Annotated in this window: 54 protein-coding genes (1 of these 54 only partly in view); 12 read left to right on the top strand and 42 right to left on the bottom strand. The window is 66.3% G+C overall.

Going from position 1 to position 55728, the window contains the following annotated elements; translation table 11 throughout:
* Positions 1 to 1161 (bottom strand): 4-hydroxybenzoate 3-monooxygenase (gene pobA / locus QQK83_RS05955; RefSeq protein ID WP_284262561.1); only part of this gene is annotated, 1161 nt, incomplete at its 3' end.
* A gap of 95 nt (positions 1162 to 1256) precedes the next feature.
* Between pobA and pcaQ the strand changes: the two genes are divergently transcribed.
* Positions 1257 to 2171, top strand: coding sequence for a pca operon transcription factor PcaQ (pcaQ, locus tag QQK83_RS05960; protein ID WP_284262563.1), 915 nt, complete (start codon positions 1257 to 1259; stop codon positions 2169 to 2171).
* A 97-nt stretch (positions 2172 to 2268) separates the two neighbouring features.
* Here pcaQ and QQK83_RS05965 read toward each other — a convergent pair whose 3' ends face one another.
* The 3 genes from QQK83_RS05965 to QQK83_RS05975 all read right to left on the bottom strand — a co-directional run bounded on the left by QQK83_RS05965 (position 2269) and on the right by QQK83_RS05975 (position 5517).
* Entirely contained in the window at positions 2269 to 2712 is a 444-nt protein-coding gene (locus QQK83_RS05965) for a nuclear transport factor 2 family protein (RefSeq protein WP_284262566.1), read from the bottom strand.
* 59 nt (positions 2713 to 2771) lie between these two features.
* Complete coding sequence (locus tag QQK83_RS05970) at positions 2772 to 3662, bottom strand: amidohydrolase family protein (protein WP_284262569.1); 891 nt, start codon at positions 3660 to 3662, stop codon at positions 2772 to 2774.
* A 70-nt stretch (positions 3663 to 3732) separates the two neighbouring features.
* Complete coding sequence (locus tag QQK83_RS05975; protein WP_284262571.1) at positions 3733 to 5517, bottom strand: feruloyl-CoA synthase; 1785 nt, start codon at positions 5515 to 5517, stop codon at positions 3733 to 3735.
* 389 nt (positions 5518 to 5906) lie between these two features.
* Between QQK83_RS05975 and QQK83_RS05980 the strand changes: the two genes are divergently transcribed.
* On the top strand, positions 5907 to 6380 hold the full coding sequence (locus QQK83_RS05980) for a MarR family winged helix-turn-helix transcriptional regulator (RefSeq protein WP_284262573.1): 474 nt from the start codon (positions 5907 to 5909) through the stop codon (positions 6378 to 6380).
* Positions 6381 to 6498: 118 nt separating this feature from the next.
* On the opposite strand, the gene QQK83_RS05985 is transcribed toward QQK83_RS05980, so the two are convergent.
* The 18 genes from QQK83_RS05985 to QQK83_RS06070 all read right to left on the bottom strand — a co-directional run bounded on the left by QQK83_RS05985 (position 6499) and on the right by QQK83_RS06070 (position 24302).
* Positions 6499 to 7827, bottom strand: coding sequence for a TRAP transporter large permease (locus tag QQK83_RS05985; protein WP_284262576.1), 1329 nt, complete (start codon positions 7825 to 7827; stop codon positions 6499 to 6501).
* 8 nt (positions 7828 to 7835) lie between these two features.
* Positions 7836 to 8348: a TRAP transporter small permease gene (locus QQK83_RS05990; protein ID WP_284262578.1), complete on the bottom strand. Its 513-nt coding sequence runs from the start codon at positions 8346 to 8348 to the stop codon at positions 7836 to 7838.
* Between the two features lie 91 nt (positions 8349 to 8439).
* Complete coding sequence (locus QQK83_RS05995) at positions 8440 to 9477, bottom strand: TRAP transporter substrate-binding protein (RefSeq protein ID WP_284262580.1); 1038 nt, start codon at positions 9475 to 9477, stop codon at positions 8440 to 8442.
* Between the two features lie 83 nt (positions 9478 to 9560).
* Positions 9561 to 10346: a crotonase/enoyl-CoA hydratase family protein gene (locus QQK83_RS06000; RefSeq protein WP_284262582.1), complete on the bottom strand. Its 786-nt coding sequence runs from the start codon at positions 10344 to 10346 to the stop codon at positions 9561 to 9563.
* A 195-nt stretch (positions 10347 to 10541) separates the two neighbouring features.
* On the bottom strand, positions 10542 to 11150 hold the full coding sequence (locus tag QQK83_RS06005) for a glutathione S-transferase family protein (RefSeq protein ID WP_284262583.1): 609 nt from the start codon (positions 11148 to 11150) through the stop codon (positions 10542 to 10544).
* Positions 11147 to 12154 carry an SDR family oxidoreductase gene (locus QQK83_RS06010; protein ID WP_284262585.1) on the bottom strand — a complete coding sequence of 336 codons (1008 nt, stop codon included), beginning with the start codon at positions 12152 to 12154 and terminating at the stop codon, positions 11147 to 11149. The genes QQK83_RS06005 and QQK83_RS06010 overlap by 4 nt, the downstream gene beginning before the upstream one ends.
* A 112-nt stretch (positions 12155 to 12266) precedes the next feature.
* Positions 12267 to 12650, bottom strand: coding sequence for a hypothetical protein (locus QQK83_RS06015; protein WP_284262587.1), 384 nt, complete (start codon positions 12648 to 12650; stop codon positions 12267 to 12269).
* Between the two features lie 106 nt (positions 12651 to 12756).
* A complete protein-coding gene (locus QQK83_RS06020; protein WP_284262589.1) occupies positions 12757 to 13509 on the bottom strand; it encodes a type 1 glutamine amidotransferase domain-containing protein in 753 nt (250 codons plus the stop codon).
* Positions 13510 to 13587: 78 nt separating this feature from the next.
* Positions 13588 to 14619 (bottom strand): AraC family transcriptional regulator, encoded by a 1032-nt coding sequence (locus QQK83_RS06025; RefSeq protein ID WP_284262591.1) that lies wholly within the window; start codon positions 14617 to 14619, stop codon positions 13588 to 13590.
* Positions 14620 to 14794: 175 nt separating this feature from the next.
* Positions 14795 to 15802 carry a branched-chain amino acid ABC transporter permease gene (locus QQK83_RS06030; protein ID WP_284262593.1) on the bottom strand — a complete coding sequence of 336 codons (1008 nt, stop codon included), beginning with the start codon at positions 15800 to 15802 and terminating at the stop codon, positions 14795 to 14797.
* On the bottom strand, positions 15799 to 16755 hold the full coding sequence (locus QQK83_RS06035) for a branched-chain amino acid ABC transporter permease (RefSeq protein ID WP_284262595.1): 957 nt from the start codon (positions 16753 to 16755) through the stop codon (positions 15799 to 15801). Before QQK83_RS06035 ends, QQK83_RS06030 begins: the two co-directional genes overlap by 4 nt.
* On the bottom strand, positions 16748 to 17473 hold the full coding sequence (locus QQK83_RS06040; RefSeq protein WP_284262597.1) for an ABC transporter ATP-binding protein: 726 nt from the start codon (positions 17471 to 17473) through the stop codon (positions 16748 to 16750). Before QQK83_RS06040 ends, QQK83_RS06035 begins: the two co-directional genes overlap by 8 nt.
* Complete coding sequence (locus tag QQK83_RS06045; protein WP_284262599.1) at positions 17470 to 18249, bottom strand: ABC transporter ATP-binding protein; 780 nt, start codon at positions 18247 to 18249, stop codon at positions 17470 to 17472. Before QQK83_RS06045 ends, QQK83_RS06040 begins: the two co-directional genes overlap by 4 nt.
* 71 nt (positions 18250 to 18320) lie before the next feature.
* Positions 18321 to 19613, bottom strand: coding sequence for an ABC transporter substrate-binding protein (locus tag QQK83_RS06050; protein WP_284262601.1), 1293 nt, complete (start codon positions 19611 to 19613; stop codon positions 18321 to 18323).
* Positions 19614 to 19668: 55 nt separating this feature from the next.
* On the bottom strand, positions 19669 to 20592 hold the full coding sequence (locus QQK83_RS06055) for a SphA family protein (RefSeq protein ID WP_284262603.1): 924 nt from the start codon (positions 20590 to 20592) through the stop codon (positions 19669 to 19671).
* Between the two features lie 128 nt (positions 20593 to 20720).
* Positions 20721 to 21566, bottom strand: a complete 846-nt coding sequence (locus QQK83_RS06060) for an alpha/beta fold hydrolase (RefSeq protein ID WP_284262605.1) — start codon at positions 21564 to 21566, stop codon at positions 20721 to 20723.
* Between the two features lie 38 nt (positions 21567 to 21604).
* The gene (locus tag QQK83_RS06065; RefSeq protein ID WP_284262606.1) at positions 21605 to 22714 is read right to left on the bottom strand and encodes an NAD(P)-dependent alcohol dehydrogenase; all 1110 of its coding nucleotides are present in this window, start codon (positions 22712 to 22714) and stop codon (positions 21605 to 21607) included.
* A gap of 109 nt (positions 22715 to 22823) precedes the next feature.
* Complete coding sequence (locus QQK83_RS06070) at positions 22824 to 24302, bottom strand: aldehyde dehydrogenase family protein (protein WP_284262608.1); 1479 nt, start codon at positions 24300 to 24302, stop codon at positions 22824 to 22826.
* A gap of 195 nt (positions 24303 to 24497) precedes the next feature.
* On the opposite strand from QQK83_RS06070, the gene QQK83_RS06075 reads away from it, so the two are divergent.
* Positions 24498 to 26195: a sigma-54-dependent Fis family transcriptional regulator gene (locus tag QQK83_RS06075; RefSeq protein ID WP_284262610.1), complete on the top strand. Its 1698-nt coding sequence runs from the start codon at positions 24498 to 24500 to the stop codon at positions 26193 to 26195.
* Positions 26196 to 26264: 69 nt separating this feature from the next.
* Here the strand turns inward: QQK83_RS06075 and QQK83_RS06080 are convergent, their stop codons facing one another.
* Both QQK83_RS06080 and QQK83_RS06085 read right to left on the bottom strand, forming a co-directional pair.
* Entirely contained in the window at positions 26265 to 27173 is a 909-nt protein-coding gene (locus QQK83_RS06080; RefSeq protein ID WP_284262713.1) for a methylenetetrahydrofolate reductase, read from the bottom strand.
* Positions 27174 to 27196: 23 nt separating this feature from the next.
* A complete protein-coding gene (locus QQK83_RS06085) occupies positions 27197 to 28138 on the bottom strand; it encodes a VOC family protein (RefSeq protein ID WP_284262612.1) in 942 nt (313 codons plus the stop codon).
* Positions 28139 to 28254: 116 nt separating this feature from the next.
* On the opposite strand from QQK83_RS06085, the gene QQK83_RS06090 reads away from it, so the two are divergent.
* From QQK83_RS06090 to QQK83_RS06115, 6 genes are all read left to right on the top strand, one after another.
* Positions 28255 to 28980, top strand: coding sequence for a GntR family transcriptional regulator (locus QQK83_RS06090; protein WP_284262614.1), 726 nt, complete (start codon positions 28255 to 28257; stop codon positions 28978 to 28980).
* A gap of 115 nt (positions 28981 to 29095) precedes the next feature.
* Positions 29096 to 30514 (top strand): vanillate/3-O-methylgallate O-demethylase, encoded by a 1419-nt coding sequence (gene ligM / locus QQK83_RS06095; RefSeq protein ID WP_284262616.1) that lies wholly within the window; start codon positions 29096 to 29098, stop codon positions 30512 to 30514.
* Positions 30515 to 30706: 192 nt separating this feature from the next.
* Positions 30707 to 31420, top strand: a complete 714-nt coding sequence (locus QQK83_RS06100) for an alpha/beta fold hydrolase (protein WP_284262618.1) — start codon at positions 30707 to 30709, stop codon at positions 31418 to 31420.
* Complete coding sequence (locus tag QQK83_RS06105) at positions 31417 to 31767, top strand: extradiol ring-cleavage dioxygenase (RefSeq protein ID WP_284262620.1); 351 nt, start codon at positions 31417 to 31419, stop codon at positions 31765 to 31767. Before QQK83_RS06100 ends, QQK83_RS06105 begins: the two co-directional genes overlap by 4 nt.
* Complete coding sequence (locus tag QQK83_RS06110; RefSeq protein ID WP_284262622.1) at positions 31760 to 32602, top strand: class III extradiol dioxygenase family protein; 843 nt, start codon at positions 31760 to 31762, stop codon at positions 32600 to 32602. The genes QQK83_RS06105 and QQK83_RS06110 overlap by 8 nt, the downstream gene beginning before the upstream one ends.
* A complete protein-coding gene (locus QQK83_RS06115) occupies positions 32602 to 32922 on the top strand; it encodes a YciI family protein (protein ID WP_284262625.1) in 321 nt (106 codons plus the stop codon). The genes QQK83_RS06110 and QQK83_RS06115 overlap by 1 nt, the downstream gene beginning before the upstream one ends.
* A gap of 111 nt (positions 32923 to 33033) precedes the next feature.
* Here QQK83_RS06115 and QQK83_RS06120 read toward each other — a convergent pair whose 3' ends face one another.
* The 7 genes from QQK83_RS06120 to QQK83_RS06150 all read right to left on the bottom strand — a co-directional run bounded on the left by QQK83_RS06120 (position 33034) and on the right by QQK83_RS06150 (position 41760).
* Complete coding sequence (locus QQK83_RS06120; RefSeq protein ID WP_284262627.1) at positions 33034 to 33825, bottom strand: SDR family oxidoreductase; 792 nt, start codon at positions 33823 to 33825, stop codon at positions 33034 to 33036.
* A complete protein-coding gene (gene dgoD, locus QQK83_RS06125; RefSeq protein ID WP_284262629.1) occupies positions 33819 to 34970 on the bottom strand; it encodes a galactonate dehydratase in 1152 nt (383 codons plus the stop codon). Before dgoD ends, QQK83_RS06120 begins: the two co-directional genes overlap by 7 nt.
* Positions 34967 to 35992, bottom strand: coding sequence for an ABC transporter ATP-binding protein (locus QQK83_RS06130; RefSeq protein ID WP_284262631.1), 1026 nt, complete (start codon positions 35990 to 35992; stop codon positions 34967 to 34969). The genes dgoD and QQK83_RS06130 overlap by 4 nt, the downstream gene beginning before the upstream one ends.
* Entirely contained in the window at positions 35989 to 38685 is a 2697-nt protein-coding gene (locus QQK83_RS06135; RefSeq protein WP_284262633.1) for a glycoside hydrolase family 2 TIM barrel-domain containing protein, read from the bottom strand. The genes QQK83_RS06130 and QQK83_RS06135 overlap by 4 nt, the downstream gene beginning before the upstream one ends.
* Before the next feature lie 65 nt (positions 38686 to 38750).
* Positions 38751 to 40043, bottom strand: coding sequence for an ABC transporter substrate-binding protein (locus QQK83_RS06140; RefSeq protein WP_284262635.1), 1293 nt, complete (start codon positions 40041 to 40043; stop codon positions 38751 to 38753).
* Between the two features lie 29 nt (positions 40044 to 40072).
* Positions 40073 to 40915: a carbohydrate ABC transporter permease gene (locus QQK83_RS06145; protein ID WP_284262637.1), complete on the bottom strand. Its 843-nt coding sequence runs from the start codon at positions 40913 to 40915 to the stop codon at positions 40073 to 40075.
* A complete protein-coding gene (locus QQK83_RS06150; RefSeq protein ID WP_284262639.1) occupies positions 40912 to 41760 on the bottom strand; it encodes a carbohydrate ABC transporter permease in 849 nt (282 codons plus the stop codon). The genes QQK83_RS06145 and QQK83_RS06150 overlap by 4 nt, the downstream gene beginning before the upstream one ends.
* Positions 41761 to 41975: 215 nt before the next feature.
* On the opposite strand from QQK83_RS06150, the gene QQK83_RS06155 reads away from it, so the two are divergent.
* Positions 41976 to 42740, top strand: a complete 765-nt coding sequence (locus tag QQK83_RS06155; protein ID WP_284262641.1) for a FadR/GntR family transcriptional regulator — start codon at positions 41976 to 41978, stop codon at positions 42738 to 42740.
* A 481-nt stretch (positions 42741 to 43221) separates the two neighbouring features.
* Here QQK83_RS06155 and QQK83_RS06160 read toward each other — a convergent pair whose 3' ends face one another.
* The 10 genes from QQK83_RS06160 to QQK83_RS06205 all read right to left on the bottom strand — a co-directional run bounded on the left by QQK83_RS06160 (position 43222) and on the right by QQK83_RS06205 (position 52199).
* The gene (locus QQK83_RS06160) at positions 43222 to 43428 is read right to left on the bottom strand and encodes a hypothetical protein (protein ID WP_284262643.1); all 207 of its coding nucleotides are present in this window, start codon (positions 43426 to 43428) and stop codon (positions 43222 to 43224) included.
* 434 nt (positions 43429 to 43862) lie between these two features.
* The gene (locus QQK83_RS06165) at positions 43863 to 44057 is read right to left on the bottom strand and encodes a hypothetical protein (RefSeq protein ID WP_284262645.1); all 195 of its coding nucleotides are present in this window, start codon (positions 44055 to 44057) and stop codon (positions 43863 to 43865) included.
* A 133-nt stretch (positions 44058 to 44190) separates the two neighbouring features.
* Complete coding sequence (locus QQK83_RS06170) at positions 44191 to 45537, bottom strand: aminotransferase class III-fold pyridoxal phosphate-dependent enzyme (protein WP_284262647.1); 1347 nt, start codon at positions 45535 to 45537, stop codon at positions 44191 to 44193.
* Between the two features lie 14 nt (positions 45538 to 45551).
* Positions 45552 to 45980: a hypothetical protein gene (locus QQK83_RS06175; protein WP_284262649.1), complete on the bottom strand. Its 429-nt coding sequence runs from the start codon at positions 45978 to 45980 to the stop codon at positions 45552 to 45554.
* A 1-nt stretch (position 45981) separates the two neighbouring features.
* The gene (locus tag QQK83_RS06180) at positions 45982 to 46692 is read right to left on the bottom strand and encodes a type 1 glutamine amidotransferase (protein ID WP_284262651.1); all 711 of its coding nucleotides are present in this window, start codon (positions 46690 to 46692) and stop codon (positions 45982 to 45984) included.
* A 1-nt stretch (position 46693) separates the two neighbouring features.
* On the bottom strand, positions 46694 to 47986 hold the full coding sequence (locus QQK83_RS06185) for a type I glutamate--ammonia ligase (protein WP_284262653.1): 1293 nt from the start codon (positions 47984 to 47986) through the stop codon (positions 46694 to 46696).
* Positions 47987 to 47992: 6 nt separating this feature from the next.
* Positions 47993 to 49249 (bottom strand): cytochrome P450, encoded by a 1257-nt coding sequence (locus tag QQK83_RS06190; RefSeq protein ID WP_284262654.1) that lies wholly within the window; start codon positions 49247 to 49249, stop codon positions 47993 to 47995.
* Positions 49230 to 50834: a tripartite tricarboxylate transporter permease gene (locus tag QQK83_RS06195; protein ID WP_284262656.1), complete on the bottom strand. Its 1605-nt coding sequence runs from the start codon at positions 50832 to 50834 to the stop codon at positions 49230 to 49232. The genes QQK83_RS06190 and QQK83_RS06195 overlap by 20 nt, the downstream gene beginning before the upstream one ends.
* The gene (locus tag QQK83_RS06200) at positions 50834 to 51367 is read right to left on the bottom strand and encodes a tripartite tricarboxylate transporter TctB family protein (protein ID WP_284262658.1); all 534 of its coding nucleotides are present in this window, start codon (positions 51365 to 51367) and stop codon (positions 50834 to 50836) included. Before QQK83_RS06200 ends, QQK83_RS06195 begins: the two co-directional genes overlap by 1 nt.
* A 79-nt stretch (positions 51368 to 51446) precedes the next feature.
* A complete protein-coding gene (locus QQK83_RS06205; protein ID WP_284262660.1) occupies positions 51447 to 52199 on the bottom strand; it encodes a tripartite tricarboxylate transporter substrate-binding protein in 753 nt (250 codons plus the stop codon).
* A 54-nt stretch (positions 52200 to 52253) separates the two neighbouring features.
* On the opposite strand from QQK83_RS06205, the gene QQK83_RS06210 reads away from it, so the two are divergent.
* Positions 52254 to 53639, top strand: a complete 1386-nt coding sequence (locus tag QQK83_RS06210; protein WP_284262662.1) for an aldehyde dehydrogenase — start codon at positions 52254 to 52256, stop codon at positions 53637 to 53639.
* Between the two features lie 9 nt (positions 53640 to 53648).
* A complete protein-coding gene (locus QQK83_RS06215) occupies positions 53649 to 54878 on the top strand; it encodes a Tm-1-like ATP-binding domain-containing protein (RefSeq protein ID WP_284262664.1) in 1230 nt (409 codons plus the stop codon).
* Positions 54879 to 55074: 196 nt separating this feature from the next.
* Here QQK83_RS06215 and QQK83_RS06220 read toward each other — a convergent pair whose 3' ends face one another.
* Positions 55075 to 55728, bottom strand: the 3' portion of a protein-coding gene (locus QQK83_RS06220) for an MBL fold metallo-hydrolase (protein ID WP_284262666.1). Its footprint extends 231 nt past the window's final position; the window shows 654 of its 885 coding nt (coding positions 232–885); the start codon falls outside the window, past its right edge; its stop codon occupies positions 55075 to 55077.

The following is a 55728-nucleotide window of genomic DNA, read 5'->3' on the forward strand; positions in this document are numbered from 1 at the left end:
ATGGCCGACGTAGTTCTCGGCCATGGCTTTCTGGGCGGCCTTATTGGACCGCAGGAACTCCAGATCGGCGAGCTGCATCTTGATGTCGAAGGCGCTCTGGTCGGGATAGCGGTGCATCATCGACGAGAACCACCAGCTGAACCGCTCGGTTTTCCAGACCCGCTTGAGGGCCTTCTCGGAATAGCTGTCGATGCCGTCGGTTGCGCCGGTCTCGTAGTAGTCGCGCAACCCGGTGTAGAGGTAGTGGACATCCGAGGCGGCCGTGTTGAGACCCTTGGCACCGGTCGGCGGCACGATATGCGCGGCGTCGCCACACAGGAACAGCCGGCCCCAGCGCATCGGTTCGGTGACGAAGGACCGCAGCGGCGCGATGGATTTCTCGATGGACGGCCCCGTCACCAGCGTCTCGGCCTGGTCGGCCGGGATGCGGCGCTTGAGCTCCTGCCAGAAGGCGTCATCGGTCCAGTCCTCGGGTTTGTCGCTGAGCGAGCACTGGATGTAGTAGCGGCTGAGCGTCGCGTTGCGCATCGAACACAGGGCGAAGCCGCGCTCGGAATTGGCATAGATCAGCTCGTGGTTGACGGGCGGCGTTTCGCTCAGGATGCCCAGCCAGCCGAAGGGATAGACCTTTTCGTATTCCCGCCGCACGTCCCGCGGGATGGTCTGCCGGCTGACACCGTGGAAGCCGTCGCATCCGGCGACGAAGTCGCAGTCGATGCGGCGCGGTTCGCCCTCGCGCGTGTAGGTGACGAAGGGGGCCTCGGTGTCGGCGTCATGGATGACGACATCCTCGACTTCGAACTCGATCTTGCCGTCCCCGGCCTCGCGCGCGGCGTAGAGGTCGCGGGTCACCTCGGTCTGGCCGTAGACGATGACCGGTGTGCCGGTGTGTTCGGTGAAGTCGATGCGGAACATCTCGTCGCCATAGGAGATGAGCGTGCCGTCGTGAACGTAACCCTCGGCGTGCAGGCGGTCGGCGCACCCGGCCTCTTCCAGCAACCGCACGAGACCCTGTTCGAGAACGCCGGCGCGGATGCGACCAAGCACGTAATCCTTGGTCTTGCGTTCCAGCACGATGCTGTCGATCCCGCGCGTCGCCAGCAGTTGCGACAGAAGAAGGCCGGACGGTCCGCCGCCGATGATTACGACCTGGGTTTTCATGTGATCCTCTTCGAAACGGTCCACGCATGATCCCATATTGAAAAGAGCAACAAAAATGAGAAAAATGCGAAGACACTTTCCAAATCGAGAAAGCAATGGATCGTCGCATCAAGTTCCGGCATCTCGATGCCTTCAGCGCAATCGCGCGGGCGGGCAGCCTGAAACAGGCCGCCGACGCGTTGCACCTGTCACAGCCCTCGATCTCGAAGACGCTCAAGGAGCTCGAAGAGATCGTCGGCGCCTCCCTGATGGAGCGGGATCGCGCGGGTGCGAAGCTCACCCAGGAGGGCGAGGTCTTCCTGCAGTTCGCCGAGCAATGCACGGCCGCGCTGCGGCATGGACTGCGCAGCGTGCGCTCGGGCGGGGCGGCGGCGGCCCATCTGAAGGTCGGGGTCCTGCCGAGTGTCGCCTCCAGCCTGTTGCCCGGCGCGGCGAGCGCATTTGCCGCGCAGAACCCCGATACGCTTCTGGAAATCCACGAAGGTCCGCATCATGACCTGACCTCTCGGCTCAGGGCCGGTCGGCTCGATCTCGTGGTGGGGCGGCTCGGACGCCCCGAGACCATGCAGGGCCTTGTGTTCCGGCAGCTCTACACCGAGGAAGTGGTCGTGGTCGCCGCCCCCGGCAGCCCGGCGGCGACGGTTCGCAGCTTCGAGGACATCGACGCGTTCCGCGTTCTCTACCCGCCCTCCGACTCCGCCATCCGCCCGCTCGTGGCGCGGATGCTGATCGCGCAGGGTGTGCCGCTGTTCCGGAACCGGATCGAAACCGCCTCGGCCGCGGTCGGACGTGCCCTGACGCTCGCCGATCCCGGAACGGTCTGGGTGATCAGCCGCGGTGTCGTTGACCGGGACATTGCCGAGAACCGCTTGGTTCAACTGGACATCGATACCGGGCCGACGATGGGGGCCGTCGGCGTGATGAGCCTTGCCGACGAGGTCCCCACACCGGCCAGCCGCGCCTTCGGCATCGCCCTGGGCAGGGCCGCGAAGCTGCGCAGGGCGGTGTGACGCCGGACGACGCCGAAATCGTCCGGCCGTCCGGGTGGCTCGCTTGGGGTGCGGGGCGCGGTTCCGGGTGCATATGCCACCGCGCGGACCTCGGGGGTCACTCCATCGGCATGGGGTCGAACATCGGCAGACCCGAGGCGGTCTCCAGCACCTCCTCCTGCATGACATCCCAGTGTTCCACGATCAGCCCGTCCTCGACGCGGAAGATGTCCACGACGATCAGGGGCGTCGGGCCGATCCCGCTGTAGCGGGCATGGATGGCGACCAGGTCGCCCTCGGCGATGACCATGCCGATTTCATAGGTGAACTCGGCAGGCAGGTTGGCGAAAAGCCCCCGGATGACATCGCGGCCCGAGGGGAACATGGGATTTCGCTGGGCGTAATCCTCGGCCCAGTAGCGGTCGATGGCGGTCAGGTCGCGCTCGATGAAAAGCTCGGTCACCGCGTTCACCACGAAATCGCGGGTCTGCGCATCGGCGCTGGCCGCGCCGGGCGCAAGACAGATCGCGGTGACCGCGAGGGAGGCGAGGGTGGTCTTCATGACGGGTGCTCCGGGGTTGGGGTCGGTTGCGCCGGGCCGATCCGGCGGGGCAGGGGCCGCTACTGCGCCGTCACGCCCAGCAGGCGCATGGCGTTTTCCTTGAGGATCAGCGGGCGCACCTCGTCCTTGAAGGGGGCGGCCTCGAAATCGGCGAGCCAGCGGTCGGGCGTGATCGCGGGCCAGTCCGAGCCGAAGAGCATCTTTTTCTTCAGCATCGAATTGGCGTAGCGGATGAAGATCTCGGGGAAGTATTTCGGCGACCATCCCGACATGTCGTAATAGACGTTGGGTTTGTGCAGCGCGACCGACAGCCCCTCCTCGGTCCATGGGAAAGAGGGGTGGGCCATGACGATCCGGAGGTCGGGGAAATCGACGGCCACGTCGTCGAGATGCATCGGGTTGGAATATTTCAGCCGCATCCCCATGCCGCCGCGCATCCCCGAGCCGACGCCGGTCTGGCCGGTGTGAAACAGCGCGATGGCGCCTTCCTCGGCGATGGCCTCGAGCAGGACGTAGCAGGCCTCGCGGTCGTTGGGGTAGAAGCCCTGCATGGTGGGGTGGAACTTGAAACCCTTCACGCCGAACTCGCGGACCAGCCGCCGCGCCTCGCGCGCGCCCGCGCGGCCCTTGTGGGGGTCGATCGAGGCGAAGGGGATCAGGATGTCGTCATTCTCGGCACAAAGCTGGGCGACCTCCTCGTTGGAGTAGCGGCGAAAGCCGGTCTCGCGCTCGCCATCCACGGGAAAGATCACCGCGGCGATGTTGCGCTCGCGGTAATAGGCGGCGGTCTGGGGGACGGTCGGCAACATGCCGTCGACGCCTGCGGGGTTGCGGAAATAGGCGGCCATGCCGGCCTGGAACTCGTTGTAGCCGTCGTCACGACAGGCGTTGCAGGGTTCCTCGGCATGGGTGTGGAAATCGATCGCCTTGATCTTGGAAAAGTCTACCATCCTGTGGTCCCTCGTTGGTTGCGGTGCCCGTCTTGCAGGTCGAAGACCGGGTGGTGTGCGTCGTGATCCGTCAGACCGTGATGATGCCCGGCCCGCCCGCGTAAAGCGCTGTGATCAGCTCCTGGTTGCCTGCGCGCATGGCGCGCTGGTTGAGCGAGCCTTTCTCGGTGATCTCGCCCAGCTCGAAACTGGGCGCGCGGGGCAGGATGGCTGCGCGACGGACCCGGCTGGCCGATCCGGTCGCGGCTTTTGCCGCCTGCGTCAGCGCCTGGGTCAGGGCGGCCTGCCGCTCGGCCTCGGGCATGGCCTGCGCCCGGTCCGACAAGAGCAACAGCGCGCCCAGCTGCGCCTCGTTCTCGCCCACGATCACCGCGTCGCGCACAAGCCCGCCCATCGCATCGACCAGCGCCGCGCGCACCGCGCCCACCGCGACCCATGTTCCGGTGTTCAGCTTGAAATTCTCGGCCACCCGCCCGTCGAAGAAGAACCCTTTCGAGAAATCCTCCGGATCGGCCGGGCGCAGCGCGTCGCCCATGCAATAGAACCCCTCTTCATCGAAGGCCTCGGCGGTCCTGGCCGGGTCACCGAAATAGCCGGGCGTGATCGTCGGCCCCTTCAGGCGCAGCTCCATCTTGCCGCCGGTGGGCACCAGTTTCATCGTCAGCCCGCGCGACGGGACGCCCACGTTGCCCGCCTTGTCCTGCACCTCGGTGCAGGCGAGCGCGAAGGGTGCCGTTTCGGTCGCGCCGAGGCCCGTGGCCAGCAGCACCTCGCGGCCCGTGGTCCTGACCGACAGGCGGCGCAGCGCGTCCCATGTGTGCTGCGCCATGCCCGCACCGGCGTAGAACATCATGCCCAGGTTGCCGAAGAAGGTCTGCGCCAGCGTGGCGTCGGCCTCCAGCGCCTCGACCAGCATGTCCCAGCCGACGGGCACGTTGAAATACCAGGTGCATTGCACCTCGCGCAGGTTGCGCAGGGTTTCTTCGAACTTGCCGGGCACCGGGCGGCCGTCGTCGATGTAATAGGTGCCGCCGTTGGTCAGCACGAGATACGACACCTTGTTGCCCGCCGCGGTGTGGTTCCACGGGGCCCAGTCCAGCACCACGGGCGGCGCTTGCTCGAGGAACCGGTAGCAGTCGCGCACCATGGCCTGCATGGCGCAGATCATGGCGTTGGTGTTGATGACCGCCTTGGGCGCGCCGGTGGAGCCCGAGGTCAGCAGGTATTTCACCACCGTCTCGCCGGTCAGCCCCGCGCGGGCGCGATCCGCGAGCGCCGGGTCACCGCCCAGCAGGTCGTCGAAGGACAGTGCGCCTTCGGGCGGCCCGTTGCAGGTGATCACCGCGCGCCCCGGTGCGGCGATGGAGGCGAAGGCGGCGGCGAACGCCGCGCCATCCTCGGCGAACAATGCGCCGGGGTGCAGGGTCGCCGCGATGTCCTTGAGCTTGCCGTGGTCCTTGGACACCAGCGAATAGGCCGGGGAGAGCGGCGCATAGGGGATACCGGTGTAGAAACACGCGGCCCCCAGGAGCGCATGTTCGAGGCTGTTTTCGGACAGGATCAGGAGCGGCCTGTCCGGCCCCAGCCCCATCGCCAGCAGCGCGCCGCCGATCGCCCTCGCCTTGGTGCGGGCCTCGGCGTAGCTGATGCGCTGCCAGTCGCCGCCGTTGCGCCGCCGCGCGATCCATGTCCGCTCGGGCGCGGCATCGGCCCATCTGTCGAGGTAATCGGCCAGCGTGGGAAGAAAGGCGGGCAGGGCACCCACCTGCGACATCAGGATGGTGCCGTCGTCCCGGTGGTCATAGGTGAATTCGGGCTGCCAGAAATCGGCCCGGCCGAGGCTGGTGGGTGTCATTTGCCCTGGCCCCCGGTTGGAGCGGTGCCGGGCGCTGTGCGCCGGAACGCTGGATGGTTGCCGCCGTCGGCCAATTGGTGTGGCCGGAGCGCGGATGTTGCCACCGCCGCTCGCGCCCCCGATACCTTTGCGCCTTGGGGCACGATGGCACCCAGCCCGGTCCGATACTGCACGCGTCCCTCCCTCGTGCTGCATGCTTTCGCATGTCACCATATCCAATTATGTTCAAAAGGTGAACTGTTTTGTTGGTTAGCAACCACGGGGGTTTCGGATCGCTCTTCGGGGCCGCTTCCGGGCTTGGTCCCCTTGGACGCGGCGAGCGGATTGATTGTTTCAACGGTTAACAATATAGACTGAAGGGACTGTTCCGTCCATGAAGGAGAGGCCGCATGGCACGCGCGACCGCGACACCGTCACCCGGCATCCTGCCGCCCGATGAGCATGCCGACCTCGAGGATTTCGTCGGCTACAACCTCAAGCGGGCCTATGTCATCGTGGATGCCGATTTTCGCCGCGCCCTCGGCGAGGATGGCCTTGCGCCGCGGGTGTTCTCGGCGTTGTCGCTGATCGTGCACACGCCGGGCATCACGCAAAGCGACCTCGCCCGCAGGCTGGGGATCGAGCGTTCGGGGCTGGTCGCCATCGCCGACGAGCTTGAAGCCCGCGGCTTCGTGATGCGCAAACCTGTGCCCGGTGACCGGCGGGTGCAGGCGCTGATGCCCTCTGCGGCGGGCAAGGCCGCCTATCTCGAGGCGCTGGAGACCGTGCGCGCGCATGAGGCGAGCCTGCTGGCAAGCCTGTCGAGCGACGAGGTCGAAACTCTCGTCGCCCTGCTCAAGAAGATCCGCCGGATCGGCGAGTGACCGCCACAGCCCGGCGAGGCCGGGCGATCCCCGCGCTCGGGCGCAGTCGCTGGCGCGCTGCAACGGCGTCGCGCAACAACGGGCATCCGGACCGGCGCCCCTTGTGGCGCGACATGCGCTACAGCGCGTCGATCACCCAGACCAGCCAGAGCGTGACGGCGGGGAAAGCCGCAAGGAAGATCACCCGGACGATATCGGTCACCACGAAGGGCAGGGCACCCTTGTAGGTCTGCACGATGGGCGTGTCCCTTGCCATCGAGTTGATGATGAACAGGTTCATCCCCACCGGCGGCGTGATCAGTCCGACCTCGACCACGATCAGCACGAGAATGCCGAACCAGATGCCGAAATCGGCCGGGCTCATCCCGAAATCGAGCACCGACATGATCGGAAAGACGATCGGAACCGTCAGCAGCACCATGGACAGGCTGTCCATGACGCAGCCGAAGACGAGATACATCAACAACACGAGGGTCAGGATGATCCACGGCGTGAAGCCCTGGTTGCCCACCCAGTCCGACGCGATCTGCGGCAGTTGCGTGAGCGACAGGAAGTTGTTGTAGATCCCCGCGCCGAGGATGATCAGGAAGATCATGCCTGAGGCCGCGGCGGTGGACAGGATGGCCTGCCGCAGCTTGCCCCAGGTCATCTCGCCCGTGGCCAGCGCCGCGATGCCGGTTCCGGCCGCCCCGACGGCCGCGGCCTCGGTGGGGGTGAAGATGCCCGCGTAGATCCCGCCCACGACCACGACGAAGATCGTGACGACCGGCCACACCTTGCCAAGGGCGCGGATGCGCTCGCCCCATGGAACCCGGTCCTTCACGACGGCGCTGTTGGGGGCGACGCGCACCCAGATGGCGATCACGACCATGTAGCCGATGGCCGCGAGGATGCCGGGGATGAGGGCGGCGACGAAAAGCTTCTCGATGTTCTGCTCGGCGAGGATCGCGTAGATCACGAGGATCACGCTGGGCGGGATCAGGATGCCGAGCGTGCCGCCCGCCGCAAGCGCGCCGGTCGACAGCGACCCCGGATAGCCGTAGCGGCGCAACTCGGGCAGGGCGACCTGGCCCATGGTCGAGGCCGTCGCCAGCGACGAGCCGCAGATCGCCCCGAAGCCCGCGCAAGCTCCGACGGCTGCCATGGCGACACCGCCCTTGCGGTGGCCCAGAAAGGTCTCGGCCGCGCCGAACAGCGCCCGCGACATGCCCGACAGCGTGGCGAACTGCCCCATCAGCAGGAACAGCGGGATGATCGAGAAGGAGTAGTTGGAAAAGGTGCCGTAGGTCAGCGTCTTGAGCTGGTTGAGCGTCATCATCGGGGTGCCGATCACCAGCCATGTGCCGCCGGCGCCGATGCCGATCATCGCCAGAGCGATGGGCATGCGCAGGAACACGAAGGCCAGCAGAAGCGGGAAGGACCACAGGGCAAGTTCGATGTTTGTCATGATATGTCCTAGCCCGCGATCCCGGCGACGCGGCGCAGGGCACGCAGGACGCAGAAGACGGAGATGATGACGAAGCCGACGCCCCCGGCCAGGGCTGCGGCATAGCCCTGCCAGACGGGGATCTGTGCGATCAGCGTCACCTCGCCGAAAGACATCTTGTCCAGCATGCCCAGATACAGCCGCCATGTCCCGACCACGGCGACGGCCAGCATGGCGATGTCGAACAGCAGGTCGAGCCCCTTGTTGGCCCAGCCCGGCATCGCCCCTTCCAGCAGGTCGACGCGGGCATTCGCCTCGGTCAGGTGGGCCCAGGGCAGAAAGGCGAAGATCGCGGCGGCCATGGCGATTTCGGTCATGTCGTAGATGCCGCGGATCGGACCGATCCCGATGTCGAGCGGCACGAAGACGCGCCCGATGATCGACACGCAGGTCAGCACGACCAGGCACAACAGCACGCCGCCGCCCGCAAGCGCCAGCAGCGTCGCAATGCCATGGGCGATCCGGTTCAGCAGCCCGTACATGAGCGTCCCTCTCGGTTGAAGGGTGTCGCGTTGGAAAGCCGGGGGCGCCGGAACGGTGGCGCCCCCGTCATGCGAAGCAGGCGGGGCTGTCTCAGCCGCCGTGCTGGGCGATCAGCGACCGCGCGCGCTCGATCAGCGCGGCACCGTCGATGCCCTGGTCGCCCATCTCCGAGACCCAGCGGTCGATCACCGGCTGAGAGGCGGCCTTCCAGCGCTCGACCTCGGCCTGGTCCAGCGTGGTGATCGTGTTGCCCGCGTTCACCGCGATCTCGCGCGCGGGCGCGTCCATGTCCCACATCACCTGAGAGGCGAAGCCCGACAGCGCCGCGCCGGATTGCTCGTCGAGGATCGCCCGCAGGTCTTCGGGCAGCCCCTCGTAGCGGGGCTTGTTCATCACCAGCACGATGGCCGCGGTGTAGAGCGCCTCGTTGCCCGAGAACTCGGTGTGGTTGCTGACCAGTTCGGACAGGCGGATCGCGGTCGTCACCTCCCACGGGATCACCGTGGCCTGCACCACGCCGCGCGAAATCGCTTCGGGGATGGCGGGCAGGGGCATGCCGACGGGCTCCGCGCCCAATTCGCCGAGCAGGTCGTTGATGATCCGCGTGGGGCCGCGCAGCGTCAGGCCCTGCATGTCCTCGAGCGTGTTGACGCCGTTCTGCGAATGGATGACGCCGGGGCCATGGACCCATGCGCCGAGCACCTTCACGTCGGAATACTCGTTGCCCTGGAAGTCCGTTTCGACCATGTCCCAATAGGCGCGCGCAGTGGCGACAGGGTTGGTCATCATGAAGGGCAGCTCGAACACCTCGGTCCGCGGGAAGCGGCCGGGGGTGTAGCCGACAACGGTCATCGACATGTCGACCACGCCGTCACGGGCCTGATCGTACAGCTCGGGCGGGCGGCCGCCCAGCGACATCGCGTCGAAATGCTCGATCCGGATGCGCCCGTCGGTCGCCGCCTCGACGCGTTCGGCCCAGGGCTTGAGGATCAACGCGGGCACCGGGGCCTGCGGCGGCAGGAACTGGTGCAGGCGCAGCGTGATCGTGTCTTGCGCGCGCAAGATCGCCGGCGCCGCCATGATCGCGGCCGCACCGGCAGAGGTCTTGATGAAGTCTCTTCTTTTCATGGTTTGTCCTCCCTTTTTCCCATGATCGTGCGAATGATCCGATTTGCGTGCAGCAGGTCAACTGCCATCACGCGGCCGGTGGTTCATCTGAACCGGGGCTCCCTTTTTTCGAGAAAGGCGCGCATGCCCTCGCGCGCGCCATCCGATGTCTGGCTCATTGCGGCCGCAAGACTTTCGGTGAACAGGCCATCCGAGCGCGACATGTCGTTGATGCGCGAAATCGAGTTTATCATGAGGTAGTTCGAGAACGGCGCGTTGTCCGCGACCTGCCGCGCGAGTGTCTTGGCCAGCGCCATCCCCTCGCCGTCGCCGACGCTGTAATGCGCAAGCCCGAGGCGCAGCGCATCCTCCGCGCCGTAGTTGCGGCCCGTCAGCATCATCTCGCGCATCCGGTCCGCCCCGATCAGTCGGCCGACCCGCACCGTCGCGCCGCCCCCGACGAAGATGCCGCGCCGCCCTTCGGGCAGCTGGAAGCGGGCCGAGGGCTCGGCGATGCGCACATGGGTGCAGGAGGCGATTTCCAGCCCGCCGCCGATCACCGCGCCCGTCAGCACCGAGATCACGGGCAGGCCGCCGAATTCGATCTGGTCGGCGACCCGATGCCAGTTGCGCGAATGGTAGACACCCGCGACCGGATCGCGGTGTTCATGCTCGGCCAGGTCGAGGCCCGCGCAGAAATGGCCACCCTCGCCGCGCAGGATCACCGCGTTCACGCCTTCGGGCGGGCTGCTGAAAAAGGCGTCGAGCTCGGCGATCAACGCGTCGTTCATCGCGTTGCGCTTCTCGGGACGGTTGAAGACCACGGTTGCGATATCGCCGTCGATTTCGGTCCGCGTGACCTTGCCTGCACGTGCCGTGTTTTCAAGCATGTCAGCCCCCCGTCGCTTCCGATTCCCACCTCGTTATAAACATAAACTGTTTTGCGACATAGCGTTTTGTGCGTCACGGGGACACTGTCGCGGGATGCCGACAGGGTGACGGGGCATTGGTGGCATGGTCCGGCGATGGGGTTATCGCGCCCGGTCGGCATCGTCTGCGACCGGAAAGCCGCCGAACGGGTCGCCTCACCCCGGCGAAAGCGCGATGGCGCGGGCGGTTGCGGGGCGCGCGAGGTTGCGCGCGATCCAGGCCATGACGTTGCTGCAGGACGTCAGCCGGTCATCCTCCATCATCGGGGCCATGCCGGCCCATGCGACGGCGGCCATGTCGGCGATGGAATAGGCCCCGGCGATGTAATCGCGCCCCTCGAGCTGCCGGTCGAGAACCCCGAACAGGCGCGCGGTCTCGTCCCGGTAGCGGGTCTCGGCATAGGGGATTTTCTCCGCAAGGCCGCGAAAGTGGTTGGCCTGGCCCATCATCGGGCCGAGCCCGCCCATCTGCCAGTGCAGCCATTGGGTGACCGCCCACCGCTCCTGCGGGGTGTCGCCGCCGAACCGGCCGGTCTTCTCGGCGAGGTATTGCAGGATCGCGCCCGACTCCATCAGGCTGATGCCCGTCTCGTGATCCATGATCGCGGGGATCTTGCCGTTGGGGGAGATGGCGAGGAACTCCGGCGCATGCTGTTCGCCTTTGCCGATGTTCACCCATGTGATTGCGTGGTCGAGGCCCATTTCCTCGAGTGCGATGGCGAGCTTGTAGCCGTTTGGCGTGCCCCAGAGATACGCGGTGATCATTCGGTCTTCACTTTCAGCTTGTAGGTTTTGACCGCCTCGGCCGAGGCGATCAGGGCATCCCTCACAGGGATGAACTCGAGGCCGAACACCCGTTCCGCCTTGGCGCCCGAAACGGCGAGGGTGCGCCCGACATTTCCCAGAACGCCCCTCGCGTCCTTGGAGAACACACCCATGAGGCGCAAGAGCCAGACCGGCGCCTCGCGCCCCGGCGTCTTGAGACTGGCGTCCCACGCCTTGAGCATCTCGCCCAGTTCCAGAATGCCGTGCGTCCCGCTCGCGGCGGCGAAGCGCTCGCCCCTGGTGGCCGCCAGCTCGATGGCCGCGACATGCATCCGCGCCACGTCGCGCACGTCGACGGCGACCATGTCCATGGGCGGCGCCATCGGCAACTTGCCGGTCATCAGCTGTTCGACCAGTTCCAGCGACGCGCCGAAGCGCCCGTCCATCGGCGGGCCGAAGACGGCGCCGGGGTTGATGGTGGTCAGCGCGATCCCGGGGTGCTCGGCCACGTAATCCCAGGCCGCCTTTTCCGCCAGCGTCTTGGATGCCTCGTAGGCCCCGACCGAAGGGGCGTCGGGCGTTGTCCAGTTGGCCTCGTCCGAGGGCTGCATCGGCGGCTTGTCCGCCTGCTTGTAGATCGCCGCGCAGGACGAGGTCAGGATCACGCGGCCGATCCCGGTGGCCGTTGCCGCGCGCATCGCCCGCACCGTGCCGTCGACGGCGGGTCGGATCAGGTCCCGCGGATCCTTGGGTTCCGTCAAGGGAAAGGGGGAGGCGGTGTGGATGAGAACATCGCAGCCCTGTAGCGCCTCCTGCCAGCCGTCATCGCGGGTCAGGTCGAGCATGGCGAATTCCAGCGCCGCATGGCGGAAGAGGGCCTGCACCTCTTCCTTGCGCCTGTCGGACCGGACCGAGGCGCGCACCTCGTATCCCTGTTCGAGCAACTCCCGCAGGATGTGCTTGGCGATGAAACCGGAGGCACCGGTGACGAAGACCTTGGTCATTTGGGTGTCCCCTTTGATCAGGATGATGATGGCGCACCGGCGGACTGTCCGAACGGTGCCGCTTCAAGCCGGTCCGAAACCGCCGGTTTGCCGAAATCGTGCTGACCGCTGTTCACGGCTTGCGGGCCAATCTTCCGGCCCGGAACGCCAGGATGCCGATAGGAAGGAGCATCAGGATCTGGATGAAGGCCTGGCCATACACGACGCTTGCGACCACGAAGACCAGTGCCAGGGCGATGTACTGAACGCCGATATATGTCGGCAATGCACCGGCATCGGGGTCGACCCCATCCTCTCGGCTGGCCCGGAACAGGGCGAATGAGGACAAGAGCAGGACGACGGAAATCATGTGCCAGGCCGCGTGCAAGGTGGCCTGCACCAGGTCCGGCGCATCCGACGCCAAAAGGGGCGCCACGACTGCCATCTCGCCGATGACGATGTGCACGACCGCAACGGCCAGGTTGATGAGTGACGCAGAGAGCAGGAGCTTCTTCATGTCGGTCGGGCCTCAGGTTCGGGTTTCAGGGTGACCGAGGTCGGCGAGCGCTTCGCCCCCCCGGTCGCGCCGCTGCGGTCACGGGGAGAGGTGCGGCCGTCCTGCCTCACTCGGCGAGGGCTTCGATCAGCAAATCGGAAAACAACCGCGTGCTGTGCTGTTGCTGGCCTGTGATGATCCGACCGTCGCGGATGGCGAAGGGCGCGAGCGGGGCAGCGGCCTCGAAGGTCGTGTTGGGGTTCTTCCGCGCCTCCGTCTCGATCGTGTAGGCGTTGACCGTGGTGCCGAGGGCCGCGTTCATCATCTCCTCCTCGCTGTCGGGATAGCCCGTCCATGTCTTGCCATCGGCGAGCAGCGTCCCGTCGCTCAACCTGACCCACAGCATCAGGCAGGTGCCGTGGCAGATCATGCCGACGATCTTTCCGGCTTCGTGGAACCCGGCGATCAACCGGTGGAGCGCGGTGTCGTCCTTGAAGGTGACCAGCGGGCCGCCGCCGCCCGCAACGCAGACCGCGTCATAGGCGTCGATATCGACCTCGGCGATGGAGGGGGTGTTCTCCATGAGCCTGCCGAAACGCGCATGGTGCTTGAAGCCCAGCGTGATCAGGTCGTCGGGGTATTGCGTCGCCGCGTTTTCCGGGTCCGAGAAGCCGTCGAATTCGACCTTGCCGCCCTTGGGGGACGCGATATCGACGGTGCAACCCGCCTGCACGAGGTCGAAGAACGGGCCGGTCATCTCTTCGGCGAAGAACCCGACCGGAAACCCCAACAGCGTGGCGGGGTTCGAGACGATGTAGAGAACCTTCTTGCCGGTGACGTCGGGCCCGGCATGGCGGCGGATGACGGAAGATGCGGTCATGGTCCCTCGCTGAGATCGGTTTCGCTGATCTCAAACTGGGCACTCCGCTCTGCCGCGTCACTCGCCGCGCGTGCCAGATCACTTGCGGTATGCGCCAGCCTGGGCCCGCGTGCGCTGCGCCTCGCGCCAGGCCTCGGGCGTGGCGTCGGTCCAGCGCCGAAACGCCCGGAAGAAGGAGTTCGGATCCTCGAAACCGAGCAGGAAGCTGACCTCCGCCGCGTTCAGCTTGGTGGTCTTCAGGTAATGCTGCGCCAGCCGCATGCGCGCGGAATTCAGCACGTCCAGCCAGGTTGTCCCTTCCTCGGACAACCGCCGTTGCAGCGACCGGCGGCTGACGGCAAGCTCGCGGGCGACGTCGTCGATCTGGGTCCGCCCGCTGGGCAGCAATTCCAGTAGGGCGTTCTCGATCCGGGCCCGCATGCTCAGGGCGTCGCGGGCTTCCTCCATCCGGCGCCGCAGGCCGGGCTCGAAGGCGTGCCACATCCGGTCGTCCTGCGTCAGGAAGGGGCGCAGGGCGTCCATCGGATCAAGGGTGAAGGAGGCGCTGTCGCCCTGCGCGACCGGGCAGCCGAACCAGTCCTCGAACGCCGCTTGGTCCTGCACCGGACCCGGCAGGCAGACGGAACGGGGCACGACACGATGGCGCGTCGCGCGCCGCAGGAGGTTGACGAGGAAGACAAGCTCGGTCGCGGCCATCACCACCGGCATGTCGGGGCGGGACTTGCAGCGATAGGTGAACCGCGTGGCATCGGGGTGCACATCGACATCGAGGCTGAAGGCGCCGACAAGGCGCTTGAACTCCCCCAGCCGCTGCCCCGCCACGGTCATGTCGGGCGCGCAGATCGCGGCGAAGACGGCGGGGTCGAAATACTCGCTCGCCTCGACTTGCCCGAGGCGCAGGGGAAGCGTCGGGGACTGCGCCTCTGCATCGAAGCTCTCCCAGAGCGCGTAGAACTCGTCCAGCGAGATGCGCGAGCCATCCCCGTCCAGGAGGCCGCCGGGCAAACCCGCACGGCGCAGGACCGCGACCCGGCTCAGGCCGAGATCGGCCAGCAACAATCGCCAGACCTTTCCCACATGCACTGTCGGCTGATCTGGCGCTTGCCGCATGGGTCCCTCCGGTCCCGCGTGAATATCGTGCGCAACACGTTCGGCCAAATGCCTTTTGCGCCAAATCACTTGCCCTCTGCGCCGACAGCATGTCGCCCGTGATCGAAACGCCCCTCACCAGCCGGGGCCGAGGGCTGATCCATCCGGTCGGCGCCAAGGTCGGGTCTTGCGGGGCTCAACGGCCCCGTCGCTCGCTTCGCACGTCAAGCTCCTTGCGCATCGACAAGGGCTCGCGCCCGAGCCGGTCGGTGATCAACCCGATGATCCCGCGCGGCGCATAGAGCGCGAAGAGCATCGCCACGCAGCCGATCCCCGTCAGGTACCAGGCACCGAAATCGCCGAAGGCCTCTTGCAGCGCGAAAAGCAGCAGCGCGCCGAGCACCGGACCGAGGAAACTGCCAAGCCCGCCCACCAGCACCATGAACAGCATGAAGACGGACCAGTTGATCCCGAAGGCCGCACGCGGCTGGTACGTGATCGCCGAGGCAAGCCAGAGCGTCCCGGCGATGGCGCAGCCGAGCGCGGAGATCAGGAAGATCGTGCGCTTGACCCGCATCGTGCTGACCCCGACCGATCCGGCGGCTTCCTCGTCGTCGCGGATCGCCTGGCTTTCCCCGCCCAGTCGGCCGCGCAGCAGCCTGTAGCTGACCGCGAGCACGAGGATCGCGGATGCCACTGCCATGAGGTAGATCGCGGTGCGGCGCAGATCGGCGTCGATGGCGTTCAGGGTCACCAGCGAGCGGCCGGTTTCACCCTGCACCAACGGATCGAACATGATGACCGACCTTATCGCCTCGGCCAGAACCCACATCGCCACGGCGAACTCGGCCGCCTTGAGGCGCAGCACGAACCACGACAGGGGCCAGGCGACCAGCAGCACCACGACAGCGCCCGCGATCAGGGCCGGGAAGGGCGCCATGCCGGCCTCGGCCAGCCGCAGCACGAAATAGCCCGCCAGCCCGATGAAGGCCTGCTGGCCCACCGACACCAGGCCGGCAAACCCCGCCAGCAGGTTCCACGACACGGCGAGGATGATGTAGATCATCAGCAGCGTCAGCTTGTCCACGATGAGGGGCGATCCGAACAGGGGCAGCGCCAGCAACAGTCCCGCGAGCGCTGCACCAAGGCCGATCAAAACCTTGTCGAGCCGCGACACCGCGGCGAGGACATGGGTGTGGCTCATGGCAGATCTCCTGTCCGGCGGGCGTTGCGGCGCAGTCCGCGCGCGGCAAGCGCGGCCCGGACCGAGGCGCGCCAGCCGCCATGATCCGCCGCCCAGCTGCGCCCCAGGCGCCAGATCAGCGCCGCCACGAAGACCAGGTGCCCGGTCAGGAGCGACGCCTGGTTCGAGATCAGGCCGCCGAGGGCCTGGCTGACCCCGAGGATGATCCCGCCGATCAGGGTGCCCCAGATCGACCCGATCCCGCCGATCACCACCGCCTCGAAGGCGAAGATCAGCTGGGCCGGGCCGGAATAGGGCGTGACCTGCCCGCGCATCGCAAGGAACACCCCGGCCAGCGCCGCGAGGGCCACCGCGATGGCCGCCGCCGCCCGATGTGCCCGGCGCGCATCGACGCCGCACATCTCGGCCGCCTCGGGATCGGCGGCGGTGGCCCGTATCGCGCGCCCGAGCCGGGTCTTTTTCAACACCAGGTGCAGCGCGCCGATGACCAGCACGGCCGTCACGAAGATGATGACGGGCAATTGCCCGACGATGATGCCCCCCGGAAGGCTCCAGCCCGCCCATGAGAGCGTGCCGATGTCCGCCCCAAGCGACCGCGTGTTCGATCCCCAGATGCCGAACATCCCGTTCTGCAGCGCGGCCCCGAGGCCGATGGTCACCAGGATCGGCAACAGGAAACCGCCCCGCATCGCGCGTTCGAACAGCGTCTGGTGCATGAACCAGCCAAGCGCCGCCATCAGCGGCAGCATCACCATGATCGCGGCGAGCACCGGAAGGCCCGCACCCTGGATCAGCGCAAGCGTCAGAAGCGCGCCCAGAACGGCGAGGTCGCCGTGGGCGAGGTTGATGAAGCGGACCACGCCGACCATCAGCGACAGGCCGACCGCGATGATCGCGTAATAGCCGCCCAGGAGCGTGCCCTGGACGAGGGCCTGAAAGAATGTGTCAAGCATGGCGCGCCTCGTCGTCATGGATGCCGAAATACGCGGCGGTGATCTGGGCCCGTGTGAAGTCGGCGGGCGGACCCTGCAATTCGGACCGGCCCTCGGCCATGCACAGGACCCTGTCCGCGAAGCCGAGCGCGCGGGTGAGATCCTGCTCGACAAGCACGATGCCCATCTCGCCGCTCTCCCGGATCGCGGAGAGCGACTGGTAAAGCCCCTCGATGGCGGCGGGCGACAGGCCCAGCGAGACTTCGTCGAGAAGGATCACGTCGGGATTGCTCAGCAGGGCCCGCCCGATGGCGACGGCCTGGCGTTGCCCGCCCGAAAGACGGCCCGCCGGCACATCCAGAAGCGGCTGCAGTTGCGGGAATGCGCCCAGCACCCGGTCCATGTCCCAGCCGCCTGCGCGGCCGTTCTCGGCGGCCACGCGCAGGTTCTCGGCGACGGTCATGTCGGCAAAGAGCCTGCGCCCCTCGGGCGACATGGAAATGCCACTGCGCACCCTCTCGAAGGCGCGCTCGGCGGTGATATCCCGGCCTGCAAGGGCAATGCGTCCCCCGGCCGGGACATGTGCGCCGGCCAGCGTGCGCATCAGCGTTGTCTTGCCGGCCCCGTTGGCGCCGATGATGCACAGGGTCTCGCCGCGCTCCAGCGTGAAGCCGATGCCGCGCACCGCCGTCAGGAGGCCGTGGCGGCAGGTCAGGTCGGTTACGCTCAGAAGGCTCATTCGGGATCGCTCCCCAGGTAGGCGCGGCGGACGGAGGGGTCCTTCATCACCTCTTGCGGGTCGCCCTCGGCAAGGACGCGGCCCTCGGCCATGCAGACAAGGCGGGTCACCACCTTCAGCAGCGCGTGGAGGATGTGCTCGATCCAGACGATCGTGAGACCGGCGGCCTTGAGGCTGTCGATCAGCGCGATGAGCTTCACGAGCTCGGCCTCGGTCAGTCCGCCGCCGATCTCGTCCAGCAAGATGACCCTGGGCCGCGTTGCGATGGCGCGCGCCACCTCGAGCCGCTTGCGGTCAAGCAGCCCCGTCGCCGCGGCCGGCACGTTGGCCAGCGGCATCAGGCCCGTGCGCGCCAGCACGTCCGCCGCCAGGTCGCGGGCCTCGGCTTGACCGGCGCCGCCGCCCGCCTGCGCGGCGACGAGCACGTTTTCGAAGACCGTCATGCCCAGGAACGGACGCGGCACCTGGTAGGTGCGCGCAAGCCCGAGCGCGTTGCGCGTCTCGGCGCTGGCATGCGTGATGGCCTGTCCGCCAAAGGAAATGCGCCCCTCGTTGACGGGAAAGGTCCCGGCGAGCGCGGCGAACAGCGTGGTCTTGCCTGCGCCGTTCGGGCCGACGACGCCGACGGCCTCGCCGTCGCGCACGTGGAAGCTGACCGTGTCGAGCGCCCGGAGGCTGCCGAACCGCTTCACGAGCCTGTCGGCCGACAGGACAACCGCGCGGGGCGGGGCGTCGTTGTGCAGGTCGCCCGTGCCGGGAGAGGGGTGCTGGGTCATGTGCCGGTCGTCATCCTTGCGAAGGGGCGGAACGGGACGCCGGGAAAGACGCCCCGTTCGCATGTCTGCGGTCAGCCGCCGATCCGGTAGGGCTGCAGCTCAGCCGAAATCGGCACGTTCGGCGCAAGGGCATTGGCCGTGATCCTCAGGTCGAACTCGTAGGGACCGTCCTCGGCGCGCACCCATTGGCAATTGACCAGCGGCGTGGTGGCGATGCCGGGCATGGGCCCGTTTGCGAAATCGACCGTTCCCACCGCGGTTTCGGCCGTCAGGCTGCCCAGGGCGCCGGCGACCGCCCCCTTGTCCTTGGGGTTGCCCGATGCCACCAGCGCGGCCATCGTCACGTCGAGAACCGCGGCCTGCGCCCCGGCCTGCTGCGTCCATTGCTTGCCGATCGCCTCTTCGAAGCCCGTGGCGAGCTGGGCGCTGGTCAACCCCGTCGCGGGAGAGCGGGTCGGGAAATCGCGGTGCCAATAGGCCCCGGTGCACAGCCCGTAGCCCAAGGGGCCGAGCGCCTCCATCTCGGCGGCGAAGAGCCCCGCCTTGGCCATCTGCATGATCTTCACCTCCTGCGCGAGGCCAAGCTGCGCGGCCTGGCGCCAGAAGACGGGAAAGTCCGGCGGGAAGGGGAAGGCGTTGACGATATCGACGCCATTCTGTTTGAAATAGTTGATCTGGTTCGAGAAATCCGACGACATGTTTTCATAGGGACCCGCGTCGAAAATCTCGAAGCCGCGCGCCTCGAGGGCCGGGAACAGCCCCGCCCGGATCGCGTTGCCATCGGCATCGTTGGGCACGAGCATGCCGACCCTGCGGTTCGTCTCGATCTTGCCCCAGCCATCTTCGTAGAGCGGGGCGAAATCGCCTGCACCGAAGCTGAAATGGAACGTCCAGTTGAAGGACCGTTCGCCGGGCCGTCCACCGCGCCCGAAGAAGAACGACTCCCATGGCGCGATCGAGGTGATCGACGGCACGCCGGCCGCCTCGCAGGCATCTGCGACGGGGTTGGTGGTCTCGGGGGTGGAGGAGGCGATTACGATGTCGGGGGCCTGCCCGTTGATGAGGTCGCGGGTCTCCTGGCTGGCGCGGACCGGGTCGGACTGGGTGTCGACGAGGATCACCTCGATCCCGTAGGTCCGGCCACCGATGGTGACGCCATCGGCATGGTTGGCCTTCAACACTTCGCTCAGCCAGGGATCGGCCTCGCCGAAGATGCCCAGCGGCCCCGAGCGCGGGCCGACCCAGCCGATGCGGATCGTGTCGGCATGGGCATCGGCAGAGACCCGGGTCGACAAGGCTGGCGACAGGGCCGCGGCTCCGGCCAGCGCCGTGAACTGGCGGCGGTTCAACTTTGGTCCAGACATTCTTTCTCTCCTCCTCGAAAGGGTCCGGACCATGATGGCCCGAACCGGTTTTCCCTTAGCTGCCGCCCCCGAGAGGGAACGTGACGTTCAGACGGAGTTGGTCGGCCGCGATGGTGTTGCGGCCGGCGATGCTCCTCGTGTAATCGGCATAGACCTCGATCGGGCCAAAGCGGCGCGCAACGGCAAGGCCAATGCCGGACTCCCGGGCGCGTTCAGCCGTGGCGCCTCTGTAGAACGTGCCGTTGTTGCGGTCGTCGGTGATCTGGCGGCGTTCGTATCCGACGAGGCCCGCGCTCCAGCCGGACTCGCCAATCGCGCGCATCGCGGTCCAGTTCAGCAAGATCTGATCGCCGGACTGGTAATTGGTTTCGGGGTTTTCGAAGTGGTGGAAGTAATTCACATGCGCAGACAGGTTCCAGCCGTCACGCAGGTAGGAGTAGCCGAAATCCACCCCGACCGCAGGCGCACCGCGGCCGCCGTTGACCGCGCCCTGCGCCGTCGAGAAGTCGCCGACCGGAAGGCTGAAGCTGATCCCGGCGCTTGCGAAAACGCCCGGCTGCAACATCCAGTGAACATTCAGCGGGCTGATCGTCAGGTCGGACAGGGACGTGTTGTCGCCGATGCTCGTGCCATTGAGGGTCAGGTCCAGGTCCTGGTAGGCCAAAATGGCCATGGCGCGATAGGTTCCGCCCAAGAGCTCCCAACCGGGTGTCCAGTGGATCTGCGCCGCCGTGACATTGATATCCAGCCCGACCGGTCCCTGGTTGCCCTCGGCATCAAAGGAATTGCCGCGGACAAGTGCCGTGCGGCTGGAGAAATACAGCCCCTCCACCGGAAAATTCGCGCCCACGGGCACCCCCATCGTGGCACCCGAGGGCATCACGTTCGGCGTGCCCGGTTCATGCGCAAGCGCGCTGCTTGCGGTCAGCAATCCGGCGCAGAGGCCGGCGGCAGCCGAAAGCCATTTCGTCGTTTTCATCACGTGTCCCTTCTCGTTCCTGGGTCTTCGATCTGCCTTGGATCGACAGACTTGGCCTGCCACCGCACCTTTTGATGCGGCGCATTCGGTTTCGGTTCGCATGGTCAGCTCTGCGCAGCCGCAGGGCGTCATTGCCCCGCGTCTGCCAGGCCGGCCGCAAAGTCGCGCAGCAGCGCGTTGAATTTCTCGGGGCGCTCGAGCTGCGGGGCATGACCGCAGTCCTCGAAGATCATCACCCGCGCGTCGGGCGCGAGATCGGCGCAGGCCTGCGACTGTTCGAAGGGAATGATCTTGTCCTGGCGGCCATGCACGAAGAGGATCGGGCAGGCGCAGGCGCGATACAGCCTGTGCATCTCTGCGAAAACCGGGCGCCGCACGCCCGCCAGCGACAAGGTGCTGCGCATGAAGGTGAGGAACGGCTCCTGCGCGCCGGGCTTGAAGACATTGCGCCGGATCACGGCCAGCAGTGCATCGTCCGGGCGGTGGCCGGGATGGAAGACGCCCGCGACCTGCATCTCGACGCCCTTGTCGCTTGGCTTGGTCAAGAGCCTGCCGACCACCGGCAAGGCAAACAGCTTGAACGCCGCAAAGACCTTGGGGCCGGTGAAGGCGGGCGCGGCCAGCACGAGGCCGCGCACCCGTGCGGGCGCCATGGATTGCACCTTGAGCGACACGGCACCGCCAAGGGAATTGCCGACAAGGATGGCGGAAGACACCCCGAGCCTGTCCAGAAGCTCGAGCGCGAGCCGGGCCAGCCGCTCGACCGTCAGCGGGGCCGGATCGACGGACGACAGCCCGTGCGACGGGTAATCCCACGCGATCAGGCGCGCCTCACCTGCCAGCGCCTCGACCTGGCGGTCCCAGAATTCCAGCGATTGCCCGACGCCCGAGGACAGCAGGAAAACCGGGCCGGGGCCGCCGCTGTCGCGGTAGCGGAGTGTGACACCATCGTCGGTGACCAGTGTTGCTGTCATCTTGCGTGTGCTCCTCTTGCGGGCTGGCGTGGCGGTGGTCAGCCGATCTTGAGGATCGGCTTGATCGTCGTGCCCGCGTGGCTGTCGTGGATCGCCTGGTTGATGTCCTCGAAGGCGTAGAAGCGGACCAGCTTGTCGAAGGGGAACACGCCGTCCTTCCAGAGGCCGACCAGCTTGGGAATGAAGGTGTCGCCGTCGCTTTCGCCTTCGACGACGCCCATCAGCGTCTTGCCGGTGGACATGAAATCGGTGTTGTCGAGGCAGATCTCGGAGCCCGGCATCGGGGCGCCGAGGATGGCCACCTTGCCGCGCGGGGCGAGCGCGTCGGCCGCTTGCCGGATCACCGCGGGCAGACCCGTCGTATCCAGCGCGTAAGTCGCGCCGCCGCCCGTGATCTCCTTGATCCGGGCGACCACGTCCCCGGAGGCCGCGTTGATGCCATGGGTCGCGCCCAGCTCGCTGGCGAGCGCAAGGCGGTTGTCATGCATGTCGACCGCGATGATCGTGGAAGCACCCTCGACCTTGGCCGCCATGATCGCCGACAGGCCGACCGAGCCAGTGCCGAAACAGACGAAGCTCTTGCCGCGCTGCACCTTGAGTGCGTTCATCACCGTGCCCGCGCCGGTCTGGATGCCGCAGGCAAGCGGTCCCATCAGTGCCAAAGCGTCGCCGGTCGCATCGACCTTGACCACGTTGCGTTCATGGGCGAGCGCGTGGGTTGCCCAGGACGACTGGCCGAAGAAGTTGGAATGCACGCCATCCCCGCCCGCCTTCAGCGCGACGGTGCCGTCGGGCCGGGTAGCGAAGAAGTTGCGCGGAAAGAATTCGTAGCAATAGGCCATCGCGTCATCCGCGCAGGACGGGCAGCTGCCGCAGGTGTTGAAGGTCATCACCACGCTGTCGCCGGGCTTGACCTTGGTCACCTTCGCGCCCACCGCCTCGACGATGCCCGCGCCCTCGTGGCCCAGGACCACCGGCATCGGCGTGGGCAGGTTCCCGGACATCACCACGAGGTCGGTGTGGCACACGCCGCTGGCCACGACGCGGACAAGGATTTCGTCTTCGCGCGGGGGCTCGAGCGTCAGCGCCTCGATGGTCAGGTCTGCATTGGCGGTGCGGGCGACGGCCGCCCTGATGGATATGGTCATGGATGGGACTCCGCGAAGACAGAAGGGGGGTGGCTGCCGCCCATGACCGATGGGCGACAGTCCCGTGACGGCTTGGCCCGGCAGGGTGCCGGGCGCGGCCCTGATCGGCTCAGAACGGGTAGGGGGTGGCTGCGGGTTTGGTGGTCACCCAGACATACTGGGTGAATTCTTCCCAGATCGCGGGGCCGGAGATGCGGCTGCCATTGCCCGACCGGCCCCGGCCGCCGAAGGGCGCGATGGGAGATGCGGTCACGGTCTGGTCATTGATGTGCAGGTGACCGACCTTCAGGCGCATGCCGAGCGCCTTGGCGCGCGCGACATCCGACCCGATGACCGAGCCGACAAGGCCGAAATCGCTCATGTTCGCCAGCTCCACCGCCTGCGCCTCGTCGGTATAGGCGACGACGACGGCGACCGGGCCGAAGATCTCTTCCTCGAAGGCGCGCATGCCGGGTTTCACGCCCGACAGAACGGTGGCGGGGAACATCGTGCCCTTGGCCTTGCCGCCGACATGCAGCGTCGCACCCTTGGCGACCGCGTCCTCGACGATGGCTTCGATGCGCTTGGCCTCGGCCTCGACGATCAGCGGCCCGAGGGCGCATGCATCCATGGCGGGATTGCCCACGGGCAGGTGGTGGGCCTTGGTGGCCAGCATCTCGGCCAGCATGGCGGCCTTGGCGACAGGGGCCAGGATCAGGCCTGTCGCCATGCAGATCTGCCCCTGGTGCAGCCAGGTGCCCCAGGCCGCGTTCGATGCGGCGATGTCGAGGTCGGCATCGTCCATCACGATCAACGCGTTCTTGCCGCCCAGTTCCAGCTGCACCTTCTTGAGGTTGCGGCCACAGGCCTCGCCGACCCTGGAGCCGACCTCGGGAGAGCCGGTGAACGACACCATGGCGATATTGGGATCGGCGCACATGGCCGCCCCGACCTCTGCGCCGCCGGGCACGATGTGCAGCAGGCCGCTTGGAAGGCCCGCGTCCTCGAAGGCGCGCGCGATCATCACGCCGCCCGAGATCGGCGTGCGGGGATCGGGTTTGTGGACCACGGCATTGCCGGTGGCCAGCGCCGCCGCGATGGCGCGGATCGACAGGATCAGCGGGAAATTGAAGGGCGAGATGACGCCGACAACCCCGTGGGCGACGCGGATCAGCTGCTCTTCGGCCTCGCGGCCGTCGACCGACTTGAGGGCGAGGACGCGCGGCTCGAGCGCGGCTTCGGCGGCGGCGCGCAGGAAGCCCGCGCTGTGCTCGATCTCGATCCCGGCCTTGGGCGGGATCGATCCGCTTTCGCGGATGATCCAGGGGATCAGTTCATCGGCGTTGGCCTGCAGGATGTCCGCGGCGCGGTTGAGGATCGCGGCCCGCTCTTCGGGCGCGGTGGCTTCCCATGCCGGTTGCGCAGCAGCCGCGCTGGCGGCGGCGCGGGCAAGATCGCGGGCGGTTGCGCGGCCGATCGTGCCCACCAGCGCGCCGTCGGCAGGGGCGGTCACGGCTTCGGTTCCGCCGGTCCCGTCATTCCAGCCATCGATGTAGACTTTCCCCGTCCAGACGCTCTGGTCCAGGAATTCTGCAAGACTTCCGTCCATGGTATTCCTCCCTGTCGCGCGTTGTCCTCTTCCTGCAACGCGGCTGACCGGAACTACGGCGGAAAGCTTCGCAAAAACGCGAGAAAAAATTTTCATGACGCGGAGAAACTGGACAAATACCTGAAAATAATGAATAAAGATGGAGGCGCAAGGATTCGAGCAGTTCAGTAATTGGTGAACATGACCGAAAGCGGTTTGGAAAATGATGAAGGGCAGGGGCGCGTTTCCCTGCGCGAGGTCTCGAAACGAGCCCCGCGAATCCTTCAGCGCGGCGACAGTCTTCTGCTGGACGAAGGCGCGGCCCCGACGCTCAACGACCTTGCCGGCGCGCTGCAGTTCGCGTTGGGCGACGGGCGGATCTGGCTGAACGACAACCGCATGGTGCTGATGCAGGCGGATGTGCTTGGCGCGCTGCAAAAGCAGATGATCCGCGATGTCGGCATGGACAAGACCCGCGTGAATTGCATGCGCATCGGCTGGCAGGAGGGCGTGAAGCTGGCCGAGCTGGTCAAGACCCGCTTCGCGCAGGAGAACCTGACCGCCGCGCTGGCCGCGGGGCCGCGGCTGCACACGCTCGAGGGCTATGCCAAGGTCGTGACCAAGCGGTTCGAGTTCGACGCCAAGCGCAAGACCTATCTTGGCGAATTCGACTGGATCGACAGCGTCGAGGGCACCCAGCATTTCCGCAATTTCGGCGTCTGCGACTGCCCGGCCTGCTGGATGCAGGTGGGCGTGCCGTCGGGCTACACCTCGACCCTTCTCGGCTTTCCTGTGATCTTCCGCGAGATCGAATGCGTCGCCCAGGGGGCGGCGCGCTGCCTTGTCATCGGCAAGGACGTGGACAGCTGGGGAGATGACGTGCCGGAGTTGCAGATCTTCGACCTGGCCCGCGACCGCACGGTGCGCGAGGGGCCGTGGAACCCGGCGCTTGCCATCCCCGAGCTTTCCGCGGCCGGGCCGTCCGGGACCGATCCGGCAGAGGCGATCATCGGTCAGTCCGCCCCGATCCAGCGGACCAAGCGTCTCTTGGAAAAGGCCTCACCCTTTTCCGAGGCCGTGCTGCTGCTCGGGGAACCCGGCACCGGCAAGGAATTCTTCGCCCGCCATCTGCATGCGAGGGGCACGACACCCAAGGGCCCGTTCGTCGCGGTGAATTGCGCTGCTCTGGGGAACGTGTCGCCGTCGGACGCGGACGAGCTGTTCGGGCCCGAGGGTCATATTGCACAAGCGCGCGGGGGCACGCTCTTTCTGAACGACGTCCTGTCGCTGGGCCTTGGCCTGCAGGCCAGGCTGGTCGCTTTCCAGCACGACAGGAGCGACAGGCCCCGCGCCCTGCGCATCATCGCCGCGACCGGTCCCTCGCCCCTGATCGCCATGGCCGAGGGGCGCTTGCGCAGTGATCTTTACAACCTGCTGTCCGTTCTGCCGATCGAGGTGCCGTCGCTGCGCGAGCGCCGGGACGATATCCCGTTGCTCATCACGCATTTCCTGTCGCTTCACCGCAAGCGGCTGCGCAAGACCGTCCAAGGGCTGTCGGGGGCCACCTATGATCTGCTGTTGCGCTACGATTACCCCGGCAATGTGCGAGAGCTGTCGAACCTGATCGAGAGGGGACTGATCTTTGCGGAAGCGGGCGGATTCATCGAGATCAACCACATGTTCTCATCGCTCGAGAAGCTGCCCGAGGTGGCACGCGCGGCCAAACCGCATCTGAAGGCGGCGACGGCCGATCTGGTCGATGGTCACAACAGCATCGAGATCCTCGAGATCGAGCTGTTGCGCGCGGCGCTGGTCGAGACCGATTGGAACGTGTCCCGCGCGGCCCGCAAGCTGGGGCTCAGCCGTGCCAAGCTGGATTACCGCATCAAGAAGTTCGGACTGCTGCGCAGCTAGGGCGGCCCGGCGTGTCTCACCATGCGACCGGCCCGGCCGCGTGGCTGTCGCGGTCGCTGCGCCGCCGGTTCAGGACCCGGCACCGCGCACCACGTTCCCGGCATAGGTGGCCGAGGCCGCTATGCCGCCAAGCGGAAAGACATGCACCCGCTCGATATGGCCCGCGTCGCCCGCGGCATGGGCCTGTGCAAGCGCCTCGAGGACCTCTGTCGGTTCGAAGGGCAGGGCCAGCCGCGCAAGGTCGGTTGCATGTTTCTTGAGAACCGACAGCGAGGGGCCGACACCGCACGCAATCGCATACCTGATGAGGGTCTGCAGCTTGGCCGGGCCCGCCACGCCGACATGGATCGGCAGATCGACACCGCCGGCCTTGAGCCGTCGCGCCCATTCCAGGACCGGAGCGGCCTCGAAGGCGAATTGGGTGGCGATGGCCATGCGGGCGTCCGTGCGGTCGCGGAATGCCTGCTTCCAGTGCAGCGCCGCATCCACGATCCGGGTCGATCCGTCCGTGTCGATGTCGCCGTTGCCTTCGGGATGGCCTGCCACATGCAGGGTGGTGAACCCGTAGCGGTCGAACAATCCCGTCTCGAGGAGCTGCATGGAGCTGTGAAAGTCACCGTGGGGCGTCGCGGGGCCGCCCGCAATCACCAGTGCCTGATCGACGCCCGCCTCGTCGCGGTAGCGCTGCAGCCACGCCTCGAGCGTGGTCTTGTCCGGGACAAGCCGGGCCGGGATATGCGGCATCACGGCAAAGCCCTCCGCGCGCAGGCGGCGGGCGGTGGCCACCATGTCGGCGATCGGTGTGCCGTCGATATGGGCGATGTAGACGCGGGTGCCCTCGGGCAGGATCTCGGCGAAGCTCTCCACCTTGGTTGCCGTGCGCGGCATCACCTCGATCGAGAACCCCTGCATGAGGTGGTGAAGCTCAGGGCTGAAGCGGGCGTCCTCGGCCCTGCGCGAGAAATTCAGGATGGGCATCGGCATTCCTTGATCCGGAGCGGTTATCGGGGGGGCGTTCCATGGGTGTGGAAGGTGTCGATGGTCTTCAGGCCCCAGGCCTGTCCCTTCCTGCGTTCGGTTTCCGTCCAGACGACCGGTTGGTGATCGGGCGCAAGGATCAGGCGCGCACCTGCATTGGCCAGCTCGACCCGATTGCCGGCGGGTTCCCAGACATACAGGAAGAACGTGCCCTGGATCGCGTGCTTGTGCGGTCCGGTTTCGATGTGGACGCCGTTCTCGAGAAAGATGTCGGCCGCGCGCAGGATGTCCTCGCGCTGGTCGGTCGCATAGGTGACGTGGTGCAGACGCCCGTGGCCGCCGCCATGCTCCTCGGTGCAGGCCAGGTCGTAGGTCTTGTTGTTGATCGTGAACCAGCAGCCGCCCAGTCGGCCGTTGTCGAGCCGGATCATCTCGGTCACGCGGGCCCCGAGACAGGTCTCCATGAAGCGGCGGAAGGCTTCGACGTCCTCGGCCAGGAGGTTGAGGTGGTCGAGCCGCCGCGGGCAGGCGCCCTGGGCGTGGAATTTCGACGCCATGTTCTTGAGCGCGGGGCGGTCGGCGGCGTCGGGCTCTGCGCGGCGCGTGTCATGGTAGATCTCGAAGAGATGGCCGAAGGGATCTTCGAAGCGGAAGGCGGGGCCGTGGCCGGGGTCGTCATCGACCCACCCATGGATCCTGTATCCTGCAGCGGTGATCGCGGCCACGCGCCGTTCGAGCGCCTGGGGGCTGTGCGCGCGATAGGCGATGTGGGCCACGCCTGTCCGGTCGGACTGCGTCAGCTTCAGCGTGTGGAACTCGTAATCGTCCCAGGCCCTCAGGTAGGCGCTGTCCCCGTCCAGCAGGGAGAGCTTCAGGCCGTAGACACGGGTGAAGAAATCGAGGCTCTCCTCGAAGCGGTCGGTGAGCAACTCCACATGGCCGAGATGCGCGATATCCGATGTCACGGGGCCGTTCCTGTCGTCCGGCATTGCAAACCTCCGCTTCCTTCGATTCCATTCTGATGTATACATGAAATGGAAGCCCGCTGATAGGCTTGATGTATACATGGAGGGCGATGCTTATGGCCGAGGCCGTGAAAACCCGTGCGGAGCGCGCCTTGATTTCCCTTCGGCAGCGCATCTTGAGCGGCGCGCTGTCCGGGGGCACGCGGCTTTTCGAGGTTGCCGTTGCCGAGGATCTGGCCATCTCGCGCACGCCCGTGCGCGCCGCGCTGGCGCAGTTGGCCGAAGAGGGGCTTCTTGACCGCGCAAAGGGCGGCGGATTCGTGGTGCGGAGCTTCGACATCTCGGATGTCGAAGACACGATCGAACTGCGCGGCGTGCTCGAGGGGACCGCGGCGCGCTTCGCGGCGGAACGCGGCGTGACGGAGGCGCAGCTGGCGGAAGCCGATGAGATCATTCGGAACATTGATCGTTTGCTGTCTGTCGCGCGTGTTGAAATGGAGAAATACTCCCATTGGAACAGCAGGTTCCATGATCTGCTCGTGCGGCTGTCCGGCAGTGCGGCCCTGGCCCGGGAATTGGCGCGGGTGACGGCGCTTCCCTTTGCGTCGCCGTCGGCGTTCCTCGACGACGAGACGCATGCCGGGCAGCTTCTGGGCAACCTCAGGATCGCCCATGAGCAGCACAAGGCCATCATCGACGCGATCCGACACCGTGAGGGCGCACGTGCCGAATCCCTGGCGCGCGAGCATGCGCGGACGGCCCGCCGGAACGTGCAATTCCTGCTGTCCGATGCGGCCGCTCGCCGCGAAGGAAGCGCGGCGCTGGCTTTCGTGCGCGCGTAACCTCTTGATGTATGCGGGAATACCGGAAAACGCCGGGGTTTGCGAAATTTCGGCTTGTTAACCTCCGCAACGATGCGCAACATATGTATACATCACTTACGTGGGAGGAGCACCAGTGACCCATAGTCTTTCCGCTGCAATCGCGGCCGCCGGCAACCCGGTCGACCTGTTGCGCAATTCCAGGATCGGGATGTATGTCTACCCGGTCGTGGCGCCCGAGTTCCGGAACTGGCGGATGGAGCAGGATGCATGGCGCAACGGTGCCGTGCTGTTCGACCAGACGCATCACATGGACGAGCTGATCGTCGAAGGCCCGCAGGCGACCGAGTTCCTGGCCTGGCACGGGATCAATTCCTTCGACAATTTCAGCCTCAACCGCGCCAAGCATTACGTGCCTGTCACGCCCGCGGGCCACGTGATCGGGGATCACATCATCTTCCGCGAGCGCGAGGACAAATACGTTCTCGTCGGGCGCGCGCCGACGTCCAACTGGCTGATGTTCTGCGCCGCCTACGGCCAGTGGAACGTGCGCCTGCGCTACGATCCGCGGTCGAATTCGCGCCCCGAGGGCGAGCGCGTGCTGCGCGAGCATTACCGGTTCCAGATCCAGGGCCCGCTGGCCCCCGCGATCTTCGAAAAGATGAATGGCGGCCCCGTGCCGGACATCAAGTTCTTCCATGTCGACTGGATCAACATCGGGTCCAAGAAGGTGCAGGCGCTGCGCCACGGCATGTCCGGCGCGCCGGGTCTGGAGGTCTGGGGGCCCTACAAGGACAAGGATTACATCCACTCGACCATCCTGCAGGCGGCGCGGGAGGCGGGCGTCGACCTGGTCCAGTGCGGCAGCCGCGCCTATTCGACCAACACGCTGGAATCGGGATGGATTCCGTCGCCCTTGCCGGGGATCTACACCGGCGACGGCATGTTGGCGGCCTACCGGGACTGGCTCGGGGCGGAAAGCTACGAGGCTGCAGGCTCGATCGGCGGGTCTTTCGTGTCGGACAACATCGAGGATTATTACGTCAATCCGTTCGAACTGGGCTACGATTTCTACATCGGCTGGAAGAAGGACGACTTCGTCGGCAAGGCCGCGCTGCAGGAGATGAAGGGCAGCCCGAAGAACCGCAAGAAGGCCACGTTCGAATTCAACAAGGACGATGTGCTGAAGGTGATCGCCTCGGCCTTCGAGGAAGGCACGCCCTGCAAGTGGATCGACTTCCCGCAGCCCAACTATGCCTCCTCCAGCGCCGACATGGTGTGTGACGAGAGCGGCAAGATGGTGGGGATGTCGATGTTCAACGGCTACAGCTGGAACGAGCGGTGCCTGCTGAGCCTCGGCGTCGTGGATCAGTCGGTGCAGGTCGGCGACATCCTGACCCTGAAATGGGGCGAGCCCGAGGTCACCGGCAAGACCTCGACCGAGCCGCATCGCCAGACGGAGATCCGGGTGCGCGTCGCGCCGACGCCCTATTCGAAGCAAGCGCGCGAAAACTACGCCGATAGCTGGCGGACAAAGTCCGCGGCCGCGCAATAAGCGCCCGCGCCATGTCGCTGCCCCCCGTGCCGGGGGGCAGGGGCACCCCGGGGCAGGTGGCTGGCGCATGACCCTGGTCCCGCGTCCGCCGCGTGGCCTTCGCCCCCGTGCCCGTGCCCGTGCCTCCGGCCTGCGCGATGCCGCTGCGCGCAGCTCCGTCTTGTCCATGCGCGAACCGAAGGTCAGGCGACCATGACGATCCTTCTCATACCGGGCCTGATCTGCGATGCCCATGTCTGGCGGGAAACGCGGCGTCGGGTGCCCGGCGCGATCGTGGCCGATGTCACGCGGCAAGAGACCATCACCGGTATGGCCGAGGCGCTGCTTGCGCGGCATCCGGGCACCCTTGTCCCGGTCGGTCACTCCATGGGGGGGCGGGTCGCCATGGAAATGGCGCGGCTTGCACCGGACCGGATCGCGGCGATGGCGCTTCTGAGCACCGGCATGCATCCCCGCAAGACCGGCGAAGAGGCCAGCCGCGAAGCGATGATCCGGCTGGCTCATGACGACGGGATGGCGGCGCTAGCGGACAGGTGGTTGCCCGGGATGATGGCCGCGGGGATCACGCCCGATCCCGACGTGATGGACGGCCTGAGGCAGATGGTCCTGCGCATGACCCCCGAGATTCACGAACGCCAGATGCGGGCGCTGCTCGCGCGGCCCGATGCGAGCCGGACGGTGGGCGCCCACGGCAAGCCGATGCTGCTTGTCGTGGGGCGTCAGGATATCTGGAGCCCGGTCACCCGGCACGAGGATATTCGCCGCCTGTGCCCGCAGGCCGAGATGCACATCATCGAACGTGCCGGGCATTTCGTGCCGGCCGAGCAGCCGGAGGCCACGGCAGAGGTCATCGCCGCATGGCTTCGGACCCACGCCGCCACGACATCCGGAAGGGACGACCCATGACATCCGAAGACCGCATTCCCGACACCCCGCTTCTCGACCGCCGGCGGGCGAACATGGGCTATGCCCTCAACAAGATGGCGATGGGCCTGTCTTCGCCCGAGGGGCGCGCGGCGTTTCTGGCCGACGAGGAGGCCTATCTCGACAGGTTCGAACTGTCCGATGCGCAACGCGCCGCGGTGCGGGCCCGCGACTGGCGCGAAATGGTGCGCCTCGGGGGCAACCTGTTTTTCATCCTCAAGATTTCCGCGGTCGATCCGACGCCGATCCGCGAGATCGGCGCGGCGCAGGCGGGCATGGACCTGCCGGAATTCCTGAAGACAAGACTGGGAAAGGTGACCAATGGCTGAATTGATCGGTGGTCTTGGCACGTCTCATGTGCCCTCGATCGCTATGGCGCTCGACAAGGGGTTGCGCGACAGCGAGGAATGGAAGCCGTTTTTCGATGGCTACGCTCCCGCCCGGCAATGGATGGCCGAGAAAAGGCCCGACATCGCGGTCGTCATCTTCAACGATCACGGGAATTCCTTTTTCCTCGACCGGCTGCCGACGCTCGCCCTGGGGGTGGCCGACCGCTACCGTCCGGCCGACGAGGGCTGGGGCCCGCGGCCCGTTCCGGTCTTCGAGGGCGCCGAGGATTTCTCCTGGCATCTGGCCGATTGCATGGTGGAGGGGCATTTCGACCCGCTGCTGTGCCGTGACCTCGATGTCGATCACGGCATGCAGGTGCCGATGGAGCTGGTCTTCGGCCGGCCCGAGGCCTGGCCCGTCAAGGTGGTGCCGATCCTCGTCAACACGATCCAGTATCCTATCCCCACACCGCAGCGCATGTGGGCGCTGGGAGAGCTGCTGCGCCGCGCCATCGACAGCTATCCGGGCAATGACCGGGTGGTTGTCCTGGGAACGGGTGGCCTGTCGCACCAGCTGCAGGGCGCGCGCGCGGGTTTCATCAACCCCGAGGCGGACCGCGAATGGATCGCGCGCATCGGCAGCGACCCGACCCGCTACAGGGCCATGAGCCGGGAAGACTACATCGAGGAGTTCGGCTCGGAAGGCGCCGAGCTGATCATGTGGCTGGTCATGCGCGGCTGCATGGATGCCGAGGTGAACACCCTGCACCAGCATTACTTTGCCCCGGCCTCGATGACCGGCGCGGGCATGGTCCTTCTGGAGAACGCGGCCTGATGTATTTCCTCATGATCTGTCGACATGGCGACCAGGCGGAGATCGCGGCGCTGCGCGACGCCCTGCGCGCCGAGCATCGGGCCTGGGTCCGCACGGGCGGTGATGGTCTGGCGAGGGTGCTTACGGGCTCTGCGCTGTGGGATGAGGCCGGCGCGGGGATCGGCAATTTCGGCATCCTCGAGGCGGAAACCGAAGCCGATGCACGCGGTTTTGCCGAAGGCGACCCCTTTGCCACGGGCGGCGTTGTCGCCCGGATCACCTTGACGCGACTGGCGGACGGCTTTCGCGCCGACCGCATTGTCCCGCTCACCGAGGGCTGACCGGGCGGGACGGGGGTTGCGGGACGGGGGCGACGCAAACTCCCGGCATGTCCACGCGGGCCACCCCGTCGACGCGCCCGCCGAAGGCCTCGGCCAAGGCCGAGCGGGGGGTCAGGCGTGCTGGCGCTGGCTGAGCCCGCCATCGATCGTCAGGCAGGTCGCCGTCATGAACGGACATTCGTCCGAGATCATGAAGGTCGCGGCGCGCGCGATTTCGCAGGCCTCTGCGATGCGCCCCTGCGGGTGCAGGGCCAGCGTTGCGGCGCGCGCCGCGGCGGGGTCGGGCTGGGTGTCCCACCAGTCCAGCACCTTTTGCGTGGCGACATATCCCGGCGCGATGGCATTCACCCGCACCCCTTGCGCGGCATATTCCAGCGCCAGCGACTTGGTCAGCCCCAACAGCGCGTGTTTGACCACCGGATAGGGGAATGTGCCCGGAATGATGGTGAAGGAATGTGTCGATGCGATGTTCAGGATCACACCATGCCCGGCCGCGATCATGCCCGGAAGGACGGCACGCGCACAGGACCATGCCCCCTCCAGATTGATGGCGAAAGCGCGCTGCCATTCGGCCGCATCGGTCTGCAGCGGAGGGTGAAAGACATTGACCCCCGCATTGTTGACCAGCCCGTCAAGGTGCCGCCCCTGCGCCAGCGCCGCGTCGGCAAAGACCTGCGCGACCCGGTCGGCATCCGCGATATCGGCCGCGGCGTGCAGCAGGGCGCCGCCGGGCAGGTGGGTCAGCTCGGCGGCGGCATGCTCCAGCGACGGCCCGTCGATATCGAGCAGGAACAGATCCGCGCCTTCGGCCCTGAACTCTGCGGCGATCGCCTGACCGATGCCCTGCGCTGCCCCGGTCACGGCAATGAAGCGGCCGGCCAGTCTTCCTGCTTGCCCTACCATTCCGCGACCGATCCATCGGCGTGGCGCCACAGGGGATTGCGCCACCGATGGCCGATGCGCACGGCTTCGATCACGCGGTCCTCGTCGATCTCGATGCCCAGGCCGGGCCCTTGGGGAATGTCCACCATGCCGTTCTTGTAGGTGAACACGTCGGGATCGACCAGATAGGCGAGAAGGTCGCGCTTGGGTCCGTGGTAGTGAATGCCCAGCGATTGTTCCTGGATGAAGGCATTGTAGCTGACCGCGTCGACCTGCAGGCAGGCCGCCAGCGCGATGGGCCCCAGCGGGCAATGGGGTGCAAGCGCCACGTCATAGGCTTCGGCCATGGCCGCGATCTTGCGGCACTCGGTGATGCCGCCGGCATGGCTCAGGTCGGGCTGGATGATGTCGACCACCCGGCTTTCCAGCACGTTCCGGAAATCCCAGCGGGAATACAGCCGCTCGCCCAAGGCGATCGGAGTGGCCGAACCGCGCGTCACTTCGGCGATCGCATCCAGATGTTCGGACAGCAGGGGTTCCTCGATGAACATCAGGCGAAACTGATCCAGTTCGCGGATCAGTTGCTTTGCCATGGGTCGGTGCACGCGCCCGTGAAAATCCACCGCAAGGCCGATATCCGGCCCGATGGCGGCCCGCACCTCGGACAGGGTTCCGACCAACCGGTCGATCTGGGCGTGACTGTCGACGAACTGCATCCGGTCCGTCCCGTTCATCTTCAGCGCGGTGAACCCGGCCTGAACGGCCTTTACGGCTTCCTTGGCGATATCCCTGGGGCTGTCCCCGCCCACCCAGGAATAGACCCGGATCCGGTCCCGACAGGCCCCGCCCAGCAACTGGTGCACCGGCTGGCCATAGGCGCGTCCCTTGATGTCCCACAGGGCCTGATCGACGCCGGCAATCGCGCTCATCAGGATCGGCCCGCCCCGGTAGAAGGCCCCGCGATACATGACCGACCACAGGTCCTCGATCCGCATCGGGTCCTTGCCGACGAGGTAGTCGGCCAGTTCGGCCACGGCGGTCTGGACGGTATGGGCCCGCCCTTCGACGATGGGTTCGCCCCATCCCGAAAGCCCCTCGTCGGTTTCGATCTTCAGAAACAACCACCGTGGCGGAACGATGAAGGTCTTGAGCGCGGTGATCTTCATGCGCCTGCCTCTCGCAGCCTGTTGCCCGCCTCGTCGAAGAACAACGGACGCGCGGGCAGGGTCAGACCGATGCGCGCGCCCTGTGTCGGCCGGTCTTCGCCCCGCGCCTCGACCAGGATGGCCTGACCGTCCGACAGGGCGCAGTGCAGGATCGAGATGCCGCCCAGGTTTTCCACCACCATGACCGTGGCCTCCAGACCCCGACCCTGGCCGAACTGCTCGGGCCGGATGCCGATGATCCGCGCATTCGGCGGTGCCGCGATCTCGTGGCCGGACAGGGTGCCGTCGTGCAGATCGATCAGGTTCATGCGAGGCGACCCGATGAAGCCCGCGACGAAGGTATTGTCGGGATCGGTATATAGCTGGTCTGGCGAGCCGACCTGTTCGACCTTGCCGTCGCGCAGGACGACAATCTTGTCCCCGAGGGTCATCGCCTCGACCTGGTCATGGGTGACGTAGATCATCGTTGCGCCCAGCCGCTTGTGAAGTTGACCCAGCTCCACCCGCATTTGCGCGCGCAATTCGGCATCCAGGTTCGAGAGCGGTTCATCGAACAGGAAAGCCCGAGGCTGCCGCACGATGGCCCGACCGATCGCTACCCGCTGCCGCTGGCCGCCCGACAGGTGCGCGGGCTTGCGGTCCATCAGCGCCCCAAGCTGCAGAATGCCTGCAGCCTCTGCGACGCGTGCGGCGGTCTCCTGCCGCGAATGGCCGGTCCTGCGCAGTCCGAAGCTCATGTTCTGGGCCACGGTCATGTGCGGGTAAAGCGCGTAGGATTGAAAGACCATCGCAATGCCCCGGTCCGCCGGGGCGACGTCGTTGACGACATCGCCTCCGATCCGGACCTCGCCCGAGGTGATCGTTTCCAGCCCGGCGATCATCCGCAGCAAGGTGGATTTGCCGCAGCCTGACGGGCCCACGAAAATGCAGAACTCGCCTTCGTCCACCTGCAGGTTCACATCGCGGATGACGTCCAACGCGCCATAGCTCTTGTGCAGGGCGTTCAGGGTGATGCTGCTCATGTCGGGCGCGCCTCCTGTATCAGGGCGGCATCGGCCCAGTTGCGCAGCTCTGCGAGGCTGATCGTCGCGCAGTCCCCGTGCGGGGCGGCGATCACGGCGTGCAATGCCCGCCCCAACGCCGCTGCGACGGGCCTGTTCCCTGTCGTCATGTCCACGGCGCAAAACACCAGGCGTCCCTTGCCGACACGCGCTTCGGCCAGCAAGGCAAGGTCACGGTTGGTGTTCCAGTCATCGATCACGTCAATGATGCGCGTGACCTCCAGCCCGCGCATGTCCAGTGCGCGGCGTTGATGGGTCAGCTCCCACTGGTGCCAGCCGCTCGCACGTCCGGCCGGGAAATGGCGGAAGAGGGGATGGTCCAGCCGGTTGATCAATCCCAGGGTCGTCGGGGGCTGGCCACCGGTCCAGACCGTGTTCCAGAAGATCGTGGTATGCCCGAGGGCCGCATTGGGCGCGACCTGGTCGGGGTTCGGGCAGAACACAAGGGTTTCGCCGGCGTCGAGGCGCCTGAGCTCATCCGGACCGAGGGATGTCACGATCGGCAGATCGGCAACGCCGCGGTCGAAGACCCAGAGGTCCCAGGCGTTGGTGCCGCCCCCCGCGGACAGCTGCAGGCAATACTGCCCCTGCGCCAGCTCGGCCGTCTCGATGCTGATCTGCCCAAGCACATGCAGCGCCCCGGTGGCCAGCTGGCCGTGGGGCAGGCGTCCACTTGCGTGGACCTGGCCACCGTGATCCGTCAGCCGCCACTCCGCCTTGTCCGAGGACAGGTCTTCGGGACCGAAGCAAGACAGCTCCGCGCGGGCCTCGAACCTGTCCCCGATGTTCAGCACGAAACCGGCCGCCCGGATCAACGGCACCACGGGGCCGCAGAATTGGGCGAAGCGGCTTGGCTCGTGATAGGGCTTGGACTGCCAGAACGCGTCCACGACACCCACAAGCGCCGTGCCCTGGCCCGAGAAATCCTGCAACCCCAGCAACTGGAAGCCAGCGTAATCAGGGGTGCGCAGGCTGGCCTCGATATCTTCCTTGTAGAGGGCAGTCTGCAACATGCCCGAGCAGATCACCTTGTCGCGGGCGCTGTGGCGCTGGCCTTTCCGGGTCAGATCCTCCGCGACCTGTTCAAAGGCGTGGTTGGCAAGCGGTCCGTCGAAATCCGCGATCGTGTCTAGATCGGGGTATGCACACCATTGCCCGATCTCATGGCCCAGCAGGGGCTGGGGCTGCTTTTGCACCCAGTCGGACCAGTCGGTCATGGTCTCGAGCGGGCGCGCGTTCAGCCGGCTGTCCAGGCCTTCGCCCCAGCGATGGGAACGGGGTTCGGGTTTGGACAGGTAGTCGGCGCGTTTCAAGGTCGGCCAACCGGACCCGCCGCTGTAGATGCGGCGCGGGTCCGTCCGGCGCCAATGGTCCAGGAACCGTTCCAGCCAGGCATGCAGACCGGGGCCTGCGACCTCGTTGCCGACGGTCAGCATGACGAAGGACGGGTGGTTGCCGTAATGGGCCACGATGCGCTCGGCCTCGTGACGGACGAGTTGATCGAGTCCCGGATCGGACCCGAGCACGCACCAGACCGGTGTTTCGACATGCAGATAAAGCCCCAGCGCATCCGCCACGTCAAAGGCGGCCCGAGGCGGGCACCAGCTGTGGAACCGGACATGGTTCAGCCCGTTGGCCTTGACCGTTTCGAAGATCGCGCGCCAGCCGTCATGATCCATCGGAGGATGGCCGGTTTTCGGAAACAGGGCGCAATCCAGCGTTCCGCGCAGGAAGATGCGCCTGCCATTGATCAGGATATGGCGCCCCTCGGTCATGATCCGGCGCAGCCCGAAGTTGGTGTCGCGTCGGTCGAGGCAGGTGCCATCCCGCCACCATTCGGCGCGCAGGGCATGGACCACGGGCGAAAATTCATCCCATTGCGGGGTGTCCTCGGGCAGGGTGAGCTGCACCGCGAGCGGTGTATGCGCGGAGTCGATCGTCACCGGCAGCGACCTTGCGACGGTCCGGCCATCCGCAAGGGTTGCGGTCAGGCGCAATTCGTCGTTCGGCGTGCCGCTGGTCCAGAAACCCGGCCAATACCGGTTCGGGTCCAGCGCGTCGAGTTCGACGGCAATGTCGATCCCGCTGTCCTGCGGGCTGACATCCAGCCGGGCGATCCGGGCCGCGCGCGCTTCGATCCGCAGCGCGCCGACGATGCCGTTCCAGTTCGATTGCGTATGCTCGGAGGTGGAATGGGCCACGTCCGGATTCGTGTCCTGATGCGCCCCGCCGACCTGCGGGAAATCGCCGTTGTCGATGCGGAGGACCAGGCGATGCAGGCCCGGCGCAAGCTGGCCGAGAAGAAAGGTGTTCGGTGTGCACAATCCCAGGTCGCGGCCCACCTCGAGCCCGTCCAGCCAGACCCGCACCGCTCCGTGGGGGCGTTCGAGGAAAAGATCATGATACAACCCGTCATGATCCTCGGGGACCACGACGTCGCGGGCATACCACGCCGGCCCGACATAGGGGTTGCGGCGTGTCAGGTAGGCCATGCCCGCGGAGGGGCCCGGCGGGCACTTCCGCGCCAGGTCGATGGTGCCCGGCAGGGTGATCTCATCCTCGAACCGGGCCTTGTGCCAGTCTTCGGACAGCCCCTTTCGGTCGGGATCAAGCGCGAAGTCCCACGCGCCTTGCAGTGCGATGTCTTTGATCATTTTCGCTTCCAGTGTCGGCGGGCCGTGAACCGGCGGCCACGGGGCCGCCGGTGGGCACCTTTGCGTTACAGACGGGCTGCCAGCCGTGTCGCGGCCTCGTCCAACGCATCGGCCGGGGTGGCAACGCCGCGCACGATGTTGTCGACGGCGGTCTGCATCGTTTCCCCGACCAGCCGGTCATTGGTGTTCAGCGTCCAGGGTGTCATGGTCGCCTGCACTTGCGCGAACACGGTGTTGACGTTCTGCCCGGCATAGTAGGGATCTTCGAAATTGATCCAGTCCGCGCGACCCGCGGGCTGGTAACCGGGATACAGATCGTCGTTCTGGTATTGCAGCCTCAGGCTTTCGTCGTCGGTGACGAGCCACTGGATGAAGGCCCAGGCGGCTTCCTTGTTGCGTGACGTCTCGAGGATGCCGATGTGGTCGCCGCCGTAGTTCCAGGCCCGGTTGCCGGTCTCGTCGGCCGGGATGGGGGACACGCCCCATTTCCCGCCGTCGTCCGGCGCGAAGGCGCGCTTGAGCAGCCCCCCGAACCAGTTGCCCGACATGATCGTGGCGATCTGGCCGTTGCCGAAGGCCGATTGCCATTCCGGCGACCACATCACGAAGGGCGAGATCAGGCCGGCATCGGCGGCCGCATCGATCAGCTCCAGCGCGTCGAGGATGACGGGATGGTCGATCTGCAGGGTGCCGTCGCCGTCGAACCAGCTGACCCCGGCCTGACCCATGCGGGCGCTCAGGATCTCGGTGCCATTGGCGATCATCCAGCGGGCATTCGGGCGCACAAGCCGTGCGCCGTTCTCGACCAGGGCGGGCCATGTGGAAAACAGCTCTGCGACGGCGTCGGGGTCCGAGGGCAGGCCGACCTCGTCGAAGATATCGCGCCGGTAGAACATGGCGCCGGGGCCGGTGTGCTTGGGCAGGGCGACGATCTTGCCGTCCTGCGTCGTCACGTTGCTCGCCGTGAAGTCGGCGAAGTCATCCAGAAGCGCGCCTGCATTGTAGGGCGCCGCGGACAGGTCGACCCATTGCGGGCGCTGCGACAGAAGGGCCAGCTCGTTGATCTCGATCATGGCGACGTCGGGGCCGGAACCGGACAGCAGGGCCCGCTGCACCGTGTTGAGATAGTTGGAGTTGGCATTCGGGAAGCCCTGCACCTCGACCCGGATATTCGGGAAGGCGGCGTTGAACGCAGGCAGAAGCGCGTTGATCGTGCGGTCGTTGTTGGGCCATGTCCAGACCGTGATCGTGGCGCTCGTGTTGGGATCGACCTGCAGCGGCATTCCCTGCGCCCAACCGGGTCGCACCGCGAGGGCCATCAGCCCCGATGCCATCATCATGCGTCGTGTCAGTTCCATCTTTTCCTCCCTGGTTACATGGATCATCGTTACTTGACGGCCCCCGATGTCAGACCGGCAATGAATTGCCGCGACAGCAGGGCAAACAGGATGAAGACCGGCACCAACCCGATCAGCGTGGCCAGCATCACGGCCGGGGTGTCCGAAAAATGGGTGCGCGACAGCATGGTCAGCGCCAGCGGCACGGTGAACTTCGTCCCGTCCCCGAGCACCACGAGCGGCAGCTGGAAATCGTTCCAGGTGCTGATGACCGTCCACACCCCGAGCGCGGCAAGGCCGGGCCGGATGATCGGCAGGACCACGAAGACGAAGGTCGCCAGCGGCCCGGAATTGTCCATCTCCGCGGCTTCGTACAATTCATGCGGGATGGCCGATCCGATGTAGGTATACATCCAGATCACCCCGAAGCCCGACGCCATCGCCGGCACGATCAGGGGCCAGAAGGTGTTGAGCCAACCCAGCCAGCTCATCTGCAGGAAAAACGGGATCAAGGCCAGCGAGGGGGGGAAGAACAAGGTGGCGAAGGTCATCGCCAGCAGGAACTTGTGCCCCGGGCGGCCGACGTAGCGCGCAAGCCCGTATCCCGCGAGGGCCGAAACCAGCACCAGGCCGATGGTCTTGGGCAAGACGACGATCAGGCTGTTCAGGATCGGGCGGAAGGGGGGGAAGACAGCTTCGATCCGGCTGTAATTGACCGCGATCTGGTCCCCGAACCAGAGCGGTGGCGGGAACTGGAACACCTCCTGAAGGGTATGCGTCGCAAAGACGGCGGTCCAGAACAGGGGCAGCACGAAGACGGCCGACAGCAGGACCATGAGGAGCGTCAGGATCAGGTTGCCGCGCGCTTCGCGGTTGCGCCAGTAGCGTTTCATCTCGCAGCCCCCAGACCCGCGCTCAGCCTGCGGTAGAGAAGTGTCATGGCGACCACGGCGGCGAAGATGTACCAACTGACGGCCGCCCCCAGCCCGAAATCGAACTGGGTAAACGCCGTGGCGTAGAGATACATGCCCAGCGTGGTCGCCGAATGATTGGTGCCGCCGATCCCCTGGGTCAGCACGAACGGCTCGTCGAACATCTGCAGGCCGCCAAGGGTTGCGGTGATGATCGAAAAGGCGAGGGCAGGGGCCAGCAGCGGCAGGGTGATGCGGCTGAAGACCGACCAGCGGCTGACACCCTCGAGGCGCGCGGCCTCGTAGATGTCGCGCGGAATGGCCTGCAGGCCGGCCAGGAAAATGATCATGTGCCACCCTGTCCAGCGCCAGATCACCAGCAGGACAACCAGCGGCTTGATCCAGATCTCGGAGTCGAACCAGCTGAAGAACGTCGGCGTGCCGGTGATTTCACCGATCATCAGGTTCACCAGCCCCCCGTTCGCCGAAAACAGCACGCGCAGGATGATCGCCGCGATGGCCGGCGCGACCAGCAGGGGCAACAGGAACACCATGCGGAAATAGGTGCGCCCGAAGACGGCGTATTCATTGATCAGCACCGCCAGCACGAGCGCGAGCCCGCAGGTGATCAGCGTGGACCAGAACCAGACATGGATCGTGTTCCACACGGCCTTGCGAAAGACCGGATCGGCGAGGGCGGTGGCGTAGTTGTCGAACCCCACAAAACGCGGGGTCGAAAACCCGTCCCAGGCATGCACGCCCAACCAGGCCGAGAACAGAACCGGGAACAGCGAGAAGGCGACGAAGATGATCAGGAACGGCGCCATGGTCAACCAAAGCGGGCCGCTTCCCTTCATCAAATTTGTCCGGTGTCGCATGGAAGTTGATTCCTTGCTGGTCGATTCAGCCAAGAGTATTGTCCGACTAAAGGCGACAGTCAAGTAATAGTCTGACTAATGAGATGGGGCGCGTGTGGCGCGTTCTGCGGGAAACAAGGCTTCGCCTCGGTTGACGGTCAACCCGGTGAAGGCTACAAGGTGATATGTCTGATCAATCAAATGACCCGGCGACGCAAGACGGCAGCCTTGCTGCGCGTGGCAAGCCGCGCGTATACCAGAACACCGTCAAGCGGCTGGCCTTCTCGATCCTGAAGGGGGACTTCCCGGCCGGTCATGTTCTGCCCCCGGAAACCGACTTGTGTGACAAACTGGGCATCAGCCGCAGCGCGTTGCGTGAATCGGTGCGCGCGTTGAAGGACAAGGGCATGCTGATCGCGCGCCCGCGGCACGGCACCATCGTGCAGCCGCGCAGTGCGTGGCATTTGCTGGATGCAGACCTGCTGAACTGGTCCATGGAAGTGGACCCCGACGCCGAATTCGTCTTTTCCCTGTTCGAAGCGCGACAGGTCATAGAGCCCGCTGCGGCACGCCTGTCTGCCATGCGGGCGACCTCGGGGGATATCGAAGCCATGGAAGCTGCCTTTGCCGACATGAGCGCGGCCAAGGCTGCAGGCGATTTTCAACGCTTCAACGAAGCCGACATCGCCTTTCACCTCGCATTGCTGCGCGCCACATCGAACGTGGTGTTCATTCAACTGTCCAACATGATCGGCACCGCGCTGGCCATCGCGTTTCGCATGTCCATCGCCCGCGCCCATGAACCCGGCGAGTCGCTGTCACAGCACGGCGACCTGATCGAGATGATCCGCGCCCGAGATCCGATCGGTGCGGAAAACGTCATGACCCGGCTGCTTGCGGTCGCCGGTATCGACCTGGGGCTAAGCAATCGTGGCCCGTCGAAATCCTGAGCTGCTGCCGGTTTCGTGCAGACCTGACCAGATCGTCGCCATGGGCCCAGAGAGCGGGCAGATGCAGATAAAAATGCATCCGCCAAAACAAGGATCTTGGCGGCGCGCGACATCCCGAGACAGCCAAAGTCGCGTGCGCCACGGGTGCAAGCATGGTGGCGCGCGCATGCGTCACGCGGGATGCGACGTGACCTTCGCATTCGTTGCGCAGCATCGGAACATCCGGCCAGTGTGATGGATGTGCACTGATCAAGGCGACCGGTCCGCGCCTGGTCAAGGGGCTGGCGACGAACCCCGCGCGACCTGTTACGGGCGTCGTTCAAAACGATCCGGGACAAAATACTCGGTCCCTTCGGCTGCGCGGATGTCCGAAGAACGCGGTGTGTCGGGAGGGTCCAGGTGGGAAAAAGGGGCACATGGCAGCTATGCCAGTGCCCCATGTCCTGACCTCTTGGCCTCCGGGCGCGTGTTCGCAGCGCCGTCAGGTTTCGGTCGAGAGGTCGCCGCCGGATTGCCTCTGCGCGATTGCCACGAACGGGGCTGCGAGCAGGCCGAGGCCCATCACCACAAGCCCCAGCAAGGCGAGGTAGAACAGGGCCGTCAGGCCAAGCCCGGCCAGCACACAAGCCACCAGGATGGCAAGGGTGGCAGTTGCGGCGGAGGTGGCTTTGGACATCAGGGTCTTCATCGGGTCGGTCTCCATGTTGATCGTTGTTTCGATGGAACCAACATGGGGGCTGGCGTTTACGCCCGTCTGACCGCTTCTTTACAACTCCGTAAACTCGATGGTGGCGCGCAGACCTCGAGGCGTCTCCTGGGCAAGCCGCAGCCGCGCGTTGTGCCGGTCGGCAACCGCACGCACCAGCGCAAGGCCGAGGCCACTTCCGTCGCTGTTACGGGCCGCATCCAGGCGCACCATACGGGGCAGGGTGGTGGCACGCCCGCCATGTGCGTATGGGGTGCGCTGCGGGTCCGTTCGGAGTGCTGACGGACGCGAAGAGATTATCGAATGACCTTGAACGCACCCAGAAAGGCCGCGCGCCTGTCCGTCGCCCGGACGATGGGTGTTGGCAATTCTGACCTTGTTTCAACGGCTTGAGTGGCTTCGTGTGCAACATGTGTTCATGCCTTGACCGCACAATATCGTTCGACGGCGCGGTTGCTTCGGTCGCCATGGTTTGAATCCGCCAGGGGGGCCGCGTCGATCTCCTGCACGAGCCTGTCGGCTTCAACCGCTGAGATATGGTTTTCCAGATAGGTTGGCCCGTCTGGCCACTCATCTGTAAAAAACGAAAGTTGTGCAGGCGGTGTGGCCATCGGCGGCGGACCCCTCGTTGGCCGTGTTCTGGTGGGTTTGGCGCCACCAGCCCGCCACCGTGAAGAAGGCCGGAAAAATCCACCTTCCGGCGCTCCGGTGTCGAGGGAAGAGCGCGGGAGAGGGCTTCGGCCCTCAAACCGCGCCCAGACCGGCGTCAAGTGCCAAGAGGATCGCGGAGGCATCCGCTTCGGTGAGCACCAGCGCGGGCGACAGGATGATGTTCGGGCCGGAGATACGGATCATCGTGCCGTGCCGGTACGCCGTTTCCTGCACGATCTGGGCGACATCGGCGCCGATCGGAGTCTTGTTCACAGGGTCGCTGACAAGCTCGAGCGCGGTCATCAGGCCATGCCCACCGCGCACGTCGCCGACGATGTCGTATTTGGCTTGCAGGGCAAGGCAGCCCTCGTGGATTTGCCTGCCGCGTGCAGCGGCGTTCTCCACGACATTCAGACGTTTCGTTTCGGCAAGGCAGGCCAGCGCGGCGGCGGCCCCGACCGGGTGACCGGAATAGGTGTAGCCATGGCCGATCTTGGCGGCCGGGTTGTTCTCGAACACCTCCTGCACGGACCCGCCGATCATCACGGCGCCGAAGGGAAAATAGCCGTTCGTGATCGCCTTGGCGGTAGCCATCAGGTCAGGCTGAACACCCCAGAGCCGCGCGCCGGACCATGCGCCGGTGCGGCCATAGGCGGTGATGACCTCGTCGCTGATGAGCAGGATGCCGTGCCGGGTGCAGATCTCGCGCACCATGGGCATGAAGCTTTCATGCGGCGGGATCACACCTCCGGCCCCCAGAACCGGTTCCATGATCATCGCGGCGATTGTGCCCGCGCCCTGAAAGGCGATCTCGTCCTCGAGGGCGGCGGCGCAAAGCTGGGCCAGGCGCGCGGGGTCGGTCTCGTCGAAGGGGTTGCGATAGGGGTAGGGGGCCGGGATGTGGAAACAGCCGGGCATCAGCGGTTCATAGGCGGTGCGGAAATTGGCGTTGCCGTTCACGCTTGCGCCGCCGAAATGGGTGCCGTGGTATCCCTTCTTGAGGCTGAGGAACTTGGTCCGGCCCGGTTCGCCCTTCAGCTTGTGATACTGGCGCGCAAGACGCAGCGCGGTTTCGACCGAATCCGAGCCGCCCGAGGTGAAGAAGGCGCGCGTCATCCCGTCGGGGGCGAAGAAGGCGTTCAGCTCGTAGGCCAGTTCGATGGCGACGTCGTTCGAAGAGCCGCGGAAGGTCGAGTAATAGGGCAGGGTGTCGAGCTGTGCCGCGATGGCCTCTTTCACGGGCTGGCAGGAATAGCCGAGGTTCACGTTCCATAGGCCGCCGACGGCGTCGATCACCTCGTGCCCGTCCAGATCCGTCAGCCGCACGCCCGAGGCAGCGGTGATGATCTTTGGGGGATTGTCGATGCTGTCCTGGGGGGATGTCATGGGATGCCAGAACTGCCGCCCATTGTTTTCCTTCAGGAAATTGGAGTCTTTCATGAGACGTGCTCCGTTCATCGGGATACTCGATCGGCCTGCCGTGCAGCAACCGGCCAATCGTTGGGAATGGGGGTCGGATCCTTGGAGAACTGCCTGCCAAGGGCGATGTGTGCCTGTTTGCCATGCGCATGACCCGTAACCGCGACATGACGCAGGTTTGCGGACGTGACGCGGATCGAAGGGAGGGCAAAACAGAGCGATCGGGCGCGCCGCCGCGCTTCGGGATCAGTGCGCGTGCTTTGCGTGGACCGGGTCAGCGCCCTTGTCAGGACGTGATCCCGGACGTCCTCGGGGCCTGATGCGAGCGGGGCCGGCCCGGTCAGGAGGGGGTGTCCCGTCACTTTGTCCCGCGCGCCAAGGCGGGCGAATTCTCCAACGCCGATCGCGGGCCGGGTGGAAGAAAACGGCTTCAGGTTGTCGAGGGTCTCGGTGATGGTTCCCATCTCAGCGTCCAGCCCCTTCGAAGAACCGGGCGACCTCCTCGGCGAAGAGAGGCCCGTCCGCAACCCGCCCGCGGGTGGAGGCAAGCGCCGCCTCGGTCACCTCGGGTCCGACGTATTCCGCGTATTCGTGGACAAGGTCGGTGAAGAAATCCGGCGTCATCTCGGGGTGGTGCTGGACGGTGAAGACGCGGGTGCCGATGGCGAAGCCCGCGATCGGGCAGCCGGGGCTTTCGAAGATGCGCGTGGCGTCTGCGGGCAGGCTCTCGACCTGTTCGACATGGGAGCCGTAGAGGCGCAGGCGGTCGTCCGGCCCCGACCAAGGTGTCTCGCCCACGCGGGTCATCTCGATCAGTCCATGCGCCCAGCCGGCGGGGTTGCGGACAATGCGCGACCCCACCGCGCTGGCGATGACCTGGTGCCCGAAGCACGCGCCGAAGAGCGGCACGCCCTCGGCCATCATCTCGCGCAGCACGTCCTTCAGCCGTGCCATCCAGGGCGTGTCCTCGTTGACCGAGGCCGGGCTGCCGGTGACCATGACCCCGTCAAAGCCCGAGATATCCTCGGGGAACTCGCCCTTGCAGACCCAGAAGGCCTCGACCGTCCAACCGGGCCGCACGCCCGCGATCAGCGCCGCGAACTTGGCGTCGTCGAGCGGCCGCGCCTTGGCGAAATCGCTGAAATCGGTGTTGGTGACGAGCGTGGCCAGCTTCATGTCAGACGAACCACACGTAGAAATCGAGAAGCGCGTCATGTTCCATGTCGCGCGTCTTGCGGAACTCGCGTTCCTTCATGAAGGCGTGGTTCTCGACCAGCTCGCGCCCGACAGCCTCGACCAGGGCGGTGTCGGCCATCAGATCCCGGATCGCGCCGCGCAGGTTGGGGGCCGTGCCGACCTTCGCGTCCACCTTCTCGAAGCCGTCGCCGGTCTCGATCGGGGGCAGGGACAGCTTGGCCTCGTAGCCCAGCCGCGCGGCCTGCAGCACGGCGGCGGCGGCGGAGTAGGGGTTGGCGCTGGCATCGGCCATGCGGTGTTCGAGACGCGACTTCTTTCCGCCTTCGCCCGAGACCCGGGTCGTGACGCCGCGATGGTCGCCGCCCCAGTTCTGCCAGTAGCCCGACATCGAGGAGGGTTGCAGCCGGGCATAGGACCCGGTGGTGGGTGCGATCAGCCCGGCCAGCCCCTTGTGGTGATGCACCAGCCCCGCAAGGCAGCCGCGCGACAGGTCGTTGAGGTGATCCGGCCCGCCCTTCTCGCCGGTGGCCAGCGCGTTGGTGCCGTCCTTGTCCCAGAACGAGAAATTGATGTGCATGCCCGAGCCGCCGGCCGTCGAGATCGGCTTGGGCAGGAAGGTCAGGACCACGCCGTGATCCAGCGCGATCTCGCGCGCCATCTGCCGAAAGAGGACCACGTCGTCAACCGCGGCCAGCGCATCGTCGAAGCTGAGCGTGTATTCGAACTGAGGGCTGTCGTATTCGGCGGTGATCAGGTCCAGCTTGAAGCCCGCCTCGTGGGCCTTGTTCCAGATCACGTCGTTGATCCGCATCGGGTCGGCGAAGGGGCCCGTGCCATAGACCACGCCACCGGGCGCATCATAGGGGCGCAGCCGCCCGTCCTCGCCGCCCTGCATGGCGTAGGCCTCGAGCTCGATCCCCAGCTTGGGCGTCAGCCCATGCGCCTGCCAATCCGCGATGGCGCGTTTCAGCGCGCCCCGGGGGCAGAGCGACAGGGGCGCGCCGTCGTTGTCATGGAGGTCGCCCAGGACGACCGAGGTTCGCGGCTCCCAGCCGGGGCGGATATCCTCGCCGCGCCAGCGCAGCTCCATGTCGGGCGCGCCGTCGCGCACGCCCGAATGGGGCGCGTCCAGCAGGAGGTCGCGGTCGTAATGCACCGCGAAGGTGGCGCGCGAGAAGCGGCTGGAGCCATCGCCGATCTTGCTCGCTGGCAGGTATTTGCCACGGGCGATCGACAGGTGGTCGAAGAAAAGGGCGCGAAGACGGTCTGACATGGAACCCTACCGAAGCGTAACGGAGACAGGCATCCGCTTGATGCCGTTGACGAAATTCGAGCGAACAAAGGCAGGTTCCCCGGCCGGTTCGATATGCGTGATGCGCTTTGCCAGCTCCTCGAACAGCACCCGCACCTCCAGCCGCGCGAGGTGCATGCCGAGGCAGACATGCGGCCCGCCTTGGCCCCAGGCCAGCTGCCGGTTGGGTTTGCGCGTCAGGTCGAGCCGGTAGGGATCGGAGAACATCTCTTCGTCGCGGTTGGCCGAGATGAACCAGTAGAGCACCTTGTCGCCTTCGCGGATCTGGCGGCCATGCACCTCGACATCGCGCATCGCGGTGCGGCGGAAATAGGTCGCGGGCGAGGCCCAGCGGACGATCTCGTCGGGGGCGGTGTCCCAGACCTCGCCGGTCTGAAGCTGCTGCAGCAGCCCCTCCTGGTAGGCCAGCGCCTGCATCCCGGCGGCGATGGAATAGCGCGTGGTGTCGTTGCCTGCGGCAACAAGGAGGCAGAAGAAATTGCGGAACTCGGTTTCCGATATGGTCTCGCCGGTCTCGTCAGGTTGCAGCACGAGATGCAGGATGCCGCTGGTGTCGCCCGCCGCGTTCTTGCGGTCCATCAGGTCGCGCGCGTAGTCGTACAGCTCGGCCCCGGCGGGTGAATTGAACGGCATCAGCCGGTAGGCGTCGGTCTCGAGCTTGTCGACGACGTGATCGGTGAAATCGGGGTCGGAATTGGCCATCAGCGCATCGCCCTTGTCCACCAGCCAGGGCAGGTCTTCGTCGGGCAGGCCGAGGATCTGGCCGAGCATCCGCATGGGCAACTCGCGGGCGATCTCGCGCGTCGCGTCGAAACTGCCCATCTCGCAGGCCCGGTCGAGGATCGGACCGCAGAGGTCGCGGATCTGCGTTTCGAACTCGGCCACGACCCGCGGGGAAAAGGCACGGGCGACCTTCATGCGCACCTTGCGGTGATCGGTGCCGTCCACCTCCTGAAAGGTGCGGCGGGCAAGGTATTCCTCGTAGGTCTGATCCTCCATCCGGATGCCGAGTGCCGAGGAGAAGGTCTCGGTGTCGCGGATCATCCTGTCGATGTCGGCGTGCCGCGTGATCGACCAATAGCCCTTGCCGCCGTCGAATTCGGACCAGTGGCACGGGTCCTCGCGTCGCAGGCGGGCGAAGGTGTTGTAGGGCGCCCCCTTTGCAAAGCTGTCGTGGCTGCCGAGATCGGCGAACCCGTCATCCTCAGGAACCCACATGGTCATAGAACCGTCTCCGTCTTTGTTTCTTCACGCGGTTATCGAAATGACGCGCGGTCCGCCCGGCGATCCGCTTGTTGAACTGGTGAACGGCCTTCTTCTGCGGGGTCCGGCGATCCGGCTTGCGCCAATCGCGCCAGACCCGCCACAGCGTCGAGCCGAGGATGACCACGATCATGCAGAACAGGATGAAGGCGATGGGGCGGTCGATGAAATCGAGCGGCTCGCGGATCCGCGCCAGCGAGGTGCGCAGCTTCACCTCCATGATCCCGCCCAGCACCATGCCCAGGATGATCGGCACGATGGGCAGGTTCAGCCGTTTCAGCACGAAGCCCAGCAGCCCGAAGGCCCCCGCGATCAGGCAGTCCACGGCAGAGTTGCGGATCGAGAACACGCCGACGAAGCTGAGCAGCAGGATGCACATGCCGAGGAACCGGTTGGGGATGCGCGTCAGATGCACCAGCCAGCCGGTCGAGATCAGCAGGAAGACCAGCACCAGCAGGTTCAGGACCAGCAGCGCGATGTAGAGGGCCACCACGAAGGGCATGTCGTTCTGGAACAGCCCCGGTCCCGGCACGACATTGTGGACGTAGAAGACCGACAGCATCATCGCCGTCAGCGCCTCGCCGGGGATGCCGAGCGCCAGAAGCGGGATCATCGCGGCGGCGGGCACGGCGTTGTTGGCCGTCTCCGAGGCGATCAGGCCCTCGGACGATCCGTTGCCGAAGCTTTGCGGGGTCTTCGACAGCTTCCTTGCGGATGTGTAGGACATGAATTGCGCGGTAAACTCGCCCACGCCGGGGATCATCCCCATCAGGACGCCGAAGCCCGACGACACGGCGGCCACGCGCGGATGGCGGGCCAGTTCGCGGAACCCCTGCAAGAGCGAGCCGCGCGCGCGGGGCAGGCGGATCTTCTCGTCATCCATGGTCATCAGCACGAAGGCCTGCGACAGCGCGAACAGGCCCAGCACCACCACGATCAGGTCGACACCGCCTGCCAGCCAGCTTTGCTCGAAGGTGTAGCGGCGGGTGTAGGCGGCAGGCTCAAGCCCGACGGTGGACAGGAAGATGCCGAACCCCGCCAGCGCGGCCGCGATCAGCATCTGCCCGCGATGCGCCACCACCACGAGGATGATCCCGAGCAGCGCCGCGAGGAAGATCTCGCGCGAGCCGAACATGGGTGCGATCCGGGCCAGCACGGGCGACAGGAAGATCAGGCAGACGACCGAGACGATACCGCCCACGAAACTGGCCGAATAGGCCAGCGACAGGGCGCGGCGGGCCTCGCCCCGCTGGGTCATCGGGTAGCCGTCATAGGTGGTCAGCGCGTTGACCGCCGTGCCGGGCGTGTTGATCAGGATCGCGGGGATCGCGCCGCCATACATGGACGAGCCATAGATCCCCAAGAGCAGGGTCAGCCCCACGATCGGGTCCATCGAAAAGGTCGCGGGCAGCAGGATCGCGATCGCCACCGCGGGGCCCACCCCCGGTATGGCACCGATGGCCACGCCGCCGATGGACCCCGCCAGCAGGGCCAGCGCGACATCCCAACGCCAGAGCACCTCGAGGGCGGCAGGGATCATGTCCATCACAGGTACACCATGAAAAAGGTGCGGACCGAGGCGGGAAGCAGTTCGTAGATCTGCCCGCCGGGAATGTTGACGCCCAGGAACCCCTTGAAGGTCACGGTGACCGAAACGGCAAAGAGAGCGGCCAATGCCAGCGCCCCCTTGCTGCGGTAGCCGAGCCGCCAGGTCAGTGCGCAGGCCATCACCAGGCTCATCGGCAAGAACCCGAGGCGCGGCACGGCCAGGACGAACAGGATGAACCAGCCATAGTATTCCAGCGGTTCGACCCATCTTTTCGCCTCGAGCCAATCCCGCCGGTCGGGCCTGCGCCTGCGCATCAGCCGCCAACGCAGGCCGAAGCCCGCCACCATCAGCCCCAGCGCGACGGCGGGCCAGAAGCGGGGCTGGGCGGCGATGGTGCGGGCGCTGTCGCTCCATTCCGTCTGTGATCCGATCTGCGAAAGCAGCCCAAGCGACACCGCGAAGGAGGCGATCACGAAGATGACCTGCCCCGAGAGCCGCGTTTTGATGTCGAAGAGGTCGGATTTGCCCATGACTTGAGAGCCTTGTGAAAGGGAGAACATCGCGCCGAAATCGAAAAGGGGCGCCGTGCGCCCCCTTTCCGTCTTTGGATTACTGGCCCAGGGCCTCGGAGATCGTGCCGAGCGTGGCGCGGTCCGCCTGGATCACGGCGGCACTTTCCTCAGCATTCAGCCAATAGACCTGCGCGCCGGTCTCGGCGGCCAAGGCCTGCGCGCGGTCGCTCATCATGGTGCGTTCGGCCACGGCCGCGATGGCTTCGCGTGCCTCGGCCGGGGTGTCCTTGGTCACGAACAGCCCGTTCCACAGCGAGATGTCGAGGCTTTCGTCCACCTCGCCGATGGCGGGCGTCTCGGGGATCAACGGGATCCGGTCGCCGGTGATCGAGACCAGCACTTTCACGTCGTCGAGGCAGGGCAGGATCAGCTGCAGCGTGGTGTTGATCACATCCGCGTCGCCCGAGGCCAGGGTGTTGCAGTCGAGCGCATCGAAGGGCGCATCCCCGCCCCATTCGAAGCCCATGTTCGCGGCCAGAGCCTTGGTCACCTGCGTCGGCGTCAGCACGTCGCCGAAATGGCCGAGGAACACCTCGTTCTCGGCGGCATGGGCGGCCAGTTCCTCCATCGTGGAATAGGGCGCGTCGTTCGAGGTGGCGATCACGAAGGGATAGGTCAGGAAGATCCCGATCGGGTCGAACCGCTCCGGCGTCAGCTCGGGAATGTCGATCTCGTGGCCGATCAGGGACACGGCGGGAACAAACGAGCCGATCGTGTAGCCATCGGCCGGTGCGGTGGCCACTTCGACAGCGCCGGGGAAGGGGCCGCCACCGCCGCCGGGGCGGTTCACCCCGCACTGCACCTGATCGACGGGGCGCGGGTTGGCGCATCGGACGGCGATGAAATGCCTGTGTTGTCCCCCATCGATGGCAGCTGCCTGACCGTGATGGCGCGGGGCACGGCGCAGGACTCTGCGCGCGCGATCGCCGGGACCCGCCGGGCCTTCGATGATGGCCGCTGGTCGGGACTGGCCCCGTCACAGCGCAAGGCGATCTTGCTGACATGGGCGGATATGATCGATGCCCACGCGCTCGAACTTGCCGTTCTGGGCGTCCGTGACAACGGGACCGAGATCGGCATGGCGCTCAAGGCGGAGCCGGGGAGCGCCGCGGCAACCATCCGCTATTACGCCGAGGCTCTAGACAAGATCTACGGTGAAATCGCACCGACGGCACCGGGCGCGCTCGGTCTGGTCCACAAGGCTCCGGTCGGCGTTGTCGGTGCCATCGTCCCGTGGAACTTCCCACTGATGATCGGGGCGTGGAAGCTTGGGCCTGCGCTGGCCGCAGGCTGCACCGTCGTGCTGAAACCCGCCGAGACCGCGTCGTTGAGCCTTCTGTGGCTGGCCGAGCTTGGGCTGCAAGCGGGGCTGCCACCGGGGGTTCTGAACGTGGTCTGCGGCGAGGGGGCAGTCGTCGGCGCGGCCATCGCCGAAAGTCGTGACGTGGATGTGCTGGTCTTCACCGGGTCCGGGGCGACGGGGCGGCGGCTCTTGCAGGCCTCGGCGCAGTCCAACCTCAAGCGGGTCTACCTGGAACTGGGCGGCAAATCGCCCAACATCGTCTTTGCCGACGCGCCCGATCTGGACGAGGCGGTTGCGGTGTCCGCGGCGGGCATCTTCCGCAACTCCGGGCAGGTCTGCATCGCGGGCTCACGCCTGTTGGTCGAGCGCAGCATCCATGACGCCTTTGTCGAAAAGCTGAAGGCCCGGGCCGAGGCGATGGTGGTGGGCGACCCGCTCGACCCCGCGACACAGGCCGGTGCCATCAACTCGGAACAGCAACTGGCCCGCAACCTCGCCTTCATCGACGAGGCGCGCGCCGCCGGGCGCGACATCGTCTGCGGCGGCACCCGCATCCTGGCCGAGACAGGGGGCTACTACATGGCGCCCACCATCGTGACGGGCGTGGCCCAGTCCGACCGCATCGTGCAGGACGAGGTCTTTGGCCCTGTCGTCACCGTGCAGGCCTTCGACACCGAGGAGGAGGCCATTGCGCTGGCCAATGGCACCGAGTTCGGGCTGGCCGCGGGGCTCTGGACGTCGAACCTGTCGCGGGCGCACCGCATGATCGGGCGTCTTCGGGCCGGGGTGGTTCATGTGAACACCTATGGCGGGGCGGACATGACCGTGCCGCTGGGCGGCGTCGGGCAATCTGGAAACGGACATGACAAATCCCTTCATGCCTTCGACAAGTTCCTCGATCTCAAGACGGCCTGGATCAAACTGTAGGAGCCTGCCATGAGCGACAAGACGATCCTGCTGGTCGGCACCTACGACACCAAGGATGACGAGCTGACCTATCTCGCCGAGACGATCCGGGCGCAGGGCGGGCGTGTCCTGTCGATGGATGTCAGCATTCTGGGCGATCCGTCCAAGCCTGCCGATATCTCCAAGCATGAAGTGGCCGAGGCCGGGGGGCATTCGATCCGCGAAGCCATCGACAGCGGGGACGAGAACATCGCCATGCAGATTATGGCGAAGGGCGCGGCGATCCTTGCGGCCCGGGCGCATGCGGATGGCCGCATCGACGGGGTGCTGGTGCTTGGCGGAACCATGGGCACGGATGCGGCGCTCGATATCTGCTCGGCGCTGCCGCTGGGGGTGCCCAAATACATCGTCTCGACCGTGGCGTTCTCGCCGCTGATCCCGCCAGAGCGGCTGCCGGCCGATATCCAGATGATCCTCTGGGCGGGCGGGCTCTACGGGCTGAACTCGATCTGCAAATCCTCGCTCAGCCAGGCGGCCGGTGCGGTGCTGGGCGCGGCGCGCGCGGTCGAGGCACCGCCGCGCGGCAAGCCGCTCATCGGCATGACGTCCTTTGGCAAGACGGTGCTTCGCTACATGGTCGCCCTCAAGCCGGAACTGGAAAAGCGCGGCTTCGAGGTCGCCGTCTTCCACGCCACCGGCATGGGCGGGCGCGCGTTCGAGAGCCTTGCGGCCGAAGGGCGCTTCGCCGCCGTGCTGGATTTCGCGCCGCAAGAGGTCGGCAATCACCTCATGGGGTCCAGCATCTCGGCGGGGGCGGACCGGATGACCGCGGCCGGGCTGTCGGGGACGCCGCAGATGATCTCGATCGGCTGTTACGACCTTGTCGATTTCGTGGGCTGGCAAGAGATGCCGACCAAGCTGACGGGCCAGGAGACCCATGCCCCCAACCGGCTCTTGTCTTCGGTGATGATGACAGCCGGGCAGCGCCGCGAGATGGCCCGCGAGATGTGCCGCAAACTTGCTGACGCCACCGGCCCAACGACATTCCTTCTTCCGACGCAGGGCGGCAACGAATGGGACCGCCCCGGCGGCCCGCTCTGCGATCCCGAGGGGCTCGCCGTCTTCGTCTCGGAGATCCGGGCACAGTGTCCCGAGGCCGTTCGGCTGATCGAGGTGGATGCCCATATCAACGACACGGCCTTCACCGAGACGGTGCTGACCGTCTTCGACGGCTGGATGGCGGAAGGGCTCGTGGGGTGAACCGGGGAAGGTCGCATGCGGAGGGTCGCATCGACGGGGTGCCGGTGCCGGGCGGCAGCTTCGGCGCTGCCCCCGGGCGATGCGCGGGCCCCGGAGCGGGCCGCACCCGGTGACAGGGCAAGGCCGGGTCCGACGGGGACGCGTGTTGAAAGCGGCCCGTCGGGTGGCCCGGACTGTCGTGGTCTCGTGACCGACGTCACTCGGGGAAGGCGGCGGCGACCCCTCGGTCGATGGCAAAGGCAAACCCGAGCTCTTCGGTTCCTTCCATGAGCCTGGCGCGAAACTCCTCGGCCGTGCCCGAGGCGTCTCGCGCCCGTTCCCAATGGTCGAGATAGGCGAGGGTCGCGTCGAAGACGGAGGCGTCATTGGGGCTGTCGGGCTTGCGATGTCCCGGAATGACCGTCCCTGCGCCGATGGCCTGCAGGGCTGCAACGCTGTCGCGCCAGGGCGCGATCCCGTCGGTGGTGGCCGCCTCCTCCATCCACAGATGGGTGTCGATATAGGCGATGTCGGTCGCAACAAGCGTATCGAGACCGGGAATATGGACCGGCGTGATCAGGGCGGTATCGCCCGCCATGGGCGGCAGGATCTCGATCCGTTCGCCCTCCAGCATGATGTGATCGGCGCTCAGCGCTTCGGGGACGACGTAACGGTCCGGGAACACGCCTGCCGGGGCGCCGCCTGCGATTTGCGCATGCATGCCGCCAAGGATTTGCGCAAGGATCGCCTGGATATCGGTCTGGGCATAGGCCCTTGCCTGCGGGAACCGGTCGAGCAGGATCGGCAGGCCCAGAACGTGATCGGGGTGGATATGCGTGATCAGGATGCTTTCCAGCGTCCGACCGGTTGC

It is taken from the genome of Roseicyclus amphidinii (assembly GCF_030163755.1).
Classification (GTDB): domain Bacteria; phylum Pseudomonadota; class Alphaproteobacteria; order Rhodobacterales; family Rhodobacteraceae; genus Roseicyclus; species Roseicyclus amphidinii.

Bases quoted from the DNA above. Each gene is read 5' to 3' on its own strand.
- pcaQ (WP_284262563.1), top strand. From the start codon at position 1,257: ATGGATCGTCGCATCAAGTTCCGGCATCTCGATGCCTTCAGCGCAATC.
- QQK83_RS05965 (WP_284262566.1), bottom strand. From the start codon at position 2,712: ATGAAGACCACCCTCGCCTCCCTCGCGGTCACCGCGATCTGTCTTGCG.
- QQK83_RS05970 (WP_284262569.1), bottom strand. From the start codon at position 3,662: ATGGTAGACTTTTCCAAGATCAAGGCGATCGATTTCCACACCCATGCC.
- QQK83_RS05975 (WP_284262571.1), bottom strand. From the start codon at position 5,517: ATGACACCCACCAGCCTCGGCCGGGCCGATTTCTGGCAGCCCGAATTC.
- QQK83_RS05980 (WP_284262573.1), top strand. From the start codon at position 5,907: ATGGCACGCGCGACCGCGACACCGTCACCCGGCATCCTGCCGCCCGAT.
- QQK83_RS05985 (WP_284262576.1), bottom strand. From the start codon at position 7,827: ATGACAAACATCGAACTTGCCCTGTGGTCCTTCCCGCTTCTGCTGGCC.
- QQK83_RS05990 (WP_284262578.1), bottom strand. From the start codon at position 8,348: ATGTACGGGCTGCTGAACCGGATCGCCCATGGCATTGCGACGCTGCTG.
- QQK83_RS05995 (WP_284262580.1), bottom strand. From the start codon at position 9,477: ATGAAAAGAAGAGACTTCATCAAGACCTCTGCCGGTGCGGCCGCGATC.
- QQK83_RS06000 (WP_284262582.1), bottom strand. From the start codon at position 10,346: ATGCTTGAAAACACGGCACGTGCAGGCAAGGTCACGCGGACCGAAATC.
- QQK83_RS06005 (WP_284262583.1), bottom strand. From the start codon at position 11,150: ATGATCACCGCGTATCTCTGGGGCACGCCAAACGGCTACAAGCTCGCC.
- QQK83_RS06010 (WP_284262585.1), bottom strand. From the start codon at position 12,154: ATGACCAAGGTCTTCGTCACCGGTGCCTCCGGTTTCATCGCCAAGCAC.
- QQK83_RS06015 (WP_284262587.1), bottom strand. From the start codon at position 12,650: ATGAAGAAGCTCCTGCTCTCTGCGTCACTCATCAACCTGGCCGTTGCG.
- QQK83_RS06020 (WP_284262589.1), bottom strand. From the start codon at position 13,509: ATGACCGCATCTTCCGTCATCCGCCGCCATGCCGGGCCCGACGTCACC.
- QQK83_RS06025 (WP_284262591.1), bottom strand. From the start codon at position 14,619: ATGCGGCAAGCGCCAGATCAGCCGACAGTGCATGTGGGAAAGGTCTGG.
- QQK83_RS06030 (WP_284262593.1), bottom strand. From the start codon at position 15,802: ATGAGCCACACCCATGTCCTCGCCGCGGTGTCGCGGCTCGACAAGGTT.
- QQK83_RS06035 (WP_284262595.1), bottom strand. From the start codon at position 16,755: ATGCTTGACACATTCTTTCAGGCCCTCGTCCAGGGCACGCTCCTGGGC.
- QQK83_RS06040 (WP_284262597.1), bottom strand. From the start codon at position 17,473: ATGAGCCTTCTGAGCGTAACCGACCTGACCTGCCGCCACGGCCTCCTG.
- QQK83_RS06045 (WP_284262599.1), bottom strand. From the start codon at position 18,249: ATGACCCAGCACCCCTCTCCCGGCACGGGCGACCTGCACAACGACGCC.
- QQK83_RS06050 (WP_284262601.1), bottom strand. From the start codon at position 19,613: ATGTCTGGACCAAAGTTGAACCGCCGCCAGTTCACGGCGCTGGCCGGA.
- QQK83_RS06055 (WP_284262603.1), bottom strand. From the start codon at position 20,592: ATGAAAACGACGAAATGGCTTTCGGCTGCCGCCGGCCTCTGCGCCGGA.
- QQK83_RS06060 (WP_284262605.1), bottom strand. From the start codon at position 21,566: ATGACAGCAACACTGGTCACCGACGATGGTGTCACACTCCGCTACCGC.
- QQK83_RS06065 (WP_284262606.1), bottom strand. From the start codon at position 22,714: ATGACCATATCCATCAGGGCGGCCGTCGCCCGCACCGCCAATGCAGAC.
- QQK83_RS06070 (WP_284262608.1), bottom strand. From the start codon at position 24,302: ATGGACGGAAGTCTTGCAGAATTCCTGGACCAGAGCGTCTGGACGGGG.
- QQK83_RS06080 (WP_284262713.1), bottom strand. From the start codon at position 27,173: ATGCCCATCCTGAATTTCTCGCGCAGGGCCGAGGACGCCCGCTTCAGC.
- QQK83_RS06090 (WP_284262614.1), top strand. From the start codon at position 28,255: ATGGCCGAGGCCGTGAAAACCCGTGCGGAGCGCGCCTTGATTTCCCTT.
- QQK83_RS06100 (WP_284262618.1), top strand. From the start codon at position 30,707: ATGACGATCCTTCTCATACCGGGCCTGATCTGCGATGCCCATGTCTGG.
- QQK83_RS06105 (WP_284262620.1), top strand. From the start codon at position 31,417: ATGACATCCGAAGACCGCATTCCCGACACCCCGCTTCTCGACCGCCGG.
- QQK83_RS06110 (WP_284262622.1), top strand. From the start codon at position 31,760: ATGGCTGAATTGATCGGTGGTCTTGGCACGTCTCATGTGCCCTCGATC.
- QQK83_RS06115 (WP_284262625.1), top strand. From the start codon at position 32,602: ATGTATTTCCTCATGATCTGTCGACATGGCGACCAGGCGGAGATCGCG.
- QQK83_RS06120 (WP_284262627.1), bottom strand. From the start codon at position 33,825: ATGGTAGGGCAAGCAGGAAGACTGGCCGGCCGCTTCATTGCCGTGACC.
- dgoD (WP_284262629.1), bottom strand. From the start codon at position 34,970: ATGAAGATCACCGCGCTCAAGACCTTCATCGTTCCGCCACGGTGGTTG.
- QQK83_RS06130 (WP_284262631.1), bottom strand. From the start codon at position 35,992: ATGAGCAGCATCACCCTGAACGCCCTGCACAAGAGCTATGGCGCGTTG.
- QQK83_RS06135 (WP_284262633.1), bottom strand. From the start codon at position 38,685: ATGATCAAAGACATCGCACTGCAAGGCGCGTGGGACTTCGCGCTTGAT.
- QQK83_RS06140 (WP_284262635.1), bottom strand. From the start codon at position 40,043: ATGGAACTGACACGACGCATGATGATGGCATCGGGGCTGATGGCCCTC.
- QQK83_RS06145 (WP_284262637.1), bottom strand. From the start codon at position 40,915: ATGAAACGCTACTGGCGCAACCGCGAAGCGCGCGGCAACCTGATCCTG.
- QQK83_RS06150 (WP_284262639.1), bottom strand. From the start codon at position 41,760: ATGGCGCCGTTCCTGATCATCTTCGTCGCCTTCTCGCTGTTCCCGGTT.
- QQK83_RS06155 (WP_284262641.1), top strand. From the start codon at position 41,976: ATGTCTGATCAATCAAATGACCCGGCGACGCAAGACGGCAGCCTTGCT.
- QQK83_RS06160 (WP_284262643.1), bottom strand. From the start codon at position 43,428: ATGAAGACCCTGATGTCCAAAGCCACCTCCGCCGCAACTGCCACCCTT.
- QQK83_RS06165 (WP_284262645.1), bottom strand. From the start codon at position 44,057: ATGGCCACACCGCCTGCACAACTTTCGTTTTTTACAGATGAGTGGCCA.
- QQK83_RS06170 (WP_284262647.1), bottom strand. From the start codon at position 45,537: ATGAAAGACTCCAATTTCCTGAAGGAAAACAATGGGCGGCAGTTCTGG.
- QQK83_RS06175 (WP_284262649.1), bottom strand. From the start codon at position 45,980: ATGGGAACCATCACCGAGACCCTCGACAACCTGAAGCCGTTTTCTTCC.
- QQK83_RS06180 (WP_284262651.1), bottom strand. From the start codon at position 46,692: ATGAAGCTGGCCACGCTCGTCACCAACACCGATTTCAGCGATTTCGCC.
- QQK83_RS06185 (WP_284262653.1), bottom strand. From the start codon at position 47,986: ATGTCAGACCGTCTTCGCGCCCTTTTCTTCGACCACCTGTCGATCGCC.
- QQK83_RS06190 (WP_284262654.1), bottom strand. From the start codon at position 49,249: ATGACCATGTGGGTTCCTGAGGATGACGGGTTCGCCGATCTCGGCAGC.
- QQK83_RS06195 (WP_284262656.1), bottom strand. From the start codon at position 50,834: ATGGACATGATCCCTGCCGCCCTCGAGGTGCTCTGGCGTTGGGATGTC.
- QQK83_RS06200 (WP_284262658.1), bottom strand. From the start codon at position 51,367: ATGGGCAAATCCGACCTCTTCGACATCAAAACGCGGCTCTCGGGGCAG.
- QQK83_RS06210 (WP_284262662.1), top strand. From the start codon at position 52,254: ATGCCTGTGTTGTCCCCCATCGATGGCAGCTGCCTGACCGTGATGGCG.
- QQK83_RS06215 (WP_284262664.1), top strand. From the start codon at position 53,649: ATGAGCGACAAGACGATCCTGCTGGTCGGCACCTACGACACCAAGGAT.